General features: G+C 44.0%; 51 protein-coding genes (1 of these 51 running past the window's edge). 17 read left to right on the plus strand and 34 right to left on the minus strand.

From position 1 onward, the window contains the following. Positions 1 to 270: 270 nt before the first annotated feature. Positions 271 to 1,056 carry a type I methionyl aminopeptidase gene (gene map, locus RT422_RS08915; RefSeq protein WP_100270570.1) on the minus strand — a complete coding sequence of 262 codons (786 nt, stop codon included), beginning with the start codon at positions 1,054 to 1,056 and terminating at the stop codon, positions 271 to 273. 160 nt (positions 1,057 to 1,216) lie between these two features. On the opposite strand from map, the gene msrB reads away from it, so the two are divergent. From msrB to RT422_RS08935, 4 genes are all read left to right on the plus strand, one after another. Beyond that, a complete protein-coding gene (gene msrB / locus RT422_RS08920) occupies positions 1,217 to 1,687 on the plus strand; it encodes a peptide-methionine (R)-S-oxide reductase MsrB (protein WP_007115802.1) in 471 nt (156 codons plus the stop codon). A gap of 271 nt (positions 1,688 to 1,958) precedes the next feature. Beyond that, on the plus strand, positions 1,959 to 2,732 hold the full coding sequence (gene rpsB, locus RT422_RS08925; RefSeq protein WP_050324911.1) for a 30S ribosomal protein S2: 774 nt from the start codon (positions 1,959 to 1,961) through the stop codon (positions 2,730 to 2,732). A gap of 228 nt (positions 2,733 to 2,960) precedes the next feature. Next, on the plus strand, positions 2,961 to 3,839 hold the full coding sequence (tsf, locus tag RT422_RS08930; protein ID WP_007115804.1) for a translation elongation factor Ts: 879 nt from the start codon (positions 2,961 to 2,963) through the stop codon (positions 3,837 to 3,839). Between the two features lie 125 nt (positions 3,840 to 3,964). After that, positions 3,965 to 4,759, plus strand: coding sequence for an enoyl-CoA hydratase (locus RT422_RS08935; protein WP_284035118.1), 795 nt, complete (start codon positions 3,965 to 3,967; stop codon positions 4,757 to 4,759). 18 nt (positions 4,760 to 4,777) lie between these two features. Here the strand turns inward: RT422_RS08935 and RT422_RS08940 are convergent, their stop codons facing one another. The 5 genes from RT422_RS08940 to glyQ form a co-directional block, all read right to left on the minus strand. Beyond that, positions 4,778 to 5,281, minus strand: coding sequence for a protein disulfide oxidoreductase (locus tag RT422_RS08940; protein WP_284035117.1), 504 nt, complete (start codon positions 5,279 to 5,281; stop codon positions 4,778 to 4,780). 73 nt (positions 5,282 to 5,354) lie between these two features. Then, the gene (locus tag RT422_RS08945; RefSeq protein ID WP_284035116.1) at positions 5,355 to 6,641 is read right to left on the minus strand and encodes an aminotransferase class V-fold PLP-dependent enzyme; all 1,287 of its coding nucleotides are present in this window, start codon (positions 6,639 to 6,641) and stop codon (positions 5,355 to 5,357) included. A 657-nt stretch (positions 6,642 to 7,298) separates the two neighbouring features. After that, positions 7,299 to 9,401 carry a glycine--tRNA ligase subunit beta gene (glyS, locus tag RT422_RS08950; RefSeq protein ID WP_050324908.1) on the minus strand — a complete coding sequence of 701 codons (2,103 nt, stop codon included), beginning with the start codon at positions 9,399 to 9,401 and terminating at the stop codon, positions 7,299 to 7,301. Positions 9,402 to 9,523: 122 nt separating this feature from the next. Continuing rightward, entirely contained in the window at positions 9,524 to 10,393 is an 870-nt protein-coding gene (locus RT422_RS08955; protein WP_313422012.1) for a sulfite exporter TauE/SafE family protein, read from the minus strand. 274 nt (positions 10,394 to 10,667) lie between these two features. Continuing rightward, on the minus strand, positions 10,668 to 11,603 hold the full coding sequence (gene glyQ, locus RT422_RS08960) for a glycine--tRNA ligase subunit alpha (protein WP_065253959.1): 936 nt from the start codon (positions 11,601 to 11,603) through the stop codon (positions 10,668 to 10,670). Positions 11,604 to 12,174: 571 nt separating this feature from the next. Between glyQ and aciT the strand changes: the two genes are divergently transcribed. The 5 genes from aciT to hemJ all read left to right on the plus strand — a co-directional run bounded on the left by aciT (position 12,175) and on the right by hemJ (position 17,337). Continuing rightward, positions 12,175 to 12,621: an AciT family ciprofloxacin tolerance protein gene (aciT, locus tag RT422_RS08965; RefSeq protein ID WP_313422013.1), complete on the plus strand. Its 447-nt coding sequence runs from the start codon at positions 12,175 to 12,177 to the stop codon at positions 12,619 to 12,621. A 343-nt stretch (positions 12,622 to 12,964) separates the two neighbouring features. Next, positions 12,965 to 14,380, plus strand: coding sequence for a hypothetical protein (locus tag RT422_RS08970; RefSeq protein WP_313422014.1), 1,416 nt, complete (start codon positions 12,965 to 12,967; stop codon positions 14,378 to 14,380). Positions 14,381 to 14,492: 112 nt separating this feature from the next. Continuing rightward, positions 14,493 to 15,563 carry a biotin synthase BioB gene (bioB, locus tag RT422_RS08975; RefSeq protein WP_100285172.1) on the plus strand — a complete coding sequence of 357 codons (1,071 nt, stop codon included), beginning with the start codon at positions 14,493 to 14,495 and terminating at the stop codon, positions 15,561 to 15,563. Between the two features lie 72 nt (positions 15,564 to 15,635). Continuing rightward, the gene (locus RT422_RS08980; protein WP_313422015.1) at positions 15,636 to 16,787 is read left to right on the plus strand and encodes an 8-amino-7-oxononanoate synthase; all 1,152 of its coding nucleotides are present in this window, start codon (positions 15,636 to 15,638) and stop codon (positions 16,785 to 16,787) included. A 106-nt stretch (positions 16,788 to 16,893) separates the two neighbouring features. Further along, a complete protein-coding gene (hemJ, locus tag RT422_RS08985) occupies positions 16,894 to 17,337 on the plus strand; it encodes a protoporphyrinogen oxidase HemJ (protein ID WP_138018433.1) in 444 nt (147 codons plus the stop codon). Between the two features lie 44 nt (positions 17,338 to 17,381). Here the strand turns inward: hemJ and RT422_RS08990 are convergent, their stop codons facing one another. The 6 genes from RT422_RS08990 to RT422_RS09015 all read right to left on the minus strand — a co-directional run bounded on the left by RT422_RS08990 (position 17,382) and on the right by RT422_RS09015 (position 21,986). Continuing rightward, positions 17,382 to 18,092, minus strand: a complete 711-nt coding sequence (locus RT422_RS08990) for an exonuclease domain-containing protein (protein WP_313422016.1) — start codon at positions 18,090 to 18,092, stop codon at positions 17,382 to 17,384. 185 nt (positions 18,093 to 18,277) lie between these two features. Further along, positions 18,278 to 19,675, minus strand: coding sequence for a potassium transporter TrkG (locus tag RT422_RS08995; protein ID WP_313422017.1), 1,398 nt, complete (start codon positions 19,673 to 19,675; stop codon positions 18,278 to 18,280). 33 nt (positions 19,676 to 19,708) lie between these two features. Continuing rightward, positions 19,709 to 20,368 (minus strand): potassium channel family protein, encoded by a 660-nt coding sequence (locus RT422_RS09000; RefSeq protein ID WP_219299538.1) that lies wholly within the window; start codon positions 20,366 to 20,368, stop codon positions 19,709 to 19,711. A 78-nt stretch (positions 20,369 to 20,446) separates the two neighbouring features. Next, complete coding sequence (imm45, locus tag RT422_RS09005; RefSeq protein ID WP_007115039.1) at positions 20,447 to 20,794, minus strand: Imm45 family immunity protein; 348 nt, start codon at positions 20,792 to 20,794, stop codon at positions 20,447 to 20,449. A gap of 15 nt (positions 20,795 to 20,809) precedes the next feature. Beyond that, complete coding sequence (gene rlmB, locus RT422_RS09010) at positions 20,810 to 21,586, minus strand: 23S rRNA (guanosine(2251)-2'-O)-methyltransferase RlmB (protein ID WP_313422018.1); 777 nt, start codon at positions 21,584 to 21,586, stop codon at positions 20,810 to 20,812. A gap of 61 nt (positions 21,587 to 21,647) precedes the next feature. Beyond that, complete coding sequence (locus RT422_RS09015) at positions 21,648 to 21,986, minus strand: pyrimidine/purine nucleoside phosphorylase (protein ID WP_007115041.1); 339 nt, start codon at positions 21,984 to 21,986, stop codon at positions 21,648 to 21,650. A 587-nt stretch (positions 21,987 to 22,573) separates the two neighbouring features. Between RT422_RS09015 and recN the strand changes: the two genes are divergently transcribed. The 6 genes from recN (at position 22,574) to xerD (ending at position 27,118) form a co-directional block, all read left to right on the plus strand. Continuing rightward, positions 22,574 to 24,280 carry a DNA repair protein RecN gene (gene recN, locus RT422_RS09020; RefSeq protein ID WP_313422019.1) on the plus strand — a complete coding sequence of 569 codons (1,707 nt, stop codon included), beginning with the start codon at positions 22,574 to 22,576 and terminating at the stop codon, positions 24,278 to 24,280. An 83-nt stretch (positions 24,281 to 24,363) separates the two neighbouring features. Continuing rightward, a complete protein-coding gene (locus RT422_RS09025; protein ID WP_313422020.1) occupies positions 24,364 to 24,930 on the plus strand; it encodes a YqgE/AlgH family protein in 567 nt (188 codons plus the stop codon). After that, the gene (gene ruvX / locus RT422_RS09030; RefSeq protein ID WP_313422021.1) at positions 24,923 to 25,408 is read left to right on the plus strand and encodes a Holliday junction resolvase RuvX; all 486 of its coding nucleotides are present in this window, start codon (positions 24,923 to 24,925) and stop codon (positions 25,406 to 25,408) included. The genes RT422_RS09025 and ruvX overlap by 8 nt, the downstream gene beginning before the upstream one ends. After that, positions 25,405 to 25,872, plus strand: a complete 468-nt coding sequence (locus RT422_RS09035) for a hypothetical protein (protein ID WP_219331978.1) — start codon at positions 25,405 to 25,407, stop codon at positions 25,870 to 25,872. The genes ruvX and RT422_RS09035 overlap by 4 nt, the downstream gene beginning before the upstream one ends. Continuing rightward, positions 25,865 to 26,137, plus strand: a complete 273-nt coding sequence (gene tusA, locus RT422_RS09040) for a sulfurtransferase TusA (protein ID WP_050324895.1) — start codon at positions 25,865 to 25,867, stop codon at positions 26,135 to 26,137. Before RT422_RS09035 ends, tusA begins: the two co-directional genes overlap by 8 nt. A gap of 36 nt (positions 26,138 to 26,173) precedes the next feature. Continuing rightward, positions 26,174 to 27,118: a site-specific tyrosine recombinase XerD gene (gene xerD, locus RT422_RS09045; protein WP_050324894.1), complete on the plus strand. Its 945-nt coding sequence runs from the start codon at positions 26,174 to 26,176 to the stop codon at positions 27,116 to 27,118. A gap of 45 nt (positions 27,119 to 27,163) precedes the next feature. Here xerD and RT422_RS09050 read toward each other — a convergent pair whose 3' ends face one another. From RT422_RS09050 to sdhC, 21 genes are all read right to left on the minus strand, one after another. After that, complete coding sequence (locus RT422_RS09050; protein WP_313422022.1) at positions 27,164 to 28,060, minus strand: putative RNA methyltransferase; 897 nt, start codon at positions 28,058 to 28,060, stop codon at positions 27,164 to 27,166. Positions 28,061 to 28,127: 67 nt separating this feature from the next. Further along, a complete protein-coding gene (mraY, locus tag RT422_RS09055; RefSeq protein WP_313422023.1) occupies positions 28,128 to 29,246 on the minus strand; it encodes a phospho-N-acetylmuramoyl-pentapeptide-transferase in 1,119 nt (372 codons plus the stop codon). Positions 29,247 to 29,467: 221 nt separating this feature from the next. Continuing rightward, positions 29,468 to 30,949: a Mur ligase family protein gene (gene murF, locus RT422_RS09060; protein ID WP_313422024.1), complete on the minus strand. Its 1,482-nt coding sequence runs from the start codon at positions 30,947 to 30,949 to the stop codon at positions 29,468 to 29,470. Between the two features lie 51 nt (positions 30,950 to 31,000). After that, positions 31,001 to 31,645, minus strand: coding sequence for a histidine phosphatase family protein (locus RT422_RS09065; protein WP_313422025.1), 645 nt, complete (start codon positions 31,643 to 31,645; stop codon positions 31,001 to 31,003). A gap of 14 nt (positions 31,646 to 31,659) precedes the next feature. Continuing rightward, positions 31,660 to 33,222 carry a UDP-N-acetylmuramoyl-L-alanyl-D-glutamate--2,6-diaminopimelate ligase gene (locus RT422_RS09070; RefSeq protein WP_313422026.1) on the minus strand — a complete coding sequence of 521 codons (1,563 nt, stop codon included), beginning with the start codon at positions 33,220 to 33,222 and terminating at the stop codon, positions 31,660 to 31,662. Positions 33,223 to 33,241: 19 nt separating this feature from the next. Then, positions 33,242 to 35,311 carry a penicillin-binding protein 2 gene (locus tag RT422_RS09075; protein ID WP_313422027.1) on the minus strand — a complete coding sequence of 690 codons (2,070 nt, stop codon included), beginning with the start codon at positions 35,309 to 35,311 and terminating at the stop codon, positions 33,242 to 33,244. Between the two features lie 12 nt (positions 35,312 to 35,323). Then, positions 35,324 to 35,872: a cell division protein FtsL gene (locus RT422_RS09080; RefSeq protein WP_312115413.1), complete on the minus strand. Its 549-nt coding sequence runs from the start codon at positions 35,870 to 35,872 to the stop codon at positions 35,324 to 35,326. 141 nt (positions 35,873 to 36,013) lie between these two features. Beyond that, positions 36,014 to 36,973: a 16S rRNA (cytosine(1402)-N(4))-methyltransferase RsmH gene (gene rsmH, locus RT422_RS09085; protein ID WP_313422028.1), complete on the minus strand. Its 960-nt coding sequence runs from the start codon at positions 36,971 to 36,973 to the stop codon at positions 36,014 to 36,016. A 247-nt stretch (positions 36,974 to 37,220) separates the two neighbouring features. After that, complete coding sequence (gene galE / locus RT422_RS09090) at positions 37,221 to 38,255, minus strand: UDP-glucose 4-epimerase GalE (protein WP_313422029.1); 1,035 nt, start codon at positions 38,253 to 38,255, stop codon at positions 37,221 to 37,223. Between the two features lie 8 nt (positions 38,256 to 38,263). Then, positions 38,264 to 39,526 (minus strand): UDP-glucose 6-dehydrogenase, encoded by a 1,263-nt coding sequence (locus RT422_RS09095; protein WP_188875245.1) that lies wholly within the window; start codon positions 39,524 to 39,526, stop codon positions 38,264 to 38,266. Between the two features lie 28 nt (positions 39,527 to 39,554). After that, entirely contained in the window at positions 39,555 to 41,201 is a 1,647-nt protein-coding gene (gene pgi / locus RT422_RS09100) for a glucose-6-phosphate isomerase (RefSeq protein ID WP_313422030.1), read from the minus strand. A 17-nt stretch (positions 41,202 to 41,218) separates the two neighbouring features. After that, positions 41,219 to 42,106, minus strand: coding sequence for a UTP--glucose-1-phosphate uridylyltransferase (locus RT422_RS09105; RefSeq protein WP_313422031.1), 888 nt, complete (start codon positions 42,104 to 42,106; stop codon positions 41,219 to 41,221). A 213-nt stretch (positions 42,107 to 42,319) separates the two neighbouring features. Then, positions 42,320 to 43,222, minus strand: coding sequence for a succinate--CoA ligase subunit alpha (gene sucD / locus RT422_RS09110; RefSeq protein WP_007115061.1), 903 nt, complete (start codon positions 43,220 to 43,222; stop codon positions 42,320 to 42,322). Between the two features lie 87 nt (positions 43,223 to 43,309). Beyond that, positions 43,310 to 44,485, minus strand: coding sequence for an ADP-forming succinate--CoA ligase subunit beta (gene sucC / locus RT422_RS09115; protein WP_007115062.1), 1,176 nt, complete (start codon positions 44,483 to 44,485; stop codon positions 43,310 to 43,312). Between the two features lie 157 nt (positions 44,486 to 44,642). Further along, entirely contained in the window at positions 44,643 to 46,091 is a 1,449-nt protein-coding gene (gene lpdA, locus RT422_RS09120) for a dihydrolipoyl dehydrogenase (RefSeq protein WP_007115063.1), read from the minus strand. Positions 46,092 to 46,178: 87 nt separating this feature from the next. Beyond that, positions 46,179 to 47,414, minus strand: a complete 1,236-nt coding sequence (gene odhB, locus RT422_RS09125) for a 2-oxoglutarate dehydrogenase complex dihydrolipoyllysine-residue succinyltransferase (protein WP_201665486.1) — start codon at positions 47,412 to 47,414, stop codon at positions 46,179 to 46,181. Between the two features lie 140 nt (positions 47,415 to 47,554). Continuing rightward, on the minus strand, positions 47,555 to 50,497 hold the full coding sequence (locus RT422_RS09130; protein WP_100274131.1) for a 2-oxoglutarate dehydrogenase E1 component: 2,943 nt from the start codon (positions 50,495 to 50,497) through the stop codon (positions 47,555 to 47,557). A 427-nt stretch (positions 50,498 to 50,924) separates the two neighbouring features. Continuing rightward, on the minus strand, positions 50,925 to 51,635 hold the full coding sequence (locus RT422_RS09135; protein ID WP_007115066.1) for a succinate dehydrogenase iron-sulfur subunit: 711 nt from the start codon (positions 51,633 to 51,635) through the stop codon (positions 50,925 to 50,927). Positions 51,636 to 51,711: 76 nt separating this feature from the next. Next, a complete protein-coding gene (gene sdhA, locus RT422_RS09140; protein WP_179286586.1) occupies positions 51,712 to 53,574 on the minus strand; it encodes a succinate dehydrogenase flavoprotein subunit in 1,863 nt (620 codons plus the stop codon). A gap of 97 nt (positions 53,575 to 53,671) precedes the next feature. Then, the gene (gene sdhD, locus RT422_RS09145; protein ID WP_313422032.1) at positions 53,672 to 54,007 is read right to left on the minus strand and encodes a succinate dehydrogenase, hydrophobic membrane anchor protein; all 336 of its coding nucleotides are present in this window, start codon (positions 54,005 to 54,007) and stop codon (positions 53,672 to 53,674) included. Further along, positions 54,007 to 54,396, minus strand: coding sequence for a succinate dehydrogenase, cytochrome b556 subunit (gene sdhC / locus RT422_RS09150; protein WP_071586266.1), 390 nt, complete (start codon positions 54,394 to 54,396; stop codon positions 54,007 to 54,009). The genes sdhD and sdhC overlap by 1 nt, the downstream gene beginning before the upstream one ends. A 779-nt stretch (positions 54,397 to 55,175) precedes the next feature. Between sdhC and gltA the strand changes: the two genes are divergently transcribed. After that, on the plus strand, positions 55,176 to 56,462 hold the full coding sequence (gltA, locus tag RT422_RS09155; protein ID WP_050324880.1) for a citrate synthase: 1,287 nt from the start codon (positions 55,176 to 55,178) through the stop codon (positions 56,460 to 56,462). Positions 56,463 to 56,630: 168 nt separating this feature from the next. Here the strand turns inward: gltA and nfuA are convergent, their stop codons facing one another. Continuing rightward, on the minus strand, positions 56,631 to 57,248 hold the full coding sequence (gene nfuA / locus RT422_RS09160; RefSeq protein WP_313422033.1) for a Fe-S biogenesis protein NfuA: 618 nt from the start codon (positions 57,246 to 57,248) through the stop codon (positions 56,631 to 56,633). 298 nt (positions 57,249 to 57,546) lie between these two features. On the opposite strand from nfuA, the gene RT422_RS09165 reads away from it, so the two are divergent. Beyond that, on the plus strand, positions 57,547 to 57,671 hold the 5' end (the start) of the coding sequence (locus RT422_RS09165; protein ID WP_313422034.1) for a bifunctional nicotinamide-nucleotide adenylyltransferase/Nudix hydroxylase. Its footprint extends 979 nt past the window's final position; the window shows 125 of its 1,104 coding nt (coding positions 1–125); it begins with the start codon at positions 57,547 to 57,549; its stop codon lies beyond the right edge, outside the window.

Raw genomic sequence — 57,671 nt, forward strand, 5'->3', positions numbered from 1 at the left:
ACAAGTTGTTCTTGTGTTTGTTGTTATTTAGTGTACCAAAGATATCGTCTATCATCTGGTGAGCTTGATATTGTAATACGTTTTGTTTTACTCTGTCAAGCTTTATTTTAATTCTTTCTAAGCTTCGTAACTTGTTTTACTTGTTTGTAAACTCTTCGTCGCTTAGTGGTGGCGTATTATACGTGAATTGGAATGGGTGTCAACAGGAAAATATAAATAATTTTAAATTAATTGCTAACTTTCTTTTATACTGATGATTTTATTCATATTTTAACTGTTTAAAAAACTCAAATCTTCTTCTGGACGCTTGGTAAACACTTCACAGCCGTTTTCGGTAACCATTAGTGTGTGTTCCCATTGGGCCGACAATTTACGGTCTTTAGTAATTACCGTCCATTTATCGGGTAAGGTTTTGGTTTGCCATACACCTTGGTTAATCATTGGTTCAATGGTAAATGTCATGCCAGTCGTCAGTTGTAGACCGGTATTTTTTTTACCATAGTGCAGAATTTGTGGTTCATCATGATATACGTCACTAATTCCATGTCCGCAATATTCTCTTACTACGCTAAAACGCTCTGGCTCTGCCACTGCTTGAATCGCTGCGCCAATATCGCCCACATAGGCGCCATTGCGAACGGCTTTCATCCCTGCATATAGTGCGTCTTGGGCAATTTTGCAGATACGCTGTGCCATGATAGAGCCTTCACCGATAATCCACATTTTTGAAGTATCACCATGATAGCCATCTTTTATCACTGTGACATCAATATTGACGATATCGCCCTCTTTTAGGATACGGCTGTCATCGGGAATACCATGACAAACCACATGGTTGATTGAAGTACAAAGCGTATGCTGGTAGCCATGATAGCCGACATTGGCAGGAATGGCTTTTTGGACATCGACAATATAGTCATGAGCAAGCTTATCTAATGCCCCTGTCGTTACACCTTCTTTGACATATTCATCTAACATCACTAAAACGTCGGCGGCTAATTTACCAGCGACGCGCATTTTTTCAACGGCTTCAGGGTTATTTAATAGTGTTTTCATACAATAATTATCTGATTTTGCAAAAATTTAAGAAGACGTATTATAGCCCTTTTCGCCTTTTTCACAAAACTACTATTTGTTTAAACAGTTGTTACTTGAATTTTGGACGGGTTATAACTATTGTGATGTTATACAATGACAACAAGGGTTAGGAACGTCTATGGCTAATTCAATTAATATCGATACACAGAAGTATGTAAGACCGTCTGAAGCTGAAATCAAGGCAAATTTGAATGATGAGCAATATTATGTGACCCAGCAAAACGGCACAGAACGCCCTTTTAGCCATGAATATGATCACCAATTTGAACGTGGTATCTATGTGGATATTGTCAGCGGTGAGCCGCTTTTTAGCTCATCAGACAAGTATGACTCAGGTTGTGGTTGGCCTGCCTTTAGTAAACCCATTGATACAGCAGTAATCAATGAATTGTTTGATGACAGTCACGGTATGCGACGTACTGAAGTACGCAGCCGTGTGGGTGATTCACATTTAGGTCATGTGTTTAATGATGGTCTTCCTGAGCTTGGCGGCATGCGCTATTGCATCAATGGCGCGTCGCTACGTTTTATCCCTGTAAACGAGATGGAACAAGAAGGTTATGGTGACTTAATCGGATTGGTTGAATAATCGCTATCTGCATTTGCTAAAACATATAGCTTAACCATATAAAAATGTGTTAAAATAGCAGTTTGTCATTTTATCTTGAAATGGCAAATTGCTTTTTTTATTTATCAACATGACACACACATTGCTATTTTCAAGCTAACAAGCTTGATAAGAGTTAAGCTGGGTGTTTGCAAATTTGATTAATTAAAATCCTGTAGATTTTGATGCGTGTTTGCAAATCGGCTTAATCGGTAATGTGGAGGCATAACCCAACTTTACTTAAGGAAATCTCATGGCGTCAGCTAATCCTACCCAAGTTTCAATGCGTGATCTTTTAGAAGCCGGTGCACACTTTGGTCACCAAACTCGTTTTTGGAATCCAAAAATGGGCAAATTTATTTTTGGTGCACGTAACAAAATCCACATCATCAACCTTGAGCATACAGTTAAAGCGATGAACGAAGCACTAAACTTCGTTAACCGTGAAGCAGCACGTGGCAACAAAGTACTTTTTGTTGGTACTAAACGTGCGGCAAGCAACGTTATTAGCGAACAAGCGGCTCGCGCTGGTATGCCTTATGTTGACCATCGCTGGTTAGGTGGTATGTTAACCAACTGGAAAACCATCCGTCAGTCAATTACTCGTTTGAAAGAATACGAAAAACAAGCTGAAGACGGTACCTTTGCTAAGTTAACCAAACGTGAAGCGTTAGAGCGCACTCGTGAAATGGAAAAACTTGAGCGTGCGTTAGGCGGTATCAAAAACATGAACGGTTTACCTGATGCAATTTTTGTGGTTGACGTTGACCATGAAGCGATTGCAATCAAAGAAGCAAAAAACTTAGGTATCCCTGTCATTGGTATCGTTGATACAAACTCAAACCCAGATGACGTAGATTATGTCATTCCTGCCAATGACGATGCGATTCGTGCGGTAACGCTATACGTATCAGCGGTTGCAGATGCAATTATCGCTGGTAAAGAATACGCTAAAACTCAAGGCGGCAAAGCAGCGAATCAAGAAGAAGCAGTAACTGAAGCACCAGCAGAAGCTGCGGCAGAATAAGGGTTACCGTAGTATCATAGCAGCGCATTGCTTAAGTTGTTATGATACTGTCATCAAAATTTTATAAACTAACTTTGATGGGTAAACACAAAATTAGCTTATAAAAATTCGAATTTGTAGCGTAATATTAAAGGGCAAAAATCACCCATTTTTGTCCTTTAATCTCCAACTGTTTAGACAATAAACAACCCAATTCTCATCTATAATGATAATCAATTGAGGTATCTCATGGCAGAAATTAGTGCAAAACTGGTAAAAGAATTACGTGACCGTACAGGTCTTGGTATGATGGAATGTAAAAAAGCCCTGCAAGAAGCAGACGGCGACATCGAAACCGCAATCGATAACCTGCGTAAATCAGGTCAAGCAAAAGCTGCTAAAAAAGCAGGTAACATTGCTGCTGATGGGGCTATCATTATTGCCCAAGAAGGCAACAAAGCCTTACTACTTGAAGTAAACTGTCAAACTGACTTCGTTGCAAAAGATGCTAACTTCACTGCATTTGCAAACAAAGTAGCTGAACTTGCGCTTGCCAACAATACCACTGATGTAGCGGCTATTTCTGCATTGCCCTATGGCGATGGTCAAACGGTTGAAGAAGCCCGTGTTGAGCTCGTACAAAAAATCGGTGAAAACATCCAAGTACGTCGTGCAGAAGTGATTGAAGGTGATAACCTAGCCTCTTACCGTCACGGTATTCGTATTGGTGTAGTGGTTTCTGTTGAAGGCGGCAATGCAGACACCGCAAAACATGTAGCGATGCAAGTTGCGGCATTCAACCCAATCGCTGTTGATGAAGCGAATGTACCTGCTGATACGCTAGCGCGTGAAAAAGACATCATCGAAGCGAAAGCGAAAGAATCTGGCAAACCAGACGCCGTGATTGAAAAAATGATCACCGGTGGTCTACAAAAGTACTTGAACGAAGTGACTTTGTTGAACCAACCTTATGTTATCGACAACGAGAAAAAAGTTGGCGATATATTAAAATCTGAAGGTATGACAGTTAAAGCATTCAAACGCTTAGAAGTGGGTGAAGGCATCGAGAAAAAACAAGAAAACTTCGCTGAAGAAGTGGCAGCAGCTCAAGCAGCAGCAGCTAAATAATAAGCGACAACCGCTAAGCGGTTAACTTGTTAAAAATACCCCATAAATTTGGGGTATTTTTTTGGCTTGAGAATAGTCAATTGTGTTAGGATAAAATGATTAATAACATTTACAAGGATGTAAAAATGACCACTATAAACTTAGATACTGATTATGTCTTACGCAGCGATAATAATGGATTGACCACGCTTACACTCAATCGTCCACAAGAATATAATGTGCTATCAGAAGAAATGTTGACTGCCTTGTCCCAACATCTGACCCAAATAGCCAACGATGACAACGTGCGAGTAGTGGTAGTGGCTGCCAATGGCAAGGCATTTTGCTCAGGACACAATCTCAAACAAATGCGTGCCAATCCTGAGCACGAGTATCAGCAGCAACTATTTACCCGTTGCAGTAGCGTCATGCAACAAATTTTGCAACTGCCGCAACCTGTAATAGCTAAAGTACAAGGACTTGCGACTGCAGCTGGTTGTCAGTTAGTTGCCACCTGTGATATAGCTGTTGCTACCGATACTGCGACGTTTGCGACATCAGGAATTCGGGTGGGTTTATTCTGCTCAACACCCGCAGTAGCAATTAGTCGTAACCTACCTACCAAACAAGCCTTTGAAATGCTGATGACAGGTGAGTTTATCAGTGCAGAAAAAGCGGTGCAGTTTGGACTAATTAATCATGCTGTCGCAAGTGATAAACTTGATGACTGTGTCAAGCAGCTAGCCCAACATATCTTAGATAAATCACCTTTAGCGGTAAAAGTCGGTAAGCAAATGTTCTATCAACAATTAAATATGCCTATCGAACAAGCGTACGAATTTGCTAGCTGTACCATGGCGGATAATATGATGGCGGCAGATGCCCAAGAAGGCATAGATGCGTTTATTGCCAAACGTCCTCCAGTTTGGCAGGGCAAGTAAATGTTGTCATAATAAATATTATCGTAATAGCCACAGTCGCAATTTTAGTTCCCACGCTGGATGAATCCCCGTCAGACCTTGTACCATTTTGCCATCTTTTAAAATGATGAAAAATGGCGTCACTTGTCCCTGCCAGTCTGTGAAAATTTTGCCATCTTCATCATTTATCGTGACAAATTGCCACCCATATTGACTTAAGTATTGTTGCACTTCATTTGGCTCGCCTGAATTCACTGCGACGCTCACCACAGGATAATTCGCTGATTTTGCCAGTTTCTCCACACTGGGTGAGGTTTGGCGACATACGCCACACCAACTACCCCAAAAATACACCAAAACAGGTCGCTGTTGACTCATTTGTTGCAAATCGATGGTTTGATCCTGAATGGTAGTAAATTGCAAAACAGGATTGGCTGGCATCATGGGTTGTCGCCACCAATTGGCCACATTATAGATAGCGATAAACACCAAGGCATATATGGCAACGTTTTTTACCCATAATCCAATTTTTTTGGTTATCATTCGCATTTTTATGATCTAAAAAATTTAGTCCAAATAAAAAACGAGCTTAATGCTCGCTTTTTATTTGAATAGATTATTTGGCTGCGGCTAACGCTTGCTCAAGGTCGGCTTTGATGTCGTCAATATGTTCAATACCAATGGATAAACGAATCATGTCTTCGCTGACGCCTGCTTTTTGCAACTCTTCAGCATTTAACTGGCGGTGCGTGGTAGTGGCAGGGTGGCAAGCGAGTGACTTGGCATCACCGATATTAACCAAACGGGTAATTAATTGTAGCGCATCAATAAATTTCGCTCCTGCTTCACGGCCACCTTTTAACCCAAAGGTTAAAATCGCTGATGGCTTACCGCCAAAGTATGTTTGCGCGAGCTTATGCTCTGGATGGTCGGTTAATCCTGCGTACTTGACCCAAGCCACTTGTGGATGATGGTTTAAAAATTCTGCCACGGCTTGGGCATTTTGGCAATGTCGCTCCATACGCAAGGCTAACGTCTCTAGCCCAAGCATAATTTGCCAAGCGTTCATTGGACTCAGTGCCGCACCGGTATTACGTAAAGGCGCAACGCGTGCGCGAGCAATAAATGCCGCAGCACCCATGGCTTCGACAAAATTGACACCATGATAGCTGGCATCTGGGGTATTTAAAATCGCGAAACGTTCTTTGTGAGCGCCCCAATCAAATTTACCACCATCGATAATCACACCACCCACCGACGTGCCCGAACCACTCACATATTTGGTCAATGAATGAATCACAATATCAGCACCATGCTCAAATGGACGGCACAATGTTGGCGTGGCGACGGTGTTATCAATCACCACAGGTACGCCTTTGCTATGAGCAAATTCGCTGATTTTTGCGATATCCAACACGTTACCTAATGGATTGCCAATACTTTCGCCAAATACCAGTTTAGTACGCTCATCAATCAAATCAACCAAGGTCTCAGGTTGGGTATAATCAAAGAAACGCACCTCGATACCTTGACGTGGCAACGCATGGGCAAATAAGTTGTAAGTACCGCCATACAAAGTTGATACTGAGACGATGTTATCGCCTGCCTCACATAGGGTTTGGATGGTATAAGTAATCGCCGCCATTCCTGATGCCACCGTCAATGCACCGATGCCACCTTCTAACGCTGCCATACGCGCTTCAAGCACCGCGTTGGTCGGGTTCATGATACGCGTATAGATATTGCCGGCAACTTTTAAATCAAAAAGGTCAGCACCGTGCTGGGTGTTATCAAAGGCATACGAACTGGTGTGGTAGATAGGGACAGCGACAGCTTTGGTGGTCGGTTCTGGTTCGTAGCCTGCATGAATGGCGAGCGTTTCTGGGCGATGCGGTGGGCTCATATATATTCCTTTAATTTAGTTTAATTAGCAAAAAAATCTCTTTTGCATTGTAGCGATTTGCTAATCAATTTTGCAAATTCACAATAGAGCATTATTGGAACATTAATGGCATGTTTTGGAATATAGATTTATAGTGACTTGGCCTCTAAAAGTGCGCCATATATCCATTGATAACCACCAATGATAGACAAACAAACACAGCACCACTAAGCTTTGCGAATAGGCTTTATAAAAGAACCCGCTACCTTTTGGTAACCACCATGGAATGAAACAAGCCATCATTATTACGGGCTTTCACGTAATTACTCTAGACGAAGATAAATTAGAAAAAATAAATTAGCGATAATGAACTAGAAAAGATAAATCATGGAGAACGCCCCACCGTTAAATACCTAATCTAACAAAAGTGTTGAAGCTGGTCACACCAGAATAAACCCTAGAGAGCAATTCAGACGAAAATACCCTTAAAATAGTATCAAATACGCGTAAACTAGCCTGCCAATTTAGTGAAAACAAGCGTAAAAGTATCTTTAGCTTGTAAAAAAACCCATAATGACCGTTGTCAGTATGGGTTTAACCAATGATATTAAAGCAGGGGTATTAAAGCCATTGTATCGAAGCCCTATGATTAAAGCGTTAACTCGTGTCTAAATTAGCTTATAGCTGTAACTCACTGATATCTGCAACCGTTAAAAACAACCCACGCACTTTTTTTAGCAGCGCCAACCGATTGGCTTTAAGATTAGCATCTTCACTATTCACCATCACCTGCTCAAAGAAGTCATCCAATGGCTGCTGCAGCGTGGCTAGCGATTGTAAAATCTGGGTGTAGTTGGCGTTGTCAGTATGTTGGTGGGGCTCAATACTTTGCGCTGCAGTTTGCACCGCTTGATACAATGCTTTTTCGGCAGGTTCTTGTAAATAAGCCGTTTGTATTTGGCTTGCAATCTCACCCTCAGCCTTGGCTAAAATATTGGCAACGCGTTTATTGGCCTCGGCAAGTTGTTTGGCGGGTGGCAAATCACGGAAAGCTTGGACGGCTTTGATACGATGGTCAAAATCCATTGGCACTTGCGGTTGTAGCGCCTGTACCGCCATAATTGTATCCACGCTCACGCCTTGGTCTTCATACATGGCACGGTAGCGTGAATTGATAAACTCCATCACTTGTTTAAAAGTTTTTGGTAAGTCGTCAATTTTGCCTACATAACCCAATAAAGCTTGCTCAAGCAATACTACCAAATTTAATGGCAGTTGCTTCTCAATCAAAATACGCAGTACCCCAATCGCCGCACGGCGCAGACTAAACGGGTCTTTTGAACCGGTTGGCGCTTGGTCAATGCCAAAAATACCGACCAGCGTATCCAAACGGTCTGCTAATGCCAGCGCCGTTCCAATGTTGGTCGCGGGTAGTTTATCGCCGCTAAATTTTGGTAGATATTGCTCTTCGATTGCCGCGGCTACCGCTTCTGGCTCTTGGTTTAAACGCGCATAGTAAGTCCCTGCCACGCCTTGTAATTCTGGAAACTCACCCACCAAGGTACTGGCAAGGTCTGCTTTTGACAGCAAGCCTGCCCGTGCCGTTTGCTCAACGTCTTCGCCAATTTGGGTAGCAATAAAAGCAGCTAACTTGGCAATACGCTCAGATTTTTCCCAAATTGTCCCTAACTTATCTTGGAATACGCGGGTTTTGAGATTTTCAGTCAGTGCAAATAATGGCTGTTTTTGGTCTTGTAAAAAGAAAAACTCGGCATCGGCAAGGCGTGGACGTACCACTTTTTCGTTACCAGCAATCACTTGCGCTTTATCTTTACTGTCAATGTTACTGATAAAGATAAAATAAGGCTGTAATTTACCTTGGCTGTCAGTCAAACAAAAATATTTTTGATCCGCCTGCATGGTGCTAATCAAGGCCTCTTGCGGCACTTGTAAAAATCGTGGCTCAAAGCTTGCGCGTAGCGCTACTGGGTAGTCGACCAGCGCAGTGACTTCATCAAGCAAATCTTGCGGTACGATAGCGGTCGCCCCTACTTCATCGGCAAGCTGTTGGACTTGCGCTTTAATCTGTTGTTGGCGTTTGTCAAAATCAGCGATAACGTGCGCCTCGGCAAGGTTTTGCTCATAGCTGTCCGCCGTGTCAATTCTAACCTTATCAGGATGATGGAAACGATGTCCGAGACTATAACGACCCAGTTCAACGCCCTGCGACCCTGTCTCACCTGACATTAACCCTTGAATCGTTGCTGGCAGCACTTGGTCGTCTTTGAGTAGCACCAACCATTTGACAGGGCGAACAAACTCGGAACGCTCTGCGCCACTACGCATGCGTTTGGCAATCGGCAACTCATCTAAGGCTTTTTGAAAAATACTCGGCAGTAAATCAGCCACAGGCTGACCAATGACATTCATTTCATAGCCGATATAATCGCCTTTATCACCCTTGATGGTAATCAAATCCTTGACGTCAATACCCAAGCCTTGGGCAAACCCTTGTGCCGCTTTGGTTGGATTACCGTCCTTATCATAGGCAGCTTTGACTGCAGGACCGCGTTTTTGTTCGATTTTATCGGGCTGTTTTTCACTAATTCCTTGAATCTGTAAGGCAAGGCGACGCGGGGCGGCAAAGCTTTTAATGGTATCAAAGCGAATATTGGCATCTGTTAGCGATTGGGTGACATGGTCAGTGAGTGCATCACGCAATGTTTTTAGATTTTTTGGGGGCAATTCTTCGGTGCCAAGTTCAAATAAAATAGTAGACATGCTAAAGCCTTGTTGATTCAAATAGGGTAAATATAGGCGATTATAGCAGAAATTTAAGCCATAAAAATGCCCCATCAGCGGGGCAAATCAAGAAAACCGTCAGCGCAAAACCAAAATTAAACTTATCGGCTGGCGCTTGCCGAAGTTGTTACAGCGGTTGTGGTGACTGGCGTATTAGCCGCCGCTTTTGGTTTGGCTTTGGCAGGATTGACAACAAAATTAATGCCTAACAACAACAGCGTCACCCCTAAAATCGGGCGCAATTTTTTCTCAGGTAGTTTACTGCTCAATAATGTGCCTACAATAATGGCAGGAATCGCGCCAATGAGCAAAAAGGTCAACATGTGAAAATCCACACTGCCTGACAGCAAATGCCCGAGACCTGCGACCAAAGTTAATAGCACCGCATGTACCACATCCGAGCCGATGATACGAATGAGGGGCAATTGGGGAAAAATGAGCACCAGCGCCATGACGCCAAATGCCCCTGCCCCAACCGACGATAAGGTCACTACTACCCCGAGCAATATGCCCATCAGCACCAATTTATATTTGGGGATTTGGGAGGTGAGACTGTCAGTTTGGTCAGTTTTGCGGTATTTGTCAAAAAACTCCTCGATACGGTTGCGAAAAATCAGCGAAATCCCGGTAATGGTCAACATCACGCCCAATATCAAGGTCATGATTAGTTTGATGGCGTTAATATTACCCAAGTAAGTAGCGACGAGATAATTGGTGACAATAGAGGCTGGAATACTACCAATCGCTAGCCATAGCACGATTGGCCAAACGACATTTGATTTTTTAAAATGTACCACACCACCAAAAAACTTGGAAATAGCGGCGTATAGCAAATCGGTGCCGACAGCAATATGCGGCTCTACTTTTAGCAGTAAAATCAGAATCGGCGTCATCAGTGACCCACCGCCCACACCCGTCACACCCACGCAAAATCCGACAAAAATACCCGCTAAAATAAAATAAAGTTCCACTCACCGCCCCTTATTACATGGCTTACTTGCTGCGGCTATTGTAGTAGAATAGCGCGTCGTTGCCCTGTGGCGATTGTTGATATAAATATGCGAGATTAGAATATTCTGATAATTTGATATTTTTTATTAGCGTTGATAACAAAATAAGCAATAAAATAAGGCATGAAAAAAGGCAATAGAACCTATCTATTGCACTTTTTAGTTTGACCGTTCAAAGAAAATTTTTTCGTCGATGTGACAGAAGCTATTGTGATTTATCCGCTTCTTTCATCTGTTATTTTGAAATAGCTTCTTTTGGTAGATATTTTTCTAACGCATCGGCTTTATGTGCGTCATCCGCCAATGGGAAGCCCAATTTGGCGCGCGTTTCTACATAGCTTTGTGCGACCTTACGCGCCAAGGTACGCACACGCAGAATAAAACGCTGACGCTCAGTGACTGAAATCGCCCCACGCGCATCCAACAAGTTAAAGGTATGTGACGCTTTAAGCACCATTTCATACGCAGGCAGCGGCAGATTAAGACCGACCAATTTGTCGGCTTGGCTTTCATAAAAATCAAACAACTCAAACATTTTTGCCACATCGGCATGTTCAAAATTGTAGGTTGATTGTTCCACTTCATTTTGGTGAAATACATCACCATAGGTGACACGACCAAATTCGCCATCCGTCCATACCAAGTCATACACACTATCCACGCCTTGGATATACATGGCAAGGCGCTCAAGACCGTAGGTGATTTCTCCTGTCACTGGGAAACATTCAATACCACCGACTTGCTGGAAGTAAGTAAACTGGGTAACTTCCATGCCATTGAGCCAAACTTCCCAACCAAGTCCCCATGCGCCAAGCGTTGGTGATTCCCAGTTGTCTTCTACAAAGCGGACATCATGGGTTAGCGTATCGATACCAATCGCTTTGAGTGACCCCAAGTACAATTCTTGAATATCAGGTGGATTGGGTTTGAGTACCACTTGGAACTGATAATAATGTTGTAAACGGTTTGGGTTGTCCCCATAGCGACCATCCGTGGGACGGCGTGATGGCTGTACATAGGCGGCATGCCAACGCTCTGGACCTAATGCTCGTAAGAAAGTGGCGGTATGAAACGTGCCTGCACCCATTTCCATATCGTAAGGCTGTAACACCACACAGCCTTTTTCTGCCCAATAATTTTGCAAAGTTAAAATCAATTGTTGAAACGTCATCATACGAGAATTACCACTATATAGTCGGTGATTAGGCAAACCGTGTTTATCAAAATAGTTGTCCACATAATTTTGATAAAGCGTCAGTTTTTTTAATTAGTCACATTAAAAATTTAAATTTTTTTGCGTCGCAAATAGCACTTAAAATAGGCGGTACAATCGCCGAACGATATTTTTACTTAAAACGCCCAAAATAGCAAACTTATCCAATTTTTTAGCTAGATATATAGCCATGATTGTTAAGCGAATTAAGGGGTGGGCAAAACTACAAAGCATTAAAACAATATACATTTCGCGACAAATCAGCTACCGCATTTTAGCACTTTTTTACTAGATTTACGAAAATTCCTGTTACCCTTTAATCAGTGATTTCGACGATTGATTGTTAGCTTTTTTTATGCCGTTTTAGCCTTTTTAATCGCTTTTTTTAAGATAAATCCGCCAAATTTGATACGTCATCCATTGTCGTTTTAGTTGGGTTTCGACTTTTAATTTTCATCTTTTACCGCCATAATAACCTATACAAGCTTTTACTTAATTTATCTTAAGTATTTGTTTTTAATAACTTTTCATGAGGTCAACCATGCTTATTTCGGCAAGTCTATTATTAGCTGCTACGTCGTTAACTTCTAACTGGTTGTTTTTAATCGTTCTAGTGACTGTCGGTATGCTAGCGATTGCGTTTACCCCTTATCGTTTTGTATTGGGCTATTTTATGTTAGGTATGGTGTACTGGATTTCGGTGGAAGGGCTGCATTGGGCAGTGGTTACGCTGTCATCATTGACTGGCACGGATGCGTATGTGGCGGCAATTGGCTTATCAATGATTCCAATTGTGATAGCGTTAAATGGAAAACCCAAGTTTAACAAAGCGGCGAGTCAAGCTACTACTTACCAAACCATGTTAAAAAGCAGTGTCCAAATGAGCGCCGGTCATCGTCCTGTGGTTTTAGAAAAAGATACCGATTTTCATCAAAATTTTGTTCGTCATGCCTCTGTGTTTGACTCAAAACAGTAATAACAATCCTATCCCCTTATTGCTAATTAGTAGCAAGTTATTTGACCCATCATGTTGATGGGTTTTTTATGCGCTTTAGCTTGATAAAAGCTAAAAGATTCGCTGTCTAACGTCGCTCAAATACACAAATCAAACGCTTTGATTACAAAAAATGATACTGGTATGTTAAACATTACTGTAACTTGGCATCGATGATCTTATAATATATTGTATAACAAAGCTATTAAATCGTTTGTAGTAGCGAATTATAATTTCTTTGAAGTGAATGACTTAATTATTATCATTTATTAAAAGACCTTGCGCATTGCAATATCTATAAAATCTATAATTTTGGAGAATACCTATGTTATCTCAATTAACCCAAATCAAATCAGATCCCCTTGATGTATTATTGTTTGCCGTTGGTTTGCGTTTAACCCAACTTGCCAAAACAGGCGATGACAAATTTAAAGGTTTATTAGAAAACCGTAATTTTACCATTCAACTCGGCAGCGACGCGGAACAAACGTCACGTTACTACCAAATCAATAACGGTACTTTTAGCCAACATGCAGGTCCAGCCAAAGAGCCAACGTTGACAATTACCTTTAAAGACTCAATGACGGGTGTGAAATTGCTCACTAAAGGTGAAGCGACGGCATTTATGACGGGCATCCAAAATGGCGATTTAAAAATGTCTGGTGATTATTCACTACTGATGTGGTTTAACCAAATCGCAAAATTTATTGTGCCAAAAGTACCTGAGCCACTTAAACCTGTGGTTGAACAAGCAAAACCCTTGATTGAAAAAGCCACACCTTTTGCCAAAGAACTTTGCAGCAAAGCCCTAGCAATGATTGGGGGCGCGAGCGCAAGTAAAGCATCTGGTAGCAGCAAATACTTTAATGAATCAAACACCAAAGATGTCAATGCTGACAGCGAGACACAAGCGAGCAAATTAGACACCCTTAAGGCGAAAGCGGCTGAAATCAAAGATGACGCGGTGGAAAAATTTGATGAGCTAAGAACCGAAGCCAAAGAAAAAATCGATGCACTCAAAGAAGATGCGAGCGAAAAATTAGCGGATATTAAAGACACCACTAATGAAAAACTTGGCGAAACCAAAGAAAAATTGGATGAAGTTAAAGCGCAAGCGGCTGATAAAATTGATGACGCTAAAGAAACTGCCACTGAAAAATTGGATGAAGCAAAAGTCACTAAGGACGATAAACTTGCGGATGCTAAAACCAAGCTTGAAGACGTCAAAGACCAAGCGGCTGAAAAATTAGCCGATGTTAAAAGCCTAGCTGGTGAAAAACTAGACGATGCTAAATCAAAGGTTGAAGAATTAAAAACCCAAGCCGATGACAAACTAGATTCGCTAAATGAAGAAGCCAAAGAAAAAATCAGTGAGGCAAAAGATAAAGTCGAACAAGCTAAGCAAACGCTGACCGACGAAACAGCCAGTGATTCTGACGTATCTGATAATAAAGCCATCGAAGAGAAGTATGAAGCGGCTAAAGATACTACTAACGCTCAAGATAGTACAGCTAAAGATAGTACAGCAGATAATGATAGTATCCGTCCTGACAACGTGTTTGCCAAATCAGCGGATAATGACAACTTAACGCCTGCGCTGCGTAAATCTGCTGAGATTGAGGCAAAGCATGCGTCTGATGAGGTCATTGCCGACAATGTCAAAACTAGCGCAGTCAGTGATGATAAATCACCTATCACCAATATTTCCATTACTCGTGGTGATAGCTCTCAAGACAAATAAGCCATTGTCATTAAATGATAAAAAACAATCACTTTAGGTGGTTGTTTTTTTTTGGTATGATGAGACACCTTTTATTATTTTAAGCTTTGTTTTAATTAGGATTATAGCTGTCATGGCAGACTTATTAGCAATTCAACAATCACAACAACCGATTGGCACCACACTGACCCCCCAAAGCCGCCCAACTCGCGAGCAAATCCAAGCTTGGTTTGAACTACCTTTGATGGATTTACTGTTGCTCGCGCAAAACAAACTTCGCGAACACTTTCCACCCAATGCGGTACAAGTCAGTACCCTGCTATCAATAAAAACAGGCAATTGTCCTGAAGATTGCGGCTATTGCTCACAGTCAGGACACCATAGCACCGACTTACAACCTGAAAAGAAAATCGAAGTACAAAAAGCGATTATCGAGGCCAAAAAAGCCAAAGCCGCTGGCTCTAGCCGTTTTTGTATGGGTGCAGCATGGAAGCACCCAAACGATAAAGATATGCCCTATGTGGTTGAGCTGATTAAAGAAGTCAAAGCATTAGGCTTAGAAACCTGCATGACGCTTGGCATGTTATCCGGTAACCAAGCGCAAGTACTTGCTGAAGCGGGATTAGATTACTATAACCATAACCTTGATACCTCACGCGAGTACTACAACCATATCGTCTCCACCCGTAGTTATGATGACCGTTTAACTACCCTTGACCATGTGCGTCAAGCAGGCATTAATATTTGCTCAGGTGGTATCATTGGTATGGGTGAAAGTCGTGATGACCGCATCAATCTACTCACAGAACTGGCTAATCTGCCAAAACCCCCTGAATCAGTCCCAATCAATATGCTGGTACCCATTGAAGGCACGCCGATTGCAGATCAGCTGCAAGGCACGCGCTTGCCTGTGCTTGAGTGGATTCGCACCATTGCTGTCACGCGCCTTGCTTGCCCAACTAGCTATGTGCGTATTGCCGCAGGTCGTGAAGGCTTAACCGATGCCGAGCAAGCCATGTTGTTTATGGCAGGTGCCAATTCTTTCTTTTATGGGAATCGTTTATTGACCACCGATAATGCTACCACCAACCATGATGATCAATTGATTGCCGATTTAGGGTTGACGGTTGAACAAGCCGAGCCTAGACAAATTCCGGTGACCAATGCGATGAATGGTCGCATCGGCAGTTTGGCTGTCGTTTGATATGCCAAGAAACCGCCGAAGTGGCGGTTTTTTCTTAGATGCTTTAACGATGCCTTAACAGAGTTGAAAAGTATGTTAGCCAATTTTTCCCTTCAATCAGCCCTTGATGAACAGCGCCAAAAAGACCTGTATCGTCAACTGACGCCCATTCGTCATGGCGTCACGCCCACCATTGACATAGATGGCAAAACCTACATCAACTTTGCCAGCAATGATTATTTGGGACTTGCCACCGACCCACAACTCATACAAGCATTTAGCCACGCTGCAAAAACCATCCAGCAAGTGGGTAGTGGCGCGGCGCACTTGATTACGGGGCATACGCTTTGGCATGAACAATTGGATACCACCCTTGCCCAAGTGACAGGCTATGAACGGGCATTAACTTTTAGTACAGGGTATATGGCAAATGTCGGTGTGATTCAAGCGTTGTGTGGTAAAGACAGCGTGATTTTCAGTGATAAGCTCAATCATGCCTCCATTGTCGATGGGGCAATCCTTAGCCGTGCCAAAGTCATTCGTTTTGGACATCGCAATTATAGCCAATTAGAACAGCTGCTTTCGCAAAGTAGCGCTAAGCAAAAACTGATTGTCACCGATCATATTTTTAGTATGGATGGTACCCTTGCGGATTTGGCTGCGCTGCATGCATTAGCGGTTCGCTATGAATGCGCCTTGATGGTCGATGATGCCCACGGTTTTGGTTTGCCCTATCAGGCTTATAAAAAAGCCCAACCGCAAGCGGATATCTATATCGGTACCTTTGGTAAAGCGATAGGTACCAGTGGCGCATTTGTCGCAGGTTCGAGTCAGTTGATTGACTATGTGATCAATTTTGCCCGTTCATTTATTTATACCACGGCGATGCCCCCTGTGCTTGCCAGCGTGACTAAAACTAGCATAGCCATGTCGCACACCGATACTTTGCGCAGCAATCAATTACTTGCCAATATCAAACAGCTCAGTCAAGGGCTATTGCAGCAAAATTGGCAAGTAGGTATTGATAATCAAATACCGACCACGGCCATTATTCCTGTGGTCATTGGCAATAATGATAGAACCCTGCAGCTTGCCAACGCGTTAAAATCTCGCGGTTTTTGGGTCTCGGCAATCCGCCCACCTACAGTGCCTGTAGGTACAGCACGGCTACGCTTTTGCGTGAGTGCTCGTCATAGTGAACAACAAATCTCGGATTTACTTGCTGTCATGCAGACTTTAAAATAACGGCTATTTGCAGACTTTTTTAGGGCAAGTTTATTTAGAGTAAGCTGATTTAGAGTAAGCTGATTTTGGGTAGGCTTGTTGAGTTGCATCATCATCGGGGTAAGCAATGACAGAATATTTTTTATGGTTTAAAGCCTGGCATGTGATTTCATTGGTGTGTTGGTTTGCCGCGATTTTTTATCTACCACGCTTGTTTGTCTATCATGCCATGAGTGCCGATAAAATCAGTCAAGAGCGATTTGCATTGATGGAGCGTAAACTGTATCGCGGCATCATGACACCTGCGATGATTGCCACTTGGATTTTTGGCTTGTGTATGCTACTACCTAATTGGGAAAGTTATAAAACCCAAGTTTGGCTACATATCAAGCTAGCCTGCGTCATTGCGTTGACGGTATATCATGTAGCTTGTGGTCGATTTCGCTTAAAACTCATTGATAACCCTAACTATAAAACCCATGTTTTTTGGCGGTGGTTTAATGAGGTACCTGTGTTTATTTTAGTCGCCGTGGTGATTTTGGTGATTGTTAAACCGCAATTTGGCGCGTAATCATTTTGGCACTTCATGGGTTAAATCATAGCGCAAGGGCTCAATCATAGAAGGTTGCCATGATTACCTGCGCTATGTTCAGTGAGTGCAAGGTGCAAATACGGGTCAAGGTCAGCTTGTTTGAGCAGCCAATCGACATAATCAGGCGGCAAGTCTTTAATAGCAACCCCTTTATGTTTACCAAAGCGCATTACCGTGGGTTTTCGGGCATGTTCACTGGCTTGATACAGCTGTGCCATATCGGTGATGTAATGCTGATAGCAAATAGCTTTTAAGACCAAAAAGGTAAACCAAATATCGTATTTGGCACCATGCGCGAATTTGATATTTTTTTTGGCAACCTGCGGCTCAAAAAAACACAGTAGCGCACCTAAACTGTGGCTATCTAACTGCGGGAAAAAATGCCGCGCCAGTGCCAAAGTGCAAATACGCTTGATGTTTGATAAATCACAGTTAGCATTGGTGAGCACTTCAGCATCAAAGTCGATATTGTGCCCAATAAGATACTCGCAGTCTTTTGGTAACCCAAAATCAGTATGCGGCGGCTTGTCTGCCACATCGTCGTCAAAAATCCCTGTGATGGCTTGGCTGCCCAAAGTAATTTTTTTGTGTGGGTTAAAGCGCTGCTCAAAGGCGTTGTGGGTCTGTAGTATCAGCTCGCCTGCTGGACTAAACACCACGCCAATGTAGGCGATTTCGGTCGCATGTGGCTCAACCAATCCATGCGCTTCTGTATCTAAAATATAACTACTCATAACCTTAAGACTTACTAAATCGCTCAATTCACCAGTTGTAGACAATCATCATACACGATTTGGCGATAGCTTCCTTAGGTTTTCAGTATCTTGAATGCCCCAACCGTTGGGTAAAATTTTTGCTTGGTATTTGCTGCTTCGCTAACCCTGTTAAATTAGCCAACTTAGCCAATAAGAGCGCCAACTCAACCAACAAGGGTATGGGTCTCAGGATAACGAATACGGGTCGGTTTAGGGGTGGCGATAAAATACGCCAAGGTTAACGGTCCAAGACGCCCCATATACATCATAAACATAATCACCCATTGCCCGGGCTCACTCAAGGTCGGGGTGAAATTTCGCGATAAACCGACGGTTGACGATGCCGATATCACTTCAAATAAAATATCAACCAAATGCCCTTCTGGCTCACATATCGCTAAAATAAACGCTGCTAAAGCAATCATCAAAATCGAGGTGCTCATCACTGCAAACGATTTTTTTACCAAGTGATCAGAGATAGCACGATGAAAAATCGTCACTTGCGGGTGCTGACGCAAATATGCCCTAGTCGATGCTAGGATAACCACAAACGTGCCGATTTTGATACCGCCACCTGTGGACATTGAGCCTGCGCCAATAAACATCAATATAAAGGTCAATAACGTACTGGCATCTGTCACTTGGCTATAATCAATATTATTAAAACCTGCGGTACGTGACGTCACCGCCATAAACCAAGATGCAAACCACTGCCCAGCTTCGCTCAATCCGCCAATCGTTTTGGCGTTGTGACGCTCAAGTAACCAATACCCCATACAACCGATAACATTAAGCGCTAGCGTGCCCAAAACCATGACTTTGGTGTGCAGGGTAAATTTTTGCCAGCGCTTGTGTTTGATGATATCTAAAATCACCAAAAACCCGATACCGCCCGTGATAATAAGCAAGCTTATGATAAAACTAATCATCGGCTGGTGCACATAGGCAGTCATATTGTTGCCATTTAGCGCAAAACCTGCATTGTTAAATGCTGAGATACATAGAAAAAACGCTTCATACATCGCATTTTTTAGCCCTTTTAGCGGTGCTAAAAATAGCGTTAACCCTAAAAAACCCAAGCTCTCGGTGATAAAGGCAATTTTGATTACCGCTTTGGCTGTACTACCAATTTGGTTGCTATGAGTACCCAACGCTTCTTGCGCCGTGATTGAGCCTGATAATCCCATTTTACCTTGCAGACTGGTCAATACCAAAATTGCAAAGGTCATAAAGCCTAGACCGCCAAATTGAATCAGCGCGGCAATCACCAGTTGTCCAAACGTGGTATAGTTGGCGGTATCTACGACATTTAGCCCCGTAACGGTCACCGCAGAGGTCGCAGTAAAGGCTGCCGCTAGGATACTAATCGGTTGAATCGTTGCGATTGGCAATGACAGCAAAACCGTCCCCATCACGATTAACGCTAAAAACCCCAAGGACAAAATCGCAGGCGAGGACAAATACAGTCCCTGTTTAGTAGGCGGTTCTAGGTCGTGAGTACTGGATTTTGATTTATCAACAATTTTTGGTTTGTCGCCTTTTTTGACTTCACGAAACGGCATATCTACAATTACCTTTTTTACGTGAGTGGTGGGCTAAATAGCCGTTTGGCGAATGGCTTTGGCAAGGCGACGCAGCGCTTGGGTATCACCACCCACCACCAATTTATCCCCACCTTGAAAGAAAAAGCCATCGGGTAATTGGTTAAAGATTTGCTGGTTGCGTTTTAGCATGATAAAAGTAATATCAGGATGGTTGTGTTGGACATCCGACCACGGGTGCCCTCGCCACTGCTCAGGTGGGTCTAAACGAACCAAAAACTGCTCGTCACCCAATGCCATGTATTGTTTGACCATCGGATAGTTCATCTTTTGGGCAATACGAATCCCCATGTCTTGTTCAGGGTGAATAATATTGTTCACCCCTAAGCTTTGTAGGATTTGGTGATGGGAGTCGGTTTTGGCTTTCACCCATAGGTTTTGTACGTTCAGGCTTAGTAGGTTGAGTGTACATAGCAAGCTGGCTTCAAGGTTATCACCAATGCTCACGAGTACGCCGTCGAAACTTGCAAGGTCAAGCTCTTCTATGGTGTCTTTATCGGTGGCGTCAGCAATCACGGCACGGGTGACATATTCACTGATGTCATCGACCAGTTTTTCATCAATATCAATCGCTAAGACTTGGTTGCCCAATTTTTCAAGCTCTTTAGCGCAGGTAATACCAAAAACACCCAGTCCGATAATGGCAAATTGCATTATATTTTTCCTTTTTGATATTTTTTTACTTATTAAAGATTCATTTTATTATTTTAACTATGGGTTTCAACAAATTCTTTAGTTTCTAAAAGGCAATACGTTCTGACTTTTCAAAATAAATATATCTGCTTTATTTGGCTCAATATTCAAAATCGCCAATAAATTTTGTTGCAGCCATTTTGTACTAACTGAATAAAGCGACATGTCATAATAAGCATCTTTAGGAAAGAAAAAGCTGATTTTTCCTGCTTTATAGCCATTGATGATTACAGCACCTAAGCCCATCACTTCCGTATAGTTCTCAAATACCATTAGGTCAAAAACTTTGTCGGTATAATAAAACTCTGACTTTTCAGACAAACAAATTCTTAAAATTGTGCCAGACCAAATTTTTTCTTCATCAAAGTCTAAAAGATTGGTAAACATTACTGATAACGTAAATTATTTCTTAAAACGCTGACGGCTGGCTTCATATAGCACCATGCCAGTGGCGACACTGACATTTAAGCTTTGGATTTGCCCATGTTCATTGCCGGGCATCGGGATATAAACCAGCTGGTCGCAGGTATCTGCGGTCAAACGGCGAATACCGTCACCTTCTGAGCCCATCACAATCGCCACATCACCTGTCAAATCACAGTCTTGCACGGGCTTTGCCGTGTCATCTAGAGCCGTACCAAACACAAACACCCCTTGTTTTTTGATGTCAGTGAGCGTACGCGCAAGATTAGTAACTTGGATAAAAGGCATTAATTCCACCGCACCAACGGCGACTTTTGCCACGGCTGGGGTGATGCTTGAGCTATGATTTTTGGGAATAATGACGGCTGAGACGCCCATTGCTACGGCGGTACGCAAACAAGCGCCAAGGTTGTTCGGGTCGGTGATTTGGTCAAGCACCAGTAGTAATAGCGGTTTTCGCTCGGCTTGGTGTTTGTCGACGAGGTATTTGAGATCTACCTCATCTTGGAGTTCAGCAGGACGGGCTTGCAATACCACGCCTTGATGCTGCGGACTTTCTGCAAGTTTGGTGAGTTTGTCTTTGGCGCTGATTTGTATCGCAATCCCGTAGGTTTGGGCAAGCTCGGTGATGTTGGCTACCGTGGCATCATCTTGTTTTTTACGGTCTTGAATAAAGAGTGTCAACCCATCGATGCCGCGGTGTTGCAAGATGGATTGCACGGCATGAATGCCATAAAAATAACTCGGTTTTGCCATGATTGATGACCCTTTTCTTCGATTTTATATTTGCCTTGCCCCTATCCTTGTATATTATCCGCTAGCCTTCTAGGTGGCAAATGTACTGCACCACTGCTTCATTACGTAGCTCATAACTGCTATGCCCTTCTACCAAGAATGCTTGACCGGCACGGTAATAAGTAAATTCTTCCTCGCCTGCCAGTTTGACTTCACACTCGCCTGCCAAAATTTCGATACGTTCAGATGAGTCGGTTTTAAATTCATAGGCTGGCACATCGGCATCACAAGGCAGCACGATTCCTAGCATTTTTTTGCGTCCATCTTCAAACCAAACGGTCCGACTAAAAGTACGACCTTCATAGTAAACATTCGCTATTTTTTCTACCGATACATGGTCGAAACGATTAGGTGACGTCATGATATTCTCCTTAAAATACACAGTCAGTTGACTTGATAACGCTGCCTTATTATAAAGAATTATAAAGAATTATAAAGATTGGCAGGTCGTTTTGCGGCAACCCGCTTTTTTTAGTCGACAAATGGGCTTTATAATCAAACGCAGTCCGTGACTTGTCGCAATCAGCCAATGCTATTGCCGATAGATTGTTAACGGTTGATAAAAAATTATGTTCCGTTATCCTTATGCAGACGTTGTTTAGAGCAATAGGATAGCATCAAATTTAGTCAACTTTTATGACAATCTATTATAACAACCTATGTTTTATCACAATCGATGAAACCGCCCTCAACTTGACTAGGCGAAGATTGCTAGACACAGATACCCATCAAAGATAGCCAGCTGACGGAAATTTGGATTTTTGCGTTGCTTATTTTGTAATTGTCCCAATTATGCTATTGTTTAGTGTGAAACAGCTAGATGGAATTTTTACTGATTTTTGAAGACTTGTCTAGGATTATTGTGAGCTTTTCATGACCAGGTTACAATAAAGTTTTTGCAAATTTGACCGCCAATGTGCCACTCTTAACGTCAATGATAGGATTGATATGCTGACACAGTTAACCTTACAAAATTTAGCCCTCGTCACCAATGCTGAGATTGAGATGAATGCTGGATTTAACATTATCACTGGCGAGACAGGTGCTGGTAAATCACTATTGCTTGACGCCTTGACCTTGTGCGTGGGTGGTCGTAGTGACGCAGGTTTGATTCGGCATGGACAGACCACGGCAGACGCTTTTGCAGAATTTAATATCGGTCAATTACCCGACGTCATGGCATGGCTGAGCGAGCAAAATTACCCATTTGAAGACGATACGCTGCTGATTCGTCGGCAACTTGCTAACCAAAACGGTACGCTTCGTAGTAAAGCTTGGCTCAATGGCATGCCCATTAGTATGAATGAGCTTAAAACTTTAGGTGGGTTACTGGTCAATATTCACAGCCAACATGCCCAGCAAAGTTTGCTGCGTCCGCAATTTGTGATGGAATGGCTGGATAGCGCTACGGGATTAAACAGCCAAGCAAACGACGTGAAACAGGCTTTTTTGCAGTACGAACGCCTTAAATCACAAGCCGCGCAGCACGCCAAAGACGAGCAATTGCGCCAGCAGCAAATTCAGCTATTGACCAATCAATTAGCCGATATCGAGCCAATTGCCACTGTCTTATACAGTGAACTTGAAGCTGAATACGATGAATTATCTAACCTTGAAAACCTCATGCAGCAAGCCGCCTTGTCGGTGCAATTACTCGATAATGACAGCGATGAGCCCGATGTGATAAGCCTGCTTAATCGGGCGATTAAACTGTGTGAAGCGCAGACCGAGCTTAGCCAAACCTATGCGGATTGTGTTGAACAGTTGTATTCAGCATATACCCAAATCACTGAAGTGGCTAGCACCCTGAGCAATTATGCGGAAGGGCAAAGCCTTGACCCCAAGCGGTTAGCACTACTTGATGAGCAGTTATCAACGTTCCATCGACTGGCGCGGAAATATCACACCACCCCTGAAAGCCTTGTTGAAGACAGCCAAGCCTGGCAACAGCAATTAGATGATTTGCAATCGGTGATGTCGCCTGAAGCGATGGCAGAGCAAATTGAAGAAGCTTATCAAGTCTACTTGCAAAAAGCCCAAGCGTTGGATGACAGTCGCCGAGCCAATGCCACGACGTTAGCTGAAGCCCTAGTTGCACGGTTAAAAGCATTGGCATTGCCCAATGTGCAGGCAGCATTTGAATTTACCCCGCTTGATAAACCGCAAAGTATCGGGTTATCGCAAATTGAACTGTTATTTAGTGCCAATGTCGGTATGCCGATGCAACCGATTCACAAAATCGCCTCAGGCGGTGAATTATCACGGCTAGCGCTTATCATGCAAGTCATTGATGCACAAGGGGTTTGCCGTAATACGACCACCGATATGGCAACCACCACCCGTCAGTTATTGGTATTTGATGAAGTAGATGTGGGTATCAGTGGTGGCACGGCGCAAGTGGTGGGCGAGTTACTGCGTGAACTGGGTGAAGAACAACAAATCATTGCGATCACTCACCAATCGCAAGTCGCGGCACAAGCCCATCAGCATATTTTGGTGTATAAGACCCAGCAAGAGAAAGCCCAGTCTCACTTAAAAATCCTGTCGGGCGATGACCAAGTGCAGGAATTAGCGCGGATGTCGGGCGGGGTCAATATCACCGAAGACACGCTCAAACACGCGCGCAGTTTGCTAGCAAGTCGCCGTGTCAGTTAATTTAATATCGCCTGTCGCTTTTAATGTTTATTGTTTTTAATGTTTGCCGCTTTTAAGTCGCTTTTAATTAGGTATGCCACTGAATGTCAAAAAACCAAAATCTTACCAACCATTTTTTGATAGCCTCGCCCAATATTGACGGCGGGATTTTCTATCAATCTTTGGTCTATATTTGCCGTCAAGACCAACAAGGCACGTTAGGGCTAGTAATTAACAAACCCATCGAAACCAGCAACGTCGCCAAATTGTTTGAAGAATTAAATATTGATGTGACCATCACTGACTTGCACCGAAAATTACCCTTAGATGGAGGTCCTATGAACCCAGAAGTTGGGTTTGTGCTCCATACGGGACAGCCAGATTGGGTATCTTCGTTTGCCATTACCGAAAACGTCTGTATCACCACTAGCAAGGATATTTTACAAAGTATCGCCAATGGTCAAGGCGTTGAGCATTTTGAGCTTTGTTTGGGTCATGCCAGCTGGGGAAAACGGCAGCTAGAAGAAGAAATTAACCAAGGCGATTGGTTTGTTTTGCCGGCATCAATGGGGCTATTGTTTGATATCGACCATCAGACTCGCTGGCAAGTCGCCGCTAACCAGCTGGGCGTTGATTTTAACAAACTGAGTACGGATATCGGGCATGCTTAACCTAAATAAGCCGCAAGATACCCATCACACCCACACTATCGAAACGGTGATGGGGCTTGATTTTGGCATCGCAAAAATGGGTATCGCTTTGGGCAATACCTTAACCCAAACCGCAAGCCCGTTGATGCAGTTTAAAATGGATAATGGCAAACCCAATTGGGATGAATTGCTAAAAATTATCGAGTCATGGCAAGTGAGCACCATCATCATTGGTTTGCCGCTGAATATGGATGGCACTGCATCTGAGCTTGGCAATCGTGCCAAAAAATTTGCTCGTAGGCTTAAACACCAGCTCGAGGAAGCGCATCGACCACGCCCGATTATTTTGGCGGATGAGCGCTTAACTAGCCGTGAAGCCAAAAATTTGGCTTGGGAATATGGTCTAATCAAAAGTGACAAAGAGCCGATTGATAGTATCGCCTCGGCAATTATGCTTGGCAGTTGGCTTAGAAGTGGCGAAGGAGCGCTGTTATCATGACTCAATTAAATGCGCCTGCTACGCCAACGACCAAAGGCTTTTCGGCACCTGTTCTTGGTTTGATTGAGCACGCACAGCGACTTAACAAATGGTCCATTTATCTGGTTTATTTGGCAATTGCGCTATTTTTATTATTTGGTACCCTAAAGAGCTTGTCACAGTTTAAGGACAGTCAAACGATTTATACTTTATTTCATTGGGTGCCTTACGGACTCGTTGGACTCACCATACCGCTATCCTGCTATGTGGCGTTTATTTTATACCGTTACCGTTTAAGCCAGCCGAGCATGCTTGCGCTGTGTATCGGTATGGGATTTGGCTTGTTTGTTATCAGTAGCTATGTCGCCCTAGCCGCCTGGATTGGGGTGGCGTTTATGTTTAAAGCCAATTTAACCCGTTTTTTTAATTTTATCCAAGAAAGTCGACAAACAGAAACTCAAAAAACAGAGACTCAACATGCCTGATGCCAATTACCAACTCGATACCCAAGGGCTGATTTGCCCAGAGCCGATTATGCTACTGCATAAAACCGTTCGTAAAGCGCAGTCGGGAGAGGTGATTCATGTCATCGCCACTGACCCTGCGACCACGCGCGATATCCCCAATTTTTGTCGTCATCTGGGGCATGAACTTATCGAGCAGCAAGACATCATAAACCCGCAACAACACCAAAACCCTGATCCGTATGCCAATGTGTATCATTACTGGATTAAGAAAAAAGCTGGTTAAAAAAACGCCCCCTTATTCCGAGATTTCAAGTCATTTATGTCCCAAGTCGCCGCGCGCCAACCTCGCCAAGTCAAAGCCTTACACCTTCATGATGAGCCCAGTTATATTCAGCAGTTCCGCCAAGAGTTGCTGACGCGGGGACTTGCCACCAATACGCGCAATGCTTATATTCGTGACTTGATGCTGTGTGAAGCCACCTGTAGCAAAGCCATCACCCGTTGGGACGCCAGTGACGTGTTAGCTTGCCTAGCAGCGCTCTATAAACAAGGTAAAACAGCACGCAGCCAAGCGCGTGCCTTATCATCGCTTAAACAGTTTTTCTTATGGCAAATCAACGCCAATCAGCGTGATGACAACCCGTGTGAGCATATCAAGACCCCAAAACTTGGGCGCGCGCTGCCCAAAGATTTATCCGAAAGTGATGTCGATGCCCTACTTGCCAGCCCAGATACATCGACCCCTTTGGGCATGCGTGACCAAGCCATGTTTGAAGTGCTCTATGCCTGCGGACTACGTGTCTCTGAGCTTATTCATCTATCGTTAAGTGAAGTCAATCTCAATGCTGGCTGGTTACAGGTTACCGGCAAAGGTGATAAGACGCGGCTGGTACCTCTTGGCGAAGTGGCGATTGATGTATTGACCGATTATTTGACTCTTGCGCGACCGCAATTATGTATCATGAAAAATGGGCGAGAAAGTCGCTGCCAAGCGGTATTTTTGACCCAACAAGGCGGCTACATGACCCGCCAAAACTTTTGGTATGTCATTAAACGCTACGCCAAGCAAGCCGGCATCGAAAGCGAAATTTCTCCGCATACCTTACGTCATGCCTTTGCCACCCATTTGCTCAATCACGGCGCTGACTTGCGCAGTGTACAGATGTTATTGGGTCACAGCGATTTATCAACCACCCAAATCTATACCCATGTGGCTACGGCAAGACTGCAACAGCTGCATCAGCAGCATCATCCGCGCGCTTAGGGCTGTTTGTAAGGTAAAAAAATAGCCCACTGACGGGCGCTTTTTTTACAAACAAATTTTTTGAAACCCATAAATCATAAAATCGGTCGTAAAGCACATTGACCCTGCCTGCTCGCAGCGGTCGATTAGTGCCTCACGTCTGGCTGGCTGCGCCCGAAATGCATAAGGCGTCATCGTCAATAAATCTTGTAACTGCGTAGCGGTAAGCGAAATCGTGGTTTCCACCCGCGTTTGCTTGACCAACTCAAAATACGGTGCTAATTTATCGATAAATTTGTCTGAGTCGTGCGCTACGATTTGTTCAAATAACCCGTTACGCATCTCAATCAAGTGATTGACGGCAGGCTTGGCAATCACTACAAAGCCCTGATCGCTGACCAACCGATGAAATTCATCCGCCAAAATCGGGCTAAAAATACTGGTCAATATACTCACCGACTGACTGGCCAATGGTACTTGCGAAGCAGATGCCACTAAGCAATATTTTTGCGTGGTCGTGCTAATCGGTTTAAGTCGTTTGGCAGTGGCGAGTACGGCAGGTTTGCTGATATCAAGCGCGACTAACTTACTTGGGTTAAGCTGTAAAAATCGCTCAGTGTAATATCCTTCGCCACAGCCAATGTCCAGCCAATTTACCGACGGTTGGGAGGATAATAGCCCTTTGCAAAAGTCATACAGCCCATCTTGCAGCGACTGATAAAACCCCGCTTGCAGAAAACGACGACGCGCCATAATCGACTCATCACTATCACCGGGGTTTTTGCTATGCTTATTTTGCACCGGCAGTAGATTCACATACCCTTGTTTGGCGACATCAAAGCTATGTTGCCGCTGCTGCGGATTTTCACCGGTGCATTGCCAAACTTTTTCACCCACCTTTAGCGGACTTTGGCAAATCGGGCAGCGAAAATTTGCAGAAAATGTCGAAGGCAATGCCACCATAAAAATATCTCAAAAAAGCTGTTAAAAACCCAATTGATGCAAAGCGCCGTTAGCGAACGTAGCAAAGTTAGCGAAGTTTTAACGTCATCAGCCCTAAAATAACCAAGACAATGGTAATAATCCAAAAACGGGTAACCACTTGGGTTTCTTTCCAGCCGCCTTCTTCAAAATGGTGATGCAGCGGCGCCATGCGAAAGATGCGTTTTTTACGAAGTTTGTAAGAGCCTACTTGTAGCATGACCGATACCGCTTCTGCCACAAATAAACCACCCATGATGAACAGCACAATCTCTTGACGCGTCATCACAGCAATGGTGCCAAGCATCGCGCCCAAGGCTAATGCACCAACATCACCCATAAACACTTGGGCGGGATGCGCATTAAACCATAAAAACCCTAAGCCCGCCCCAACCATGGCGCCACACACCACTGTCACATCGCTATTATAAGCAATATAGGGCACGTGGAGATATTCAGCAAAGCGAAAATCCCCTGACACATAAGCAAACACCCCTAAGCCTGCGGCGAGCAACACCACAGGAAAAATGGCGAGACCATCCAAACCATCGGTTAAGTTAACTGCATTTGAGGTGCCATTAATCACAAAATAAGTAAAGATAATAAACGCCAAACCGAATGGTACAGCGGAGAAAGGAATTGACACGTTTTTAAATAACGGAATAAGTAAATCTTGCATGGCATGAGCTGTCGCCACATGCGGCTGCTGACTGGCAATCCAGTACAAGGACACACCAACAAATAAAGCGCCAACCGACAACCAAAAATATTTTTTGCGTGCAATCAAGCCTTTTGGATCTTTATATTTGATTTTTAGCCAGTCATCTGCCCAGCCCACCGCGCCAAAAATCACCAACACCACCAGCAAAATCCATACGTAGGGGTTGGTTAAATTCGCCCACAATAGCGTGGTCACCAAAATGCTGCCTAAAATTAAAATCCCGCCCATGGTGGGTGTGCCTGTTTTGGCAAGGTGACTTTGTGGACCATCGTTACGAATGGCTTGTCCATATTTGAGCGCACGCAGCCGTTCAATGACGCGTCCACCAAACACCATACTGATACCCAGCGCAGTCAGCACCGCTAATAAAACACGTAAGGTCAGCGATGACACAGCCGAAAATGGGGAATAAAATTGGCTTAGCCATTCAAATAACCACAATAGCACGAGTGGACTCCTTAGGGGGTTCTGGGTAAAAAAAGGGGCTTAAGATCCCTGTCATTATCATGATAGGATAAATGAAAAATCGCTATGAAAACCGTCTATAAAAACTGTCTCACGTTGACTCATCATCAAAAACCCATCATGAAAAGTTGACTATTTTAAGTAAAAATTCACAAAAAATCAGCCAATTTTTATCAAATGGCTGATGAAAGTTCTGTTTGTAGTTAGGATGGCTGACGGGTTAACTCGTCAATTACCTGCTCCATCATCATATAGCGCGAGCCTTTAAACAAGATATGCCATGCGTCATCACTACTCGTCAGCTTATCTTTGATCGCTGCAAGTAGGGTGGCTTTATCTGGATATGCCTGTGCTTGCATGCCAGATGCCTGCGCTTGCGCGACGGTAACAGGCGTTAACTCCCCCACCGTATACAGCACAGTCACGCCCGAGGCGGCAATAGCCTCACCGAGCTTGCGATGCTCCTCTTGCGCGGCATCACCCAACTCACCAATATCGCCCAACACCAACATGGTGGGCGCACCTTGACTCACCAACACTTGGGTGGCAGCAAGGACGGCACTGGGATTGGCATTATAAGTGTCATCAATTAAAGTATGTTTACCAAACTCAATAAAATTGAGTCGACCTTTGGCAGGTTTGGCGGCATCGAGTCCTTTGGCGATATCATCAATCGACAGCCCCAAAGCTTGAGCACAGGCCGCGGCGGCTAAGGCATTGCTGATGTTGTGTTCACCTGCAAAGTTTAAGCTGACGTTTTGGCTTTCGATTTCATCAATTTCAAAATTGAAATTTAGGCTAAAGGTACTGGTATTACCGACTTCCACATCATCGGCAAACACATCGCCCATCAGTAGCACCGTATCTTCATCTGTTAAGCCAATTTCTTTGGCTTGTTGCATATCCACGCCAGCATCCGCCAAGCACACGTCACGCTCGCCAAAGGTTAGAATATTTTGGGTAAATTGTTGCGCATTATTGAGTAGCATATCAAAATAATCATCACCAAATGGCACAATCGCTGTACCTGTGTCACTTAATCCTTGAAAAATCTCAGATTTGGTCTTGGCGATATTATCACGCCCGCCAAACTCCCCCAAATGGGCAGTGCCGATATTGAGCACACAAGCGACATCGGGTTTGACAAGCTGGGTGGTATAAGCAATCTCTCCGACATGATTGGCGCCAAGCTCCATCACGGCATAGCGATGGTCATCGGTCAGCTCTAGTAGCATCATCGGCACGCCCAAATCATTGTTGAGATTGCCGCGAGTGATAAGTGTCGGCGCAATACGGTTTAAAATACTGCCAAGCATTTCTTTGGCGGTGGTTTTACCGCTCGAGCCTGTAATCGCGACAACTTTTAGATTGGGATGTTGGTCACGGCGGTAAGCACCTAATTTGCCGAGTGCCAGTTTGGTGTCAGTCACTACGAGTTGCGGCAAGTCACTTTCGACTGCACGGCTGACAATTGCTAAGACCGCACCTTTATCTTTAGCAGTTTTTACATAATCATGTCCGTCAAAGTTATCGCCTTGGATGGCTAAAAAGATATCGCCTTGTTCGATTTTGCGGGTGTCGGTGATAATTCTTGTGGATGTCTGGGTAAAATCACTGTGAAAGGTTGGGTTTAGATCTTTTACCGCTTCGGTCAAGTTGGCAGATTGCCAAATATATGCAGTCATTGTCGTCTCTTTATTCGGGTCTCTTTATTGGGGTCTCTTTATAGTTTATTACTAGCGAATCTCGTCATCTTGCCCATCATTACGCACCCATACTTTCTTGATTCCTGCAGGAGCGAGCAACAACACTTCGCAATTTTTGGGGCGCGTTGCCAGTTCAAACTCACGGAATTTTTTCATATTATATAGACGCGGGCTATCGCCAAGTAGCATTTGCCAGATAAGCATGCCAATCCACATGCCGTGGGTAAATATTAGATAGGTGCCATCGGGCAAGGCATCAAAATACGCACGCACTTTTTGTACCCGCGCTACGAAATGCTCAAAACTGTCCGTCACCTCACTGGCTCGGTGCGCAGAATGCTGTTGCCAAAAATCATCGGCAATCACACGGATGTCATCAAATGACAAATCCTTGATGGTGGCAAAATCCAAAAAGTTAAATTCGTGCAATTCATCGATGACAGTGGCTGCGCGCTTAGTGCTTTGTAGATAAGGCTGAGCCGTCTGCTGGGTGCGAAGATACTGGGATACAAAAATCTCGGTGACTGGCTCGCTGATATGGTCAGTGAGCCAATCCGCCAATGCTTGCGCTTGCGCCTTGCCAACGTCAGTAAGATTGATGGCATGATTGGGGCGCACCGCTTGCCCTGCATTGGACTCGCTTTGGGCATGACGGATTAGGTAGATTTTTTTCATGATGCTAGGCTAAGTTATTTGCCAAATTTTTCAATGGCGTTTTTTACCACCACTTTATCATCAAAGTCGTAGCGTACCCCTTTGATTTCTTGATAGGTTTCATGCCCTTTGCCTGCAATCACCACGATATCGCTAGGCTTGGCATGCTGCACTGCATATTCAATGGCCTTTTGACGGTCTGGCTCGATAATGGCTTGATAGTGCTGCTGGCAAGTCATGCCCGCTTGCATATCGTTCAAAATCGCGTTGGGGTCTTCACTGCGTGGGTTATCAGCAGTCAAAATCACTTTGTCAGCTAGGCGAAGTCCTGCTTGCGCCATTAGTGGACGTTTCCCCTTATCACGGTCACCACCACAGCCAAATACCGCCCAAAGCTCGCCTGTACAGTGCGATTTTAAACTGGTCAACACCTGCTCTAGCGCATCTGGCGTATGCGCATAATCCACGATAAAACAGCTGCTGGTCGATGGCACCCGATCCATACGACCTGTGGCACCGCGAAGCGTTGGCACTGCCGCTTGGATTTGCGCCACACTCAATCCCATCGCGGCACTTTGCGATAACGCTAAGGCGCCTGCGATACTCGCCAACAAATTGGCCACATTAAATCGCCCTAACAATGGACTGCTCACCGTTAATTCACCTTGTGGCGTGACAGCTTTTGAAAGAGCAATGGTCAAATCACCCCCTTGCAAACTAGGCAGGATGGTTTTGGCAAAAAAATCGGCTTGGTCATTGGTCAAGCTATACGTCCACACGGTTAAATGGGATGCGTTGGCTGCCTCAATCATCAATTCACTAAATTCATCATCTAAATTAATAATCGCGTGAGTGAGGGTGGGAAAATGTGCTTTAGCAAACAGTCGCGCTTTCGCCTGCGCATAATCATCCATGTCAGTATGATAATCGAGATGATCACGACTTAAATTGGTAAAAATCGCCACATTGATGGGTACGCCTTGCAGCCGCTGCTGGTGCAATCCGTGAGAGCTGGCTTCAATGGCTAAGGCTTGTACGCCTTGCTTGGCAAAATCATCAATCGCATGTTGCAGATTAAAGACTTCTAGGGTGGTGTGGGTACTTGGGGTCAAATTTGGCAAAACCCCATTACCTGCCGTGCCCATGACCGCAGTTTTGATACCCGATTGACTGATGAGTTGGGCGACCAGTTGGCTTACCGTGGTCTTGCCATTGGTGCCTGTCACCGCGATGACCGCAGGTAGCTTGGTAGGATGTTGCTGTTGCAAACTGGTTTGAATCAAAGAACCTAAAAAATCACGAATGGTGGGCAAATAAATAATCGGCAACATAAACTGCGATTGGATCGCGGATACATCAATTTCTGATAACACAAACGCCGCTTTGTTTGCGACTTGGGCAAGATAACCTGCAACTTTTTCCAAATCTAGGCTGTCGGTCGCGTTTTGACTTTTTAGCAATACAAATACATCGCCCTGACCCACTTGACGGCTATCGACCACAAACTGCCCAAATGGTTGATTCATGACAGGGTTTAACAGTTGTCGCACGCTTTCTGGTAGCGATAGCGTAGACATCATCGGTTGCAACGTAATCATAGCTTTTTCCATAGGGTTGTTATAAGTCATTGACACTTTCGATGCTGGTGGTAGTGGTTTCTTTACCCGATAGCGGCTTGTCAAACGGCACATTGTACAAACGCAAAGCTTCTTTCATCACACTGCGGAACACGGGTGCTGCAACCAAACCACCAAATTTGTTAACACGCGGGTCTTCAACCATGATGGCGACCACAAAACGTGGGTTGGAAGCAGGGGCAATACCGACAAACGCGGTGCGGTATTGATCGTTGTAATAACCGCCTTTGGGGTTGGTGCGTCTTGCCGTACCGGTTTTACCCGCCACACGATAGCCGTCGATGGCAGCTAAGGTTGCCGTACCACCAGGCTCAGTGACTGACGTCATCATATCGACAATGGTAAGTGCATCGCTGGTTTTGATGACTTGCTTGGCGGCAGGTTTGGCAAAAGGGACGGAGACATTATTGGTACTACTGCTATTGAGCGCGTTATCACGGGTACTTTTAAGGATCGTCAACGGATGCATCACACCCCCTGCACCTAACACACTGTAAGCTTGCGCAAGCTGCGCTAGTGTGACTTGCAAACCGTAACCGTACGACACAGTTGCGCGGCGTGCGATTTCATTTTGCTCAGGCGTTGGCACTAAACCTGCGGACTCACCGGGTAATTTTAGGTTGGTTTTTGCGCCAAACCCAAAGGCTTTTTGCGTATCACTCATCACGGTGGCAGGCAAAGAAAGGGCAATTTTTGCTGAGCCGATATTACTCGATTTTTGCAGTAGAGTACGCAGACTAATAGTGCCTAAATTGCCATGGTCACGAATAGTATGCCCTTGCACCACCATGCTCCCTGGACTGGTATTAACCAGCGAGTTGGCATTGTACTGTCCTGACTTTAAACCCGTGGCAACAGTGATAGGTTTCATCACCGAACCGGGTTCAAATACATCCATCAAGGCATGGTTACGCTGGTTTTCATTGGATAAGCTATTTAAGTCATTGGCATTAAACGACGGCCAGTTGGACATCGCCATCACTTCACCCGAGTTGACATCGACAATCATGCCCGCTGCCCAACGCGCCTGCTGCACACGCCCGACTTTTTCAAGCTCTTGGTACAAAATATATTGTAGCCGTGAATCAACGGTTAATTGTAAATCTTTACCAGCGACTTCAGGTTTGACTTGTTCGATTTCTTTAATGCTGTTGTTTTTGGCATCACGCATGACCATGACTTCGCCATCTTTGCCCGATAGCATATCATTAAATACGCGCTCTACCCCAGCTTGCCCTTGGTAGTGCGTGCCATCTGTCATGTTGGTACGCGCCATAAAGCCTAATAATTGGGCATTCGGCTGTGGCTGTGGGTAGTAGCGCTGATAAAACGTGTCGGTACTGACCCCAGCAAAATTGGCATCAATGAGCGGCTGTGCTGCTTCAGGTTGCACATTTTTCATCAATGGAAAATAATGCGACCCTGCGCCTGTGGGCAATACAGCTTTTACCGCCTCTTTATCGGCAAGATTGATATTGTCATTGATACGCACCGCATTTTTAAATTCGCTGACGCTAATGCCTGTCAATGCCGAAAGTTTGGCTAAGTCCATGTTCTGCAAACGTTTTGCAACGCGCTCAAGCTCGCGACTGACTGATTTACTCGGTTTAGACTTTTGCAATTCTTGCTGGCGCCCTTTGAGCTCATAGTATTCCACCGCATAATCATGCGGACTAAAATACGCCGAGGTTAATGGCGCTGAAATCGCAAGCGGCATGTTATTACGGTCGGTGATCATGCCCCGGTAAGACGGCTCTTTTTTGACGGTGGTAATGAGCGAATTACCTTTACCTTGATAGTAGGATTTATTAATGACTTGGATGTATGCCAATCGCCCAAAAATCGCCACAAATACCAGCCCCATCGCTATCCAAATGGACTTAAAGCGAATGGCATCTTCTTCAATGCTGCCTTGGCGTGATGCACCACTACGACGCTTTGACGCATTAATTTTAGGGGCAGTGACTTTGAGCACAGGCACTTTGGTGGGTCGCCCTGACATGGCATTGGCAACTTTGGTGGGTATCGATTTTTTATTACGAATAGTCACGCGGTTGCCTCATCAATGCTGCGTTTCTGGATTGATAGCTGGAGTGTTAGACTCGTTGCTGCTGGCGTCACTGGTAAATACCGTGACTTTGTTGTCGTGAATAATCATACGATCGGACAAGTTAGGGTAAAACATATTGAGTTCGGTCACCGCGCGGTTGGTCACTTGCGGGGTAGCACTAAAAGTTTGCTGCTCAATCAGCATACGTTGGTGTTCCATTTGCAGCTGGCGAAATTGTTTTTTGAGTTTTTGCAGCTCGCCATATTGTTGGTGATAAGTTTGGATTTGCTCGACGACGCTCACCCCTGTCCACAAAATCGCAATCACTAATAGCATCATCGCAACCGTATAGATACTAACGCCGCGATACTCGGTATCGAGCATCTCGCTAATGCTGGTACCTAAGCCTTCACTGCTTTTCTTCATCGTCGTGTTATTTTTTACCGTTGTGTCGTTATTTTTGGCGGAGAAAAGACGCGTTTTTTTCGGCGAATTTTGGTTATCGCGGCCATTCGGCATGGGGTTACTCGTCAAGGGAGGCAGGGGCTGAGATTTTGGCATTTTTATATCAAAGAGCTTTTTATATCAAAGAGCAGGGTATCAAGATAAAACAAGTCATTATAACGCAACCCATCTAAGTTTGGTTAATGCAATCGCTTTTTATTGTTTGTTATAAATATCATGTTACAAAAACGGCTACTTTTACAGTCGGGTGGCGGAACGAAGCCAAGCACTTCTGGCGCGCGGGTTGGTTTTTATTTCCGTATCCAACGGGGCGACACGCTCAGGTTTAGATAGCAGTTTGGGGCGTTTGGGTGGCATCGGCAAATTGGCATCTTCAGGATATTGACCTTTACTGTGTTTTTGCAAAAACTGCTTGATGATGCGGTCTTCTAGCGAATGAAAACTAATCACCGCCAAGCGTCCCCCTACCTTAAGCGCCATGAGCGATTGATCCAAGAAGTTATCGATATCACCGAGTTCATTATTGATAAAAATACGCATGGCTTGAAAACTTTGGGTGGCAGGGTGCTTGCCTTTTTGCCAGTTGGGATGCGCCTGTTTGATGGTTTCTGCCAGCGCTAGGGTAGAATCGTAATGTTCCATTTGTTTGATTGCCCTTGCAATACGGCGACTGTGTCGTTCTTCGCCATAGTTATACAGCACATCGGCAAGCACGGTTTCATCCACGTGTTTTAACCATTGGGCAACCGACTCGCCACGGGTGGTATCCATACGCATATCCACCGCACCATCGCGCATAAAGCTAAAGCCGCGGCTACCGTCATCAAGCTGCGGCGAGGACACGCCCAAATCTGCCATAATCCCATCGACCTGTTCAATCCCTAATCGCTGCAGATTGTCCTGTAGCTTGGCAAAACTATCATGAATCACTATCACGCGCGCATCACTGGCTGCCAATGCTTGCGCCGTTTGTATGGCTTGGGGGTCTTTATCAAATACGAGCAGACGACTGTCTTTATCCAAATAAGTTAACAGCAATCGGCTGTGCCCACCGCGCCCAAATGTCGCATCGACAAAGGTGCCCGTTTTTTTGACGGTTCCTGCTGCTAACTGCGCTAAAGTTACATTGAGCACACTTGCCACCGTTTCCTTTAACAAAACGGTTTCATGGATAAATTCAGGTGCGCTAACAGTCATAACAGGCTCAATGGGACAATAAGAAAAAAGAAATTCGCTAAACAATCGCTAGGGTGAAAACAAATAAAAATCATAATTTATCTAATCCCCTATTATCGCTGAAGCGAGCCTAGGGTCAAGTAAAATCATAACCTTAACTGTGTTTTTATGATAAAAATGCTCATCTTTGATAAAACCTACCGATAAAAAAGACGGTTATAAAACCGTCATTAATATTCGTTAATATTCGCCAGTATTAAAAGGGCGCTTAATCATCATAGCCATTAGGGTTTTGGCTTTGCCAACGCCAGGTGTCGGTACACATACGCTCGATATCAAACTCGGCTTGCCAGCCCAACAGATGCTTGGCTTTGTCACTACTGGCATAACAACTGGCAATGTCGCCAGGTCGTCTTGGCGCTATGCTATAAGGCACGGGCTGACCGGTGGTTTTGATAAAGGCATTGACCAATTCTAATACAGATGTTCCTTTACCTGTACCCAAGTTAATCGGCTCAAATCCTAGCTGGGTTTGCTGTTGCAAATACTGTAAAGCGGCGACATGCCCTTTTGCCAAATCAACCACATGGATATAATCTCGCACGCCTGTGCCATCCACGGTATCATAATCATTGCCAAACACGCTTAACTGCGGCAGCTTACCCACTGCCACTTGGCTGACATACGGCATCAAATTGTTTGGAATACCATTTGGATTTTCACCTATGGTTCCGGTATGGTGGGCACCAATGGGATTAAAATAGCGCAGTGAAATTAATTGCCAGTGGTTATCTGATTTTGCCAAGTCTTCGAGCATATATTCAATCATCAGCTTGCTTTGCCCATACGGATTGGTCGCAGAACGCGGTGAGGATTCGACAATCGGCAAGGCTTCTGGGTCACCATACACGGTTGCTGATGACGAGAAAATCAAGTTTTTTACTTGGGCGTTGGTCATCGCATCGAGTAGATTGAGCGTGCCTGCGACATTGTTTTGATAATACCAAAGTGGCTTGGCAACCGACTCACCGACCGCCTTTAGCCCTGCAAAATGAATCACCGCAGTGAAGTCATGCGCGGCAAAGGTTTTGGCAAGCAGCTGTGTGTCCAAAATATCGCCTTCGATAAACTCAATAGATTGTCCTACAATTTGCTGAACGCGCGCCAGCGAAGTCTGGCTACTATTGGATAAATTATCATACACCACAGGGGTGAATCCTGCGGCAATTAGCTCAATTAACGTATGTGAGCCGATATAGCCTGCGCCGCCAGTCACTAAGATTTTTTTGCTTTGATTGGTCATTGTTTTGCCTATTTTTTACAGCCTATACCCGTATAAAAACCAACGAGCTGCTGAATTTGTGGTTCGGTTAACGTATTTTTTGCATCAAAAATGGGTAATGCAATGTTATTTAAACGATTGATATCCGGCTTGATCGGTAGCGACCAATTGACAATAAACAACGCTTGCACTTGCGTAAGCGGCGCATAGGCATCGTCGGTCAATGAAAACAGCGGATGATTACCGTATAACTCTAACAATTCTTCTTTGGTATTGTTGGCATACACAATCGTCTTGATATTGTATGACCATAATAATTTAATGAGTGGGTGGAATGCTGAATGGGTGGTGCGTCCCGTACCATTACGATAGCCTGAGCCCCAAATCATCACCGTTTTATTTTCGATAAAGCCATCAAAATATTGCCAAAATTCACGGAAAATCAGTTCTTTTTGGTCTTCATTAATGGATTTTACCGCCTCGAGCAGCGACGTCTCTACTTGATTGTGCTTAAAACCATCAATCAAAAAATCCAATTCTAGCGGTAATGACTTGCCACCAAATCCCCAACCTGCTTTGAGATAATCTTTACCAATGCGTTTATCCAGCCCAAGGATTTGCTCAACTTGTTTGATATTGACCTGTTCACTGGCAGCGAGACGCGCCATCTCATTCATGAAAGATAAGCGTGTTGCTAGCATTCCCATGATACTACTGCGCGCAAATTCTGCCGTTTTGATATCGGTAATAAAGTGCTTGTCACTTTTTTCAATAAAAAACAGCAAAATGTTGTTGTGCGCGCTACTGCCTTGCGTTTTTTCACCAATCAGTGCCAAATCGGCTTGGAAAAAAGAACTAAAATTCGCCCCATCTTTCATAAAAATAAAGGGAAGATAATACACCCAAGTAGTCGTCAATTTGCGCGCGAATTGTTCAATCTCACCCATGGCTTTGACACCGCTGATGATAATCTGGGTCGTTGGGTTAAAATGAAATGAGCCAAATTGGTCAAGTGCCTGCGCTGATACGCCATCGACAAACAACCAAATATCATCTGCGTTGACATAGGCTGAAAAATCATGGGTTGGCAAAGGCTGGGTAATGATGTTGCCTTGAGATTGGTACAACTGCCACAGTAGCACCATCTGCCGATCAAACTGGTAATCATTCATGACCTGCTGAAGGCTATCGTCATCGGTCAATAGCCTGACTTGGTATTCAAGGGTGGCAAGCAAAATACAAGCATTGATGGATTCATTGGTACTGCCAATTACATATACAGTTTTTGTCATTGTTTTCTTCTTTTATCCCTATCCTTCATCAGCTTGCAAAGGTTGTTTTAATGGTATTTAGCAACTGATTGGTTGAGCTATCAAATGGCTGCGCTTGTTGCGGCGATAATTCTTGCGTTGATACTAAGGCATCAAAGACTGCATTAGCCATCACTTTACCCACTTCGACCCCCCACTGGTCAAATGGGTTAATCTGCCAAATGACTGACATAACGAACACCTTGTGTTCATACAGCGCAATCAATGACCCTAACGTTTTTGGGGTCAGCTGTTTGAGTAGAATGGTCGTTGACGGCTGATTGCCGCGATAATGCTTGAATTTATCCATACCATTATTGCTGTCTTTGATGGCGGCATTGCCAAACGCCAGCACTTGGCTTTGCGCTAGACAGTTGGCAAGCGAAAGTCCGTGCTGCTCAAGCAAGTTTTTATTGATTGTTTGGGCATCTGCGTAGCGTTTGATGGGGGCAATAAAATCACAACTGACTGCCTGTGTGCCTTGATGTAACAACTGATAAAACGCATGCTGGGCATTGGAGCCAATATCGCCCCACAAAATCGGACAAGTACTGTAAGTCACTGCCTCACCTTGGCGATTGACGGATTTACCGTTACTCTCCATTTCAAGCTGGGTTAAGTAGTTGGGGAAAAAAGATAACCGACCATCATAAGGTAACACCGTATGGGCATTAATATGCAAAAATGTACTGTTCCAAACACCCAATAGCCCTAACAACACAGGCATGTTTTGAGAAAAATCGGCGGTGGCAAAATGCCGATCCATCTCATAGGCTCCTGCTAGCAGCTCATAGAAATTGTGCATGCCAATTTTTATGGCAATCGCCAGTCCAATCACCGACCACATGGAGAATCGACCCCCAACCCAGTCCCAGAGCATTAGTTGGTTATCGACATGAATACCCCATTCTGACATCTTATCTGCTTTGGTAGAAATCCCAATAAAATGACGACGCAAAATAGTGGCTTTGTTATCATGGCTGGTTAACAACCACGACATCGCCGTCTTAGCATTGGACAGCGTATCAATGGTGGAAAATGATTTCGATGAAATAATAAACAACGTGGTTTGCGGATTTAATACTTTGAGCAAACTATCAAGCTGGGTGCCATCCATATTGGATACAAAATGCACACTGATAGGGGTATCTGTCCATTCTTTTAGGGCCGTTGTTGCCATCACTGGCCCTAGATCTGAGCCGCCGACGCCGATATTCACCACATCGGTGATTGCCTGACCAGAATAACCACGCCAGACCCCATTACGAATCCGCTCAACCAACTTTTCCGCTTTTTGTAAGCTGGTATGCACCTGCTCAATGACATTGATACCTTCGACCCAAACCTGCTCGCCTTGCGGCTGTCTTAACGCGGTATGCAATGCAGGACGATGCTCAGTATCGTTCACAATTTCGCCTGTCATCAGCCGACGGATTTCTTGCGCTAACTCACGCTCATTTGCCAGGGTAATTAAATTACTGAGCACAGCCGCATCAATTTTTTGTTTACTAAAATCCATGATCATGTCGCACGCGGCAACACGGTACTGTGAGCCGCGATTGGATTGTTGGCTAAACAATTGATTAAGCGTGGCCATACTATCTGCCTGGGTAGACAGTGTTTGCCATGTACGATTCGCACTTGTATCGGTTGACATTCGTCTATGACCTCATATTAATTTGCTGTATGCTGAAACGCTTCAACACCCAATTGATTGGCAAAATAACCCACGGCTTGCAAGTAACTATTCATATCACCTGCATCAAAGCTGTTACCCACCATGCTAACCACCTCTACCCCTTGCGTGCTAATAAGCGCATCAATGGCATCGGTCAGCTGAATTTCTCCACCCACACTTGGCTGCGTGTTGGCTAGATAATCAAAAATAGCATTATTAAACACATAGCGCCCAACGACAGCCAAGTTAGAGGGCGCATCCTCAGCTTTGGGTTTTTCCACAAAACCTGTCACAGCAAATGACTGGTTTTGTTCAGACTTTGCTACCATTTGTGTGCTGGCAAGCTTGGCAATGCCATATTTATGAATATCACTTTCTTTAACTGGATCAACCAATATCTGTGAATGTTGCTGCTTGGCAAACTGCTGTAGCATGTAGGCTAAATTCTGCTGAGTATAGTCAGTATTATAGGGGTTCAAAATCACATCTGGTAACAGCACAGCAAACGGTTCATCACCTACAATGGCACGGGCCTGCAATACCGCATGCCCTAATCCTAACGGTTTGCCTTGGCGTACACTGGTAACCGTGACCCCTGCAGGTAGCCAGTTTAAACTATCTGCTAGCGCCGCTTTACCTTTACCGCGTAACTGGGTATCAAGCTCGCTATTGATGTCAAAATAGTTTTCAATGGCGGTTTTTTGCGCATGATTGACCAAGATAATATTGGTTAAACCTGCGGCAATCGCTTCTTCAACGACATATTGAATGGCAGGCTTATTGCCAAGCGGTAGTAACTCTTTTGGCACTGCTTTTGATAGTGGTAACATACGCGTGCCAAACCCTGCCACAGGAATAACAGCGTGAGTGATTTTTTTCGACATAGTGCCTCTTAATAAGATAAGTTGTTCAAATAGTTTATATCAAGCTTAACATATTTTTATGGCAAATATTTTATCTGCCCGAATATTTTAAACGCATTATTAAAATTGATTGAGGGTGTTTTTCTCACACCAGCGTTTGCTAACACCAGCAGATAATAAAAAAGCAGATAAACCAATGATTATCTGCTCTTGATTAGTCAAAATAGCGGATGATTACCAACCAGTGACTTCTTTTACTTTTTCACCGATTTTTGAAGGGTCACGGGTATAAGCAATACCAGCCTCTTCAAAGGCTTTGAATTTTTCTTCCGCTGTACCTTTACCACCTGAGATAATCGCACCGGCATGTCCCATACGTTTACCTTTTGGTGCTGTGACACCTGCGATATAACCAATAACGGGTTTAGTCACGTGGTCTTTGACGTATGCAGCTGCTTCTTCTTCAGCCGTACCACCGATTTCACCGATTAATACAATCGCTTCGGTTTGTGGGTCGTCTTGAAGCAATTTCAATGCGTCGATTTGGTTCATACCTGGGATTGGGTCACCACCGATACCGATACAGGTTGATTGACCAAAGCCAAGTTTAGTGGTTTGGGCAACCGCTTCATAAGTCAATGTACCAGAACGTGAGATGATACCGACTTTACCTTCTTGATGGATATGACCTGGCATGATACCGATTTTGCATTTACCTGGGCTGATGACGCCTGGACAGTTTGGACCCACCATACGGATGATTTCTTCGCCCTTAGCTTGTAGGTCAGCGTTGACGTTTTCTAAGTAACGTTTGGCTTTTAGCATATCTAGGGTAGGTACGCCTTCGGTGATGACCACAATCAATTTTACGCCAGAGTTAATCGCTTCAACGATTGAGTCTAATACAAATGGTGCTGGTACAAAGATAACAGAGGCATTAGCACCCGTTGCTGTTACTGCTTCATCCATGGTATCGAATACTGGACGATCAAGGTGGGTTGTACCACCTTTACCTGGGGTAACACCGCCAACGATGTTGGTACCATAAGCAATTGATTGCTCTGAGTGTAGAGTACCGTTTTTACCTGTGAAACCTTGCACTAATACTTTAGTGTCTTTTCCAACTAATACGCTCATTGTTTTTCCTTTTACTTTTTATGTTTGATTTAAACGATTAACCAGTAGGGCACATAGCCCTACTCGCTCATACCTATACTTTCTTCATTAGGCATTATTAACCGCATCAACAATTTTTTGACCGGCTTCAGAAAGACCTTCAGCAGGAATTAATTTAAGACCTGAATCACGTAGGATTTGCGCACCTTTTTCAGCGTTGTTACCTTCAAGACGCACAACCACAGGTACAGTAACGTTGACTTCTTTTACCGCTTCGATAATCGCTTCAGCAATCATGTCACAACGTACGATACCACCGAAAATGTTGATGAGTACGCCTTGGACTGATTTGTCTTCAAGAATTAATTTGAACGCTTCAACCACACGTTCTTTGGTCGCACCGCCGCCTACGTCTAGGAAGTTAGCAGGTTGACCGCCGTATAGTTTGATGATGTCCATGGTTGCCATCGCAAGACCGGCGCCATTCACCATACAACCGATGTTACCTTCAAGCGCAACATAGTTTAGGTCAAATTCTGAGGCTTTTAATTCACGCTCATTTTCTTGTGATTTATCGCGTTGTTCAGCGACTTTTGGTAGGCGATAAAGGGCATTTGAGTCGATGCCGATTTTGGCGTCAACACAGGCTAATTCACCAGATTTACGAACCGCTAATGGATTGATTTCAAACAACGCGAAGTCATTTTCCGTAAAGGCTTTATAAGCCCCTGTCATCAATTTGGCAAATTCGTTGATTTGTTTGTCTTTTAGACCCAGTTTGAAAGCGACTTCACGAGCTTGGCTAGGTTGTAAGCCTACCAGTGGGTCAACTTCTACTTTCAAGATTTTTTCTGGGGTTTCTTCGGCAACTTTTTCAATTTCAACACCGCCTTCAGTTGACGCCATAAATACCACGCGGCGTGCTGAACGGTCTACGACTGCACCTAAGTACAATTCAGTTGCGATTGGGTACATGTCTTCGGCGATAAGTACGCTGTTAACAGGTTGACCGTTGGCGTCAGTTTGGTAAGTTACCAAGTTTTTACCAATTAATTCTTCAGCAATTTGTTTGGCTTCTTCACGCGTTTTAGCGATTTTTACGCCGCCCGCTTTACCACGCCCACCGGCATGTACTTGGGCTTTGACAACCACAGCACCTGCGTTGCCTGCCATTTTGTCAAACGCTGCTGCGGCTTCGTCGCCATTTTTAGCGATGATACCTTCTTGTACTGGCAATCCATAGCTTTTTAATAATTCTTTGGCTTGATACTCATGTAAATTCATGAATTTATCCTCTCGGTTTTGGTTTACATTGTTTTAAAATTATTTTTGAATATTGTGGTCAACAGTGAGCTAACCTCGTTGATAATGAGGTTAGCTCACCTGCTTTATTCAAACTATTAATGCATAAGCTAATTAGCCCAGTTGCTTGTGAACTAGGTTATTTGCGCTTACGTTGAATCGCATGAATCGCGCGACCATCCGCTGACAGCACCGCCTCGTGTACTGCTTCAGAAATGGTTGGGTGAGCAAACGTCATCAATTGCAAGTCTTCAATACTTGATACGAATTCCATCGCAATCATGCCTTGATGAACGATATCACCCGCACCCGCTGACACGACATGCATACCCAGTAAACGGTCAGTTTTGGCATCGGCAACCACTTTGATGAAGCCTTGGCCTTCACCAGCGGCTAACGCACGGCCATTGGCAGCTAGGCTAAATTGACCTGTTTTGACTTCATGACCTTGCTCTTTGGCTTGTTCTTCAGTCAAGCCAACCCATGCAATTTCTGGGTGTGTGTAAATCACGCTAATAATGGTGTCATAATTGACTTGAACTTTTTCACCATGAATACGTTCAACTGCCATCATGCCTTCTTCCATCGCTTTGTGTGCCAGCATTGGACCACGCACCAAGTCACCGATTGCATATACGCCATCAAGGTTGGTTTGACAGAAGTCATTCACCGCTACCAGACCACGTTCAGTGAGCTCTACCCCTGAGTTTTCGCCAAGTAGGTTTTCTTTATAAGCACGACGACCCACACAAACGATGAGTTTATCGAAGGTTTCTTGTCCTGCTTGACCTTTAGCGTCAAACGATACAAGTACCTGACCGTTTTCTACTTGAGCCTGAGTGACTTTGGTATCAATACGGATATCCATACCTTGGGCTTTTAGTAGTTTTGCCGCTTCTTTGCTCACGGCTTTGTCCGCCGCTGCTAAAAATTCTGGCATGGCTTCAAATACCACAACTTCACTACCCAAACGACGCCATACCGAACCTAGTTCAAGACCAATCACACCACCACCAATGACGCCTAGACGCGCAGGCACTTCGGTAAAGTCTAACGCACCGGTTGAATCAACGATATATTCGTTATCAATCGGGGCAACAGGGATATCAATAGGCACAGAACCAGAGGCCAAAATCACATTTTTAGCGGTAATAGTGGTAGGCGCAGAACCATCTAATGGAGTAAATTCAACTTGTTTATCCGCACCTTTACCATCAAGTAATTTACCTGTACCTTGTAGCCAATCAGCACCGTTACCCTTTAACAATGCAGCCACACCACCGGTTAATTGTTTAACGATAGCGTCTTTACGACTTAACATTTTGCTGATGTCAATCGCCACTTCACCTGTGGTGATACCGTGGTCGGCTAAATCATGTTTTGTTGCTTCGTAGCGATGTGAGCTGTCTAGCAATGCTTTTGAAGGAATACAACCGACGTTCAAACAGGTACCGCCTAACGCTGGCTCACCTTTATTAATACGTTTTTCGATACAAGCCACACTCATACCCAATTGGCCTGCGCGGATAGCTGCTTCATAGCCACCAGGGCCACCACCGATAATTACCAAATCATAGCTTTCTTTCATAATCTTCACCAAAAATTTGAATTGTTATTGTTAAAGTTGTTAAACAAAAAAGCCTGTATCAACCTTTGCCAATACAGGCTTTCTTTATTATAAATCGAGAAGTAGCATCGCTGGGTTTTCTACCAATTCTTTGATAGTCACCAAGAACTGTACCGCTTCTTTACCATCAATTAAACGGTGGTCATACGATAATGCCAAGTACATCATAGGTAGAATTACCACTTCGCCATTAACTGCCATTGGGCGTTCTTTAGTCGCATGCATACCCAAAATCGCTGTTTGTGGTGGATTGATGATTGGGGTTGACATGAGTGAACCAAATACCCCACCATTGGTAATGGTGAAAGTACCACCCGTCATGTCTTCAATGCCTAATTTACCTTCACGCGCTTTTGATGCATAGTTACCAATAGCACGTTCGATATCTGCCATACCCATTTGGTCAGTGTCACGTAATACCGGCACCACAAGACCACGGTCGCTAGATACCGCAACACCTACATCATAATAACCATGATAAACGATATCGCTGCCATCAATAGAGGCATTTACCGCTGGGAAACGTTTTAACGCTTCAGTAGCAGCTTTTACAAACAATGACATAAAGCCTAGTTTTACACCGTGACGTTTTTCAAAACGCTCTTTGAACTCACCACGTAAGTCCATGATAGGTTTCATGTTCACTTCATTAAACGTCGTCAACATTGCAGTTTCTTGGGTAGCGGCTAACAGACGCTCAGCAACACGGGCGCGTAAACGCGTCATTGGCACACGTTTGTCTGCCCGTTGACCGACTGCATTGGCAACCACTTGACCGTTGTCTGCTTTAATTGCATTGTTGGCTTTTAAGGTTGGGTTTGCCATGTCTTCTTTGGTCACACGGCCGCCACGACCTGAACCTTCAACGTCAGCAGGATTGACGCCTGTGGTATTCGCGGCTTTACGAACTGCTGGGCTTTGGTCTTTATAATCTGCTTCAGCAGTCACCTGAGCGGTAGACGCTTGTTGTGCAGCTGCAGGCGCGGCTTCAGCTTGGGCAGCCGGTGCTTGGGTTTCAGCAGATTGGCTTGCTGGTGCAGCCGCAGTTGCGCCTTCAGTCAGTTCACCGATGACTTCAGCAGAAAGCACTGTGTCATCAACTTGTTTAAGAATTTTGCTAAGCACGCCGTCAGCTTGTGCTACCACTTCCATCACAACTTTATCGGTTTCGATTTCACACAATACAGCGTCACGGCTTACTTGGTCGCCTTCATTAAAATTCCAAGCAACAATTGTACCGTCAGCAACGGACTCTGGGAATACGGGGACTTTAATCTCACTCATGGAAAACTCCTAGTTAATTTCACATTCTTTCATTTTTAATGGGTTAAATTTATTTTTGTCTTAGCACTCGGCGCAATTGCCGATACCAAAAACCAAGAAGGATTAGTACGCATCTAGTGGGTACTAATCCTTTAAAACGCTTAGTCAGTCGCTTGTTTTTCTGCGATTTCCGCTTTAGCTTCTAGCTTATCTTCGGTTGAATCTTCATTCTTTGGCAAACCCAATGCTTCGTTGATAACTTTTTGTTGCTGGGCAACGTGCATTTGCATCGAACCTGCCGCAGGTGCTGCCGATGAAGGACGAGCCACTGGCTCAAGCAAGTAGGCTTTGGTCGGACGAGTCGCTGGTTTTGGCGGTGCAATCAAACGGAATAAGTGCGGTGCTAGATAGTACCAAGCGCCTTGGTTACGTGGCTCTTCTTGTGTCCAGACAATACCTTCAAGGTTTGGATATTTTGCCACTTCTTCCAAAATACGTGCTTCAGGTAATGGATAAAGCTGCTCGATACGCACAATCGCCACATGGTTGAGACCCAATTCACGACGTTTTTCAAGCAAGTCATAATATACCTTACCGCCACACAACACTAAACGCGTCACTTGGTTATTATCAAGTTGGTCAATCTCTGGAATCACGGTTTGGAACTGACCTTGCGCAAGCTCTTCAAGATTTGACACCGCCAATTTATGACGTAGCAGTGATTTTGGTGACATCACAATCAGCGGCTTACGCGCTGGGCGAACCACTTGTCGACGCAAGGCATGGAAAATCTGTGCAGGTGTAGTTGGGGTTAACACTTGCATGTTGTCTTCAGCACATAGCTGCAAGTAACGCTCTAGGCGCGCTGATGAATGCTCAGGACCTTGACCTTCATAGCCGTGTGGTAATAGCATGGTCAAACCACATAGACGTTGCCATTTGGTTTCACCTGATGAAATAAATTGGTCAATGACCACTTGTGCGCCATTGGCAAAGTCACCAAACTGCGCTTCCCAAATCACTAGGGCATTAGGTACCGTCGTTGCGTAACCATATTCAAACGCCAATACCGCTTCTTCTGACAACAATGAGTTAAAGGTGTCAAAGCGTGCTTGGTTAGCGCTCATGTTAGAAAGCGGTACATACATGCTGCCGTCTTTCATGTTGAACAATTCTGAATGGCGATGTGAGAAAGTACCACGACCCACGTCTTCACCCGTAATACGGACAGGATAGCCTTCTTCGACCAGTGACGCATAAGCCAAGGTTTCTGCCGCGCCCCAGTTCAAGGGCTCTTGACCGGTTTGCATGGCTTTGCGCTGCTCAACCACCTTTTGCACTTGGCGTTGTAGCTCATAGCCTTCTGGCATTTGCGCCATTTTCTCACCATAAGCTTTTAATTTATTGATATCAACGCCCGTATCCCAATTGTCTTCAAGCTTATGCCCAATATAAGGTGTCCAATCTACATACAGCGTTTTATTTGGCTCACGCACCAGGGCGCTAGCAACATATTCGCCTTTATCGAGCGACTCACGGTAGTCATCTTCAAATGCCACACTTTCAGCTTTGCTAATAACGCCTTCAGCAACCAATTTATTGGCAAATAGCTCACGAGTACTTGGCAGTTTTTTGATGACCGAATACATAAGTGGCTGAGTGGCGGAAGGTTCATCGGCTTCATTGTGACCGTTACGACGGTAACAGTACATATCAATCACGATATCTTTATGGAAAGTTTGGCGATAGTCGTGGGCAAGCTGCGCCATAAATACTACCGCTTCTGGATCGTCACCGTTTACATGAAAAATCGGTGCGTGTACCATTTTAGCAATGTCGGTACAGTATTCAGTTGAACGCGCATCTTCTAAGCGGCTGGTGGTAAAACCGACTTGGTTATTGATAATAATATGCAGCGTACCACCTGTTGAGTAGGCACGGGTTTGTGACATTTGGAAAGTTTCTTGGTTGACACCTTGACCGGCGAACGCAGCATCACCGTGTACCACGATTGGCAAAACGGCATCACCGGTTTTATCTTGACGGCGTACTTGGCGGGCACGCACTGAACCAATCAATACAGGCGATACAATCTCAAGATGCGAGGGGTTAAATGCCAAGGCTAAGTGTGCTTCGCCGCCCGGTGTCATTACGTTAGATGAATAACCATTGTGGTATTTTACGTCACCTGAACCCACGGTCGGTTGTTTTTTACCATCAAACTCATCAAACAAATCTTTAGGGTTTTTACCTAAGATATTTACTAATAAGTTTAAACGTCCACGGTGCGCCATACCGATAACCATTTCTTTGGTACCGTTTTCACCCGCACGCTGAATTATCTCATTGACCATCGGGATAAAGCTTTCACCACCCTCAAGACCAAAACGTTTCACACCGGTATATTTACGCGCTAAGTATTTTTCTAATCCTTCCGCTGCTGTCAAACGCTCAAGGATAGATTTACGTTTTTCATTGTCAAATTTGACATAGCCAAGATTTTGCTCTAGGTATTTTTCAATCCAGCGTTTTTCTTTGGCAGTGGTCACATGGAAATATTCTGCACCAATGCTGCTACAATAAACTCGCTCTAACACTTGGATGATTTCACGCAGTGTGGCTTTGTCTTTACCGATATTTAGGTCACTGACAGGGTATACCGTGTCTAAATCCGCTTCAGAAAGACCATAATACGCCAAAGTCAATTCTTCAACTTCTGGACGTGGCATCAGTCCTAGGGGATCTAGATTAGCAATACGATGACCACGACGGCGGTAACTGGTAATCAGTTTTTGCACGCCCATTTGGTTGTCCGCAAATTCGCGAATTTCAGAAGGGCTGACAGCGCCTGCAGCTGATTGACCAGTAACTTTGTGGGCAGTGGTATTGCGAGCTAATAGCAAAAATTGGTCTTGGATAGTATGGTGAAGGGCGTTTTTATCATCATCTTTGGCAAACTGCGCAAAGTAAGGAATGTATTTTTCATCAACGCTTTGTGGATCTTGAAGATACTGTTCATAGAGTGATTCAAGATAGACTGCGTTATCTGCTGACAGTTCGGTAAACTGAGCAGATGAGACAGAAGTTTGGTTTTGGTTAGCCATGATTCTTTCTACTGTAGTATTTAAAGGTGGAAATAAAAATTTTAGGGAATAGCCTAGCATTTTTATAATTAACAAAAAATTTTGTTAAGGTAATAGTTACCATTCATTTACTAAATATAGCGACTCACGCCGCTTGGCGTGTATATAAATGGCTATCAAATGGCAGTAAAAGAAGAGTAATGTGAAAGTTAGTTTTCTCCTTCCTTAGAAAACCTAAATGAATATTCCCTATAGATACCTATCGTATATTATACAAAATTAATGATAATTTATCTCATTCATTAGGCTGAAAAGGTATAAAAAATATTATGATATTGGGATATGATTTATTACTTTAATTAATAGATAGCCAGTTACTATGAATTTATCACATCCCAATAAAAAAAGCCCTGTCGATACAGAGCTTTTTTGTCACCAAATTTTGGTACTAACCTGCTTGATCTAAAAGCATGTTACGTAAGTGACCAATCGCTTTGGTAGGATTCAAGCCTTTTGGACAAACTGATACACAGTTCATGATGCCACGGCAACGGAACAAGCTAAATGGGTCGTCTAAACGCGCTAAACGCTCCTGTGTGCTAGTATCACGACTATCTGCCACAAAGCGGTAACCATTCAACAACGCAGATGGACCTAAGAACTTATCTGGGTTCCACCAGAATGATGGACAGCTGGTTGAACAACAGGCACATAAAATACATTCATATAGACCGTTTAACTTTTCGCGGTCTTCAGGTGATTGTAGACGTTCAGTCGGTGGCGCTGGCTGGTCATTAATCAAGTACGGATGAACTTTTTCATATTGCTCATAGAATTGATTCATATCTACCACTAAATCGCGCACGACAGGTAAACCAGGTAGCGGGCGTAAAGTAATTTTTTGTGGCAGCGTGTTCATGTTGATAAGACATGATAGACCGTTTTTACCATTGATGTTCATACCGTCAGAGCCACAAATACCTTCACGGCACGAACGGCGGAAACTGATGGTTTCGTCCATTTTTTTCAAACGGACAAGTACGTCTAATAACATACGGTCAGAGTCTAAAAGCTCAATTTGGTATGTCTGCATACGGGGTGCTGCGTCTTTATCTGGATCGTAGCGGAAAATCTCGATGGTGCGAGTACCTCTGCTCATAATGCTAAACTCCACACGTTTATGGTATTGGTTTATAGGGTCTTTACAACAGTTTGCAAAGACCAAAAAATATTAATTAGAATGTACGCACTTTTGGCTCAACATAGTCTACAGTCAGTGGGCTCTTACGAACAGGTTTATAGATAACACGGTTACCTTCAGAGAACCAAAGGGTATGTTTCATCCATTCGTGGTCATTACGGCCAAGCGGCGCATACGCATCATCTGCCGCACGTTCGTAGTCAACGACGGTGTGCGCGCCACGACATTCTTGACGCAGGGAAGCTGAAATCATTGTCGCTTTGGCAACTTCATAGAGATTCGCCACTTCAAGCGCTTCAATACGTGCGGTATTAAACACTTGCGATTTATCAGCTAGGTGAAGACTATTGACTTTGCTTTCAAGTGCCAAGATTTTTTGTACACCTTCATTCATTGACGCTTGGGTACGGAATACACCTGCATGTTGCTGCATGGTACGACGGATTTCGTCAGCCACATCTTGCGCATTGAGGCCTTGCGTAGATTGCTGTAACACATTCAAACGCGCCAAGGTTTTGTCAAGAACACGCGGTGATAGCGGCTCATAGTCATGACGGTCAGCGGCGTGGAACTCATCAATGATATGTTGACCCGCTGCCCGACCAAATACTACCAAGTCGAGTAGTGAGTTTGTACCTAGACGGTTGGCGCCGTGAACGGATACACATGAGCATTCACCAATCGCATATAAGCCTTTCACGATTTTTTGCTGGGCGTATAAACCTTCCGCATCCGTACCTGCCTCAAGATCTGGCATGACAACCTGACCATGAATATTGGTCGGGATGCCGCCCATTTGGTAATGGATAGTCGGTACAACTGGGATTGGCTCTTTGGTAATGTCAACGTTCGCGAAGTTTTTACCAATTTCATAAACCGATGGTAAACGCTTCATGATGGTATCCACACCTAAGTGCGTCATATCAAGTACTACGTAATCGCCCTGTGGACCACAACCACGACCTTCTTTGATCTCTTGGTCCATTGAACGTGATACAAAGTCACGAGGTGCTAAGTCTTTTAGGGTTGGTGCATAACGCTCCATAAAGGCTTCGCCATCTTTATTGCGAAGTAACGCACCTTCACCACGACAACCTTCGGTCAATAATACGCCCGCACCTGCGACGCCCGTTGGGTGAAATTGCCAAAATTCCATATCTTGTAGTGGAATACCGGCACGCACTGCCATACCTAGACCGTCACCGGTGTTAATAAAGGCATTAGTAGACGCAGCGAAAATACGACCTGCACCACCCGTTGCTAACACAGTTGTTTTTGCTTGGAATACCGCGACACGACCTGTTTCTTGCTCTAGCGCGATAACGCCGTTAATGTCGCCTTTGCTATCTTTGACCAAATCAAGCGCAATCCACTCAATAAAAAACTCTGTGCCTTGCTCAAGATTTTTTTGATATAAGGTATGCAATAATGCATGACCCGTACGGTCAGCTGCCGCACACGCACGTTGTACCGCTTTTTCACCGTAGTTGGCAGTATGTCCGCCAAAGGGACGCTGATAAATCGTACCGTCCGCGTTACGGTCAAATGGCATACCCATATGCTCAAGTTCATATACCACTTTTGGTGCTTCACGGCACATGTATTCGATGGCGTCTTGGTCACCTAACCAGTCAGAACCTTTGATGGTGTCATAAAAGTGAAAGTGCCAGTTATCATCACTCATGTTACCCAAACTTGCGCCAATACCACCTTGCGCAGCAACCGTGTGAGAACGCGTTGGGAACACTTTGGTTAATACCGCAACATTCATACCGCCACGCGCCAATTGTAGCGACGCACGCATACCAGAGCCACCGCCGCCAACGATAACCGCATCGAAGGTTAAGGTTTGAATATTGCTAATGGTGTTGTCTTGTTTTGTTGCCATTGCTTTAATTTCCTAAATGATGGTTCGATTTTATCCCCATAAATGCTTAAAAAGCGATAAAGTTAAAATCGATAAATACGTTAACAAAATTTATCTAACAGGATGTTTAGAAGAAAATCATCACGCCCCAAAATAAATAAACCAGGACTGCAAGAATCATGGCAGATTGCAGCACAAAACGTAAACCATTTGACTTAACGTAGTCTGTTAATACAGTCCACATCCCTACCCACGCATGACCCACTAATGCTAGTATTATCAATAGCGTAAATAAGCGCATCGGTAGGCTTAGCATAAAGCCTTGCCATAATTCAAACGTTGGTTGGTGGGTTAAGAACCAACCCAACATTACCAATGAATAAACTGCCAATACAACCGCACTAATACGTTGTACCACCCAATCGCGAGAGCCTGAGCCTGTTAAACCTGTTGCACTTTTCATTAGAACATCACCCATACAAATGAACCCACAACCCAAAGGGCTGCAAGTACAAAGCCAATGAATGTCGCAGTGCGACCACTGTTTAATTCTTCATTCATGCCCATGTCGGCAAATAAATGTTTGAAACCCATCACAAAATGGTAGCCTAATGCAGCCACAAAGATCCAAGCCAAAAACTTCACCAATGGGTTGGTGAAAATATCTGCAAAGCCTTCAGCACTGGCAAGCGACGTTTGAAAAATCCATAACATCACAGGAATTAGGAGAAATAGCACCACACCAGAAACACGGTGGGTAATTGAAGCCAAAGCAATTGGGTTTTTTGAATTAACATTAATTACTTGGCTTAAAGGAAGGTCAATCGGTCGGTTGCTTTTCACAGCGGGCATCCTTTATTCGCAGTTATAACTTACCTGTGTTATCGCTATGCCAATATCCAAAATATCAAGCACGAACTTCAAATCACTTGCAGGGTTTGATGAATCACATAGCCTGTCAAAAAACAGGTAAATCGAAGATAAGGAATAGCTAGCGTACTTTGGATTATTCACATAATAGATAGTTATTAGCCGCAAACCTAATCGCATCTCACAATTAAAAACTAATAAATTACAAACTAATAATCGACAAAAAGCCACCTACAATTTACTTTTTAATTTTGTTAAATCACAAACCTAAAAAGTAAATTATGTTTAGCAAATATTAATAATACAAAGCTAGCCACCAGTAAAATTTTTATAATTATAAGAGTCTTTGATTACAAATACAAACAAAAACAGAAAAAAAACCATCTTTTATCAAACCCCTGTAGCGCACTATTAAAATTCAGAAATAATTTAATAAGATTGCGCGTTTTGCCACCCACTCTTCTAGATAGTTAACCGTATCAAGGGTTGATAGAATGTCAGTAGTATAGAGCATAGTTTTAGCTAACTCCTGTTAATTATAACTAACTGTTTGTACGCGTAAGGCGTAAATTTACTTTCATTTTTGGCAAAAATGCTGTTAATATAGATATGTTTTAGTTTTGGGTTTTCGCTATTTTTTCGCTATTAATAAAGTCGCCCTGCACGTCTCTGTGTGGCGGGGCAGTCACCTATCCTTGTCATTGCGCCAATGCATTTGAGCAAGTATAGGTCTTCTTTTTTTACACGTCTGAGAGGATTTTATGTCAGAGAAAGACAATATTGCAACCTTGCACGTCAATGGCCAGGACTATGAGCTTCCTATCATTGAAGGAACATTAGGCGATCCTGTACTCGATATTAAGGCCGTACCCCAAGCTGGTTTTTGGACATACGATCCAGGTTTCATGTCAACCGCTTCCACTGAATCAAAAATCACCTTCATTGATGGTGACAAAGGTATCTTATTACACCGTGGTTACCCAATCGACCAATTAGCTGATAAAGCAGAATACTTAGAAGTTGCGTATGCACTCATTCACGGTGAACTACCCAATGCTGAGCAAAAAGCTGACTTCTACGAAAAAGTTCGTAAACATTCAATGGTGAATGACCAATTACGTCGTTTCTTTGAAGGTTTCCGCCGTGACGCTCATCCGATGGCGATTATGGTCGGTGTGATGGGTGCATTATCTGCGTTCTACCACAACAATCTTGATGTGAGCAAACAAGACCATCGTGAAATCACTGCGATTCGCTTGATTGCTAAAGTCCCTACTATCGCCGCCATGTGCTACAAATACAGCAATGGTCAACCATTCATGTATCCGCGTAATGATTTAAACTACGCTGAAAACTTCTTACACATGATGTTTGCAACCCCAGCGGATGTTAACTATCAAGTCAATCCAATCCTGGCAAAAGCGATGGATAAAATCTTTACCTTACATGCTGACCACGAACAAAATGCCTCGACCTCAACTGTACGTCTAGCAGGCTCTACGGGCGCTAACCCATACGCTTGTATTGCGGCAGGTATTGCGGCTCTTTGGGGACCTGCACACGGTGGCGCCAACGAAGCTGTACTTAAAATGCTGGATGAAATCGGCAGCGTAGACAACGTTGACGAATTCATGGAAAAAGTCAAACGTAAAGAAGTGAAATTAATGGGCTTTGGTCACCGTGTTTATAAAAACTTTGACCCACGCGCCAAAGTGATGAAAGAAACTTGTGACGAAGTATTGGGCGAGCTTGGCATCAAAGATCCACAACTTGAACTAGCGATGAAACTTGAACAAATCGCCTTGAATGACCCGTACTTTAAAGAGCGTAACCTATATCCAAATGTTGACTTCTACTCAGGTATCATTCTAAAAGCCATCGGTATTCCAACCTCTATGTTTACCGTAATCTTTGCTTTAGCACGTACTTCTGGTTGGATCAGCCACTGGTTAGAAATGCACTCTGCACCTTACAAAATCGGTCGTCCACGTCAGTTATATACTGGCTACACCCAGCGTGATTTTGTGGCTGTTGAAGACCGCGATTAAGCCAATACGTTAAACCAAAAAACCCAGTGTTACACTGGGTTTTTTATTGAGTAAAATTTAATAATAATTTAATAATAAAAAAGGACCTCTTATGACGCCCTTTCTTGAATTACCCTTTCTTTAATCAAGTGTCACTTGAATTAAGTATCACTTGCCAATCTCTTCACCTTACTTATAAAACGCATTGGCAGTATAAGTATGGTCGGTCTCATCAATCACTTGGGTTAATTCTGGTATTTGCTGTTTAAGCGAAACTTCAACCCCTTGTTTTAGCGTCATATCAACTGCAGAGCAGCCTTGACAGCCGCCGCCAAATTTGAGCACTGCGGTGATACCAACCCCTTCTTCATGTACCAAATCCACCAATTGCACGTTACCGCCATGCGACGCTAGATTTGGATTGATTTCTGAAGACAACACGTAATTGATACGCTCCTCTAGGCTCGCATTTTCACCCAGTTTTGGCACTTTTGAGTTGGGCGCACGGAATGTCAATTGACCGCCAAAACGGTCTTTATTGTAATCAATCACTGCATCTTCAAGATAAGGAATAGACGGGGTATCTATATAAGCGGTGAATGTCTCATAATCCAATTTTAAATCGTCAGGATTGTGTTCATTTGGCTGGCTATATGACATACAGCATTCTGCTCGCGGCGTGCCTGGATGTTCAACAAAAATACGCACGCCGATGCCGTCAGTATTTTGTTTTGCCAACAACTCAGTCAGATAACCTTGCGCTGAATCGGTAATTTTGATATTTGTGGTTTTTGCTGTATCGCTCATATGTCACCCTAGCTTGTCATCAATTTTTACCCATATTTTAGCATAAACTTGAGTAATTTACTCGGATTTTATTGGGGATGGTTTTTTGGCTTATCAAGGGTCGTCACAATATTTTTTAGCTAAGCTAAAACTTCAATCGAGCCATTATCTTTAACTAAAAATCTTTAACCAAAAATAACTTGGCATTGGTTGAAAGTTTAGGCAAGATAGTTAAAAAAACATGCTTTATCACCGAACTTTATCACCAAAACGCTATTGGATAGACCGAGGGCGTTATCATTCGCAAGGAGTTTGCGTCATGCCAAATAAAACTACCGACACTATTATGGTTACTAAAAACGACGTTACCGAAGATAAAGGGCGTTTTAGCACACCCAAAAATAAAAAAGGCTATCAATATGATTATTTGGTGTTTATCGGGCG

Origin of the sequence: Moraxella sp. CTOTU49803, assembly GCF_032097965.1 — a bacterium.
GTDB lineage: Bacteria > Pseudomonadota > Gammaproteobacteria > Pseudomonadales > Moraxellaceae > Faucicola > Faucicola tetraodonis.

What these genes read in the sequence shown, in the direction of transcription:
- msrB (WP_007115802.1), top strand. Translation starts at nt 1,217, where the DNA reads ATGGCTAATTCAATTAATATCGATACACAGAAGTATGTAAGACCGTCT.
- rlmB (WP_313422018.1), bottom strand. Translation starts at nt 21,586, where the DNA reads ATGGCAAAACCGAGTTATTTTTATGGCATTCATGCCGTGCAATCCATC.
- tsf (WP_007115804.1), top strand. Translation starts at nt 2,961, where the DNA reads ATGGCAGAAATTAGTGCAAAACTGGTAAAAGAATTACGTGACCGTACA.
- RT422_RS09025 (WP_313422020.1), top strand. Translation starts at nt 24,364, where the DNA reads ATGTCAAAAAACCAAAATCTTACCAACCATTTTTTGATAGCCTCGCCC.
- RT422_RS09035 (WP_219331978.1), top strand. Translation starts at nt 25,405, where the DNA reads ATGACTCAATTAAATGCGCCTGCTACGCCAACGACCAAAGGCTTTTCG.
- xerD (WP_050324894.1), top strand. Translation starts at nt 26,174, where the DNA reads ATGTCCCAAGTCGCCGCGCGCCAACCTCGCCAAGTCAAAGCCTTACAC.
- RT422_RS09095 (WP_188875245.1), bottom strand. Translation starts at nt 39,526, where the DNA reads ATGACAAAAACTGTATATGTAATTGGCAGTACCAATGAATCCATCAAT.
- RT422_RS08995 (WP_313422017.1), bottom strand. Translation starts at nt 19,675, where the DNA reads ATGCCGTTTCGTGAAGTCAAAAAAGGCGACAAACCAAAAATTGTTGAT.
- RT422_RS09015 (WP_007115041.1), bottom strand. Translation starts at nt 21,986, where the DNA reads ATGACGTCACCTAATCGTTTCGACCATGTATCGGTAGAAAAAATAGCG.
- RT422_RS09080 (WP_312115413.1), bottom strand. Translation starts at nt 35,872, where the DNA reads ATGCCAAAATCTCAGCCCCTGCCTCCCTTGACGAGTAACCCCATGCCG.
- sdhC (WP_071586266.1), bottom strand. Translation starts at nt 54,396, where the DNA reads ATGCCCGCTGTGAAAAGCAACCGACCGATTGACCTTCCTTTAAGCCAA.
- RT422_RS08980 (WP_313422015.1), top strand. Translation starts at nt 15,636, where the DNA reads ATGTTAGCCAATTTTTCCCTTCAATCAGCCCTTGATGAACAGCGCCAA.
- tusA (WP_050324895.1), top strand. Translation starts at nt 25,865, where the DNA reads ATGCCTGATGCCAATTACCAACTCGATACCCAAGGGCTGATTTGCCCA.
- nfuA (WP_313422033.1), bottom strand. Translation starts at nt 57,248, where the DNA reads ATGAGCGATACAGCAAAAACCACAAATATCAAAATTACCGATTCAGCG.
- RT422_RS08970 (WP_313422014.1), top strand. Translation starts at nt 12,965, where the DNA reads ATGTTATCTCAATTAACCCAAATCAAATCAGATCCCCTTGATGTATTA.
- RT422_RS08940 (WP_284035117.1), bottom strand. Translation starts at nt 5,281, where the DNA reads ATGATAACCAAAAAAATTGGATTATGGGTAAAAAACGTTGCCATATAT.
- RT422_RS08945 (WP_284035116.1), bottom strand. Translation starts at nt 6,641, where the DNA reads ATGAGCCCACCGCATCGCCCAGAAACGCTCGCCATTCATGCAGGCTAC.
- RT422_RS09000 (WP_219299538.1), bottom strand. Translation starts at nt 20,368, where the DNA reads ATGCAATTTGCCATTATCGGACTGGGTGTTTTTGGTATTACCTGCGCT.
- lpdA (WP_007115063.1), bottom strand. Translation starts at nt 46,091, where the DNA reads ATGAAAGAAAGCTATGATTTGGTAATTATCGGTGGTGGCCCTGGTGGC.
- RT422_RS08935 (WP_284035118.1), top strand. Translation starts at nt 3,965, where the DNA reads ATGACCACTATAAACTTAGATACTGATTATGTCTTACGCAGCGATAAT.
- hemJ (WP_138018433.1), top strand. Translation starts at nt 16,894, where the DNA reads ATGACAGAATATTTTTTATGGTTTAAAGCCTGGCATGTGATTTCATTG.
- pgi (WP_313422030.1), bottom strand. Translation starts at nt 41,201, where the DNA reads ATGTCAACCGATACAAGTGCGAATCGTACATGGCAAACACTGTCTACC.
- ruvX (WP_313422021.1), top strand. Translation starts at nt 24,923, where the DNA reads ATGCTTAACCTAAATAAGCCGCAAGATACCCATCACACCCACACTATC.
- glyS (WP_050324908.1), bottom strand. Translation starts at nt 9,401, where the DNA reads ATGTCTACTATTTTATTTGAACTTGGCACCGAAGAATTGCCCCCAAAA.
- sdhD (WP_313422032.1), bottom strand. Translation starts at nt 54,007, where the DNA reads ATGAAAAGTGCAACAGGTTTAACAGGCTCAGGCTCTCGCGATTGGGTG.
- imm45 (WP_007115039.1), bottom strand. Translation starts at nt 20,794, where the DNA reads ATGTTTACCAATCTTTTAGACTTTGATGAAGAAAAAATTTGGTCTGGC.
- RT422_RS09065 (WP_313422025.1), bottom strand. Translation starts at nt 31,645, where the DNA reads ATGAAAAAAATCTACCTAATCCGTCATGCCCAAAGCGAGTCCAATGCA.
- murF (WP_313422024.1), bottom strand. Translation starts at nt 30,949, where the DNA reads ATGACTGCATATATTTGGCAATCTGCCAACTTGACCGAAGCGGTAAAA.
- galE (WP_313422029.1), bottom strand. Translation starts at nt 38,255, where the DNA reads ATGACCAATCAAAGCAAAAAAATCTTAGTGACTGGCGGCGCAGGCTAT.
- RT422_RS09130 (WP_100274131.1), bottom strand. Translation starts at nt 50,497, where the DNA reads ATGGCTAACCAAAACCAAACTTCTGTCTCATCTGCTCAGTTTACCGAA.
- odhB (WP_201665486.1), bottom strand. Translation starts at nt 47,414, where the DNA reads ATGAGTGAGATTAAAGTCCCCGTATTCCCAGAGTCCGTTGCTGACGGT.
- RT422_RS09050 (WP_313422022.1), bottom strand. Translation starts at nt 28,060, where the DNA reads ATGGTGGCATTGCCTTCGACATTTTCTGCAAATTTTCGCTGCCCGATT.
- gltA (WP_050324880.1), top strand. Translation starts at nt 55,176, where the DNA reads ATGTCAGAGAAAGACAATATTGCAACCTTGCACGTCAATGGCCAGGAC.
- RT422_RS09135 (WP_007115066.1), bottom strand. Translation starts at nt 51,635, where the DNA reads ATGAGCAGAGGTACTCGCACCATCGAGATTTTCCGCTACGATCCAGAT.
- sucC (WP_007115062.1), bottom strand. Translation starts at nt 44,485, where the DNA reads ATGAATTTACATGAGTATCAAGCCAAAGAATTATTAAAAAGCTATGGA.
- sucD (WP_007115061.1), bottom strand. Translation starts at nt 43,222, where the DNA reads ATGAGCGTATTAGTTGGAAAAGACACTAAAGTATTAGTGCAAGGTTTC.
- rsmH (WP_313422028.1), bottom strand. Translation starts at nt 36,973, where the DNA reads ATGACTGTTAGCGCACCTGAATTTATCCATGAAACCGTTTTGTTAAAG.
- map (WP_100270570.1), bottom strand. Translation starts at nt 1,056, where the DNA reads ATGAAAACACTATTAAATAACCCTGAAGCCGTTGAAAAAATGCGCGTC.
- RT422_RS09105 (WP_313422031.1), bottom strand. Translation starts at nt 42,106, where the DNA reads ATGTCGAAAAAAATCACTCACGCTGTTATTCCTGTGGCAGGGTTTGGC.
- RT422_RS09070 (WP_313422026.1), bottom strand. Translation starts at nt 33,222, where the DNA reads ATGATTACGTTGCAACCGATGATGTCTACGCTATCGCTACCAGAAAGC.
- glyQ (WP_065253959.1), bottom strand. Translation starts at nt 11,603, where the DNA reads ATGACGTTTCAACAATTGATTTTAACTTTGCAAAATTATTGGGCAGAA.
- recN (WP_313422019.1), top strand. Translation starts at nt 22,574, where the DNA reads ATGCTGACACAGTTAACCTTACAAAATTTAGCCCTCGTCACCAATGCT.
- RT422_RS08990 (WP_313422016.1), bottom strand. Translation starts at nt 18,092, where the DNA reads ATGAGTAGTTATATTTTAGATACAGAAGCGCATGGATTGGTTGAGCCA.
- rpsB (WP_050324911.1), top strand. Translation starts at nt 1,959, where the DNA reads ATGGCGTCAGCTAATCCTACCCAAGTTTCAATGCGTGATCTTTTAGAA.
- bioB (WP_100285172.1), top strand. Translation starts at nt 14,493, where the DNA reads ATGGCAGACTTATTAGCAATTCAACAATCACAACAACCGATTGGCACC.
- aciT (WP_313422013.1), top strand. Translation starts at nt 12,175, where the DNA reads ATGAGGTCAACCATGCTTATTTCGGCAAGTCTATTATTAGCTGCTACG.